The following is a 57,354-nucleotide window of genomic DNA, read 5'->3' as shown; positions in this document are numbered from 1 at the left end:
TATTATAGGAGGAACACTATTCATGCAAATGTTTGAGCCCCAGTCTGTCAGCCATACCCCATTCCTCTTTTTTACCGGAAAAGGTGGCGTTGGGAAAACATCTACTGCCTGCGCAACTGCAGTTAGCTTAGCCGACCTCGGTAAAAAGGTATTGATTGTTAGCACAGACCCTGCTTCAAATCTCCAGGATGTTTTTGAGATTGAACTGACAAGTGAACCAAAGCAGATTCCCCATACTGAGAATTTGTATGCCTGTAACTTAGACCCTGAAGAGGCTGCAAGTAAATATCGCGAAAGAGTGATTGGGCCTTATCGCGGTTTATTACCACAATCTGTACTCGTCACGATGGAGGAACAATTATCTGGCGCCTGTACAGTTGAAATTGCCGCATTTGATGAGTTTACAAACCTGTTAACAAATACGGATTTAGTTGAAGAGTATGACTACATCCTTTTTGATACGGCACCTACTGGCCATACCATTCGCCTTTTGCAATTACCCCTTGCTTGGAGTGGATATTTGGAAGAGAGTACACACGGAGCTTCCTGCCTTGGTCCTCTTTCTGGGTTAGGTGAGAAAAAGGAGATTTACGAAAAAACAGTCAATGCTTTATCTGATCCTAGTCAAACCACCTTACTGATTGTAACAAGACCCGAGTCGTCATCCTTTTATGAGGCTGAAAGAGCCTCAAAGGAACTACGTGAATTAGGTATTAACAACCAGCGCCTTATCATTAACGGGGTCTTACAGAGGCAAATAGAAAATGATCCTATATCACATGCCTTTTATAAACGGCAGCAAGAAGCAATAGAGAACATACCGAACGGCTTAAAGGAAATAACAACATTCTCGTTGCCTTTTGTTTCTTATACACTTACAGGCTTGGAGCATTTGCGACTCTTGTTCTCAAATTCCAATGAAATGTCTACTATGACTGAAGAAACGGTCATTGATGACAAATCAGTTTCCTCTATAAAATCTTTAATCTCTTCTTTTTCTGAACAAGGTACGAGAATAATTTTTACCATGGGAAAGGGAGGAGTCGGGAAAACAACAGTGGCTTCCATGATAGCAGTGGGATTAGTTGAAAAAGGACACAAGGTACACTTAACCACAACTGATCCAGCTGCCCACCTTGACCTGATGTTTCAAGCTGAGAATAACAATGATCTCCTAACCATTAGCCGTATTAATCCAACTCATGAAGTTGAAGTTTATAAGAATGAAGTTGTACGTAACGCAAGTGCTACACTAAATGAAGAAGCTCTTGCCTACCTTGAGGAAGACTTAAATTCCCCATGTACAGAAGAAATTGCTGTGTTCCGTGCATTTGCTGCGATGGTTGAGAAATCAAAGGACGAGGTTATCGTTATCGATACTGCTCCAACGGGCCATACACTATTACTTTTGGATGCGGCAGAGGCCTATCATAAAGAAATCGCCCGTTCTACTGGTGAAGTGCCAGAAAGTGTGAGGAACCTTCTTCCTCGTCTTCGAAACAAAACAGAAACGAGTGTTGTCATCGTCACACTTGCAGAAGCTACACCAGTGTTAGAAGCAAGCAGGCTTCAGGAAGATTTAAAAAGGGCTGATATTATTCCAACCTGGTGGATCATCAATCAATCGTTGTATACTACGAAAACCATTGACCCTATTCTAAACGGTAGAGCAAAGGCTGAAAAAGCTTGGATTCAAAAAGTAACAAGTGAATTAGCTACTAAATGTACGATTCTCCCATGGTTTCCAGAAGAGAAGGTTGGCTATGAATCCATCCTCCAATCGTTAGAGTAATTATAATTATTTGTATCTAAATACCCATACCGTTTATACTAATGGAGAAAGCGAGGGTTTCCATGAATATTTCAAACGAAGCAAAGACAAAATTACTTGAATTTCTTGAAGAACATAATGCTAGTAACATTCGAATCATTTTCGCAGGCTATGGCTGAGGATCGCCTAAATTAGGACTGACTCTGGATGAGCCAGAAAATGATGATGAAGTAAAAACAGTGAATGGAATTACAGTTGCCATTGATCAACGTATTTTAGCGATGACAGACACCTTAACGTTGGATGTACGCGAGGATGGCCTTATTTTTACAGGCATGCCTGAATCCGATTGTTGTTAAAAGAAAGCTATTTTGTTAGCTTTCTTTTTTTTGTTTTTGGTTCCCCCTCTCCTTTGATAAGGTGGTAAAATGATGGAAGGAAGCATTGATGAGAGGAGTGTAACCTGTGTTAACCCATGAAGATCGTTTTGAAAAAGCACTAAAAACGAGAAAGATTTTATCTATACTTTTAGGCCTCTTTATCATCCTTGGTATTTTTTTTAGTGTAGTGAGATTACCGATTCAAATGGCAAGTTGGTTTGTCCCTTTCGACGTCTCAAGTCCTACTTATCTCCCTATCCAGTCTAATAATCACTATGCAAAGGTTAGTCTATATAATCGAGTAAAAATGATTTTTGAAAATGAAAATGAGCGTGTGACTGTATGGGTTACTAGTCAAATCGGTTGGCATAATGTTTCTAGCTGGGATGAACAAACAAGACTTTTAGACGGAACAACAGCGTATTATCAAGAAAATGAGCATAACCAAATGCTTAGCTGGCGAATAAATGATGTGGAGTACTCCATTGTTTACGAAGGTCCATCACAGTTATCTAAAGAAGAAATGATGGAGATGGCCATGTCTTTTAGATGATGGCATTAATTCTACTGACAGTTGAGGAGATATATCATCATATTCAACTACTAGTTGATAGCTGTGTAATAGAGCAGGTGTTAAGATGAGGGTGACAGGGCGCACTGTACATTGTTCACTAGGAGGTTTTTAGATGCTAGATGCACGTAAAATTGGGGCTTATATTTCAAAGCTTCGGAAGGAACAAGACTTTACACAGGTAGAGCTTGCAGAGAAATTAAACGTTACTCATCAGGCTGTTTCAAAGTGGGAACGAGGAGAATCTTTACCTGATATTGGTACATTCCCAGTAATTGCTCAAACATTCAACAAAACGATTGACGAAATGATGAATGCAGGGGAAGCGAAAGAAAATTGGAATCATCGTCACTTAGGAACAATTGTTGAAAACATATCATCTAATCAAATCGACCAAGTAGCAGGACTAATTAACTCTAATGAAGTACAATTAGATGAGCTTATCGATGTTGCTCCCATCATTAAGACAAGTACTCTGGATAAGTTAACAGAGAAATTACACACTTCAAAATTTCACCTAGATACACTAACTAGCCTCGCTCCATTTCTAAGCTCAGAGCTGTTAGATCAGATAGTTCGTGATGCAATTGCAGAAGATATCACACCAGATTTTCTGGTGGGCATCGCTCCCTTTATTGCAGATGAAACATTGAACTTATTAGTAGAGAGCTGTGCCGATGGATCAATTGGTGCCGAAACCTTAGTATCCTTAGCACCTTTCTTAGGGCGAGAACAGGTAGATTTTTTTGTAAAAAAAGCAGATTTCAACCAGATTAATGTGCAAACCATTTGTAGATTGGCTCCTTTTATGAGCTCAGATACCCTTGACTACATCCTAGAGCGCTCTGAAGAAAAACAAGTGAGACCTAGCCTCCTCCTTAGCCTCGCTCCTTTTTTACGAAAGGAACAGCTTGAAACTCACATTCAAAATGTAGGTGTTGAAGAAATGTCGCCTGATTTTTTAGCAGGTCTCGCTCCATTTATTCATAAAGAAACGTTGAGTAAACTAGTTTCAGCCATGCTTTCAAAATAAACAAATGCAAAGGGGCCCATGTGCAGCCACGTTCTGACATTGAAAAACGGGTGAATTTCACATTTGTCTATGTCAGGTAGCCTTAAGAAAGATGAACTTGCAAGGACATTGCAAGTTCATCTTGGCTGGCGCTAGAGCCAGATTACTAAAGAAAACGTAATCAGATAGTAATAAACCTTTTACTTCCTAATCGTTAACAAAAATGAATCCCGCCAAACGACCTTTGGTGGGATTTTAACTAGTGCCATATTCTTACATCATACCGGAGGAACTCTCCTTAGTTATTATTCATGCTATTTCACCTGTAATGCTTTCAATTCCTTAATTTGTTCAATATGCCTCTCTTCATGTAAATACACAATATCGACCCATTGATTTAAGGCGAGTTCACCGAAGATTGGATGTTTCGTCGCCCTCTCCCATAAAATGGAATGATCTTCTAAGGAATTTAACACATGTAGAAGCTTACTCCTCGATTCTTGCAATCCTTCAAGAAGTTTATGTAAATCAAAAGGACCATCATGAGGAAGAACGATTTCAGGAGCGTCTATCTTTCGACTGCGATCTAACGTTAAATCTACTTGTTTTTGTTCCACATTAACCTGATCATTCTTTTTCAGTCCATAAACTATCGCCTTTGTAAACACTGTTTCAGATACAATTAAATGGTGGCAAACTTGACCGATACTCCATTCTTCACTTGTTTGTTTTTCATTTAACTCCTCCCATTTTAACGAGGAAATTTCCTTCACTAAATTCTCTCTTGTATCAATCAAGTTCTGAACATTGATTACTCTACTCATTCCATTACCCCCTTTTTATATGTTTACAGTGTTTATATTCGGCGTTTCCTAAAATAATTCCTTGAAAAATTACCTTTTCTTGGTGAAAAAATTTATTTGTAAATCTTCAAAAAAAAGAGTCTGATTTAGATAGAAGTCAAAAACATGACTAAAATCGACAAAAACAGCAAAATATTAAATATTTTGAATATTTACAATTTACAGATAAATAATGTATGATTAGGACAAGTTAAAGAAAGGAAGGTGAAACAAGTGAAATCAAAAAAACATCATAAACCTTGAATTCACAATAAGGAAGGGCGTGATTCCATTGAAAAAACGAAAGGCGAAATGTACAACTGGTACATGGGTATGTATGATCAACCTACTATTTTAGAAAAGAGGGAATCCAATGAAGTAGCGTTAGGCAACATGTTTCAAAACCGATACATGGGAATTTATTAACAAGTCAATCATGAAAAGGTGATGCCATTGAAATAGAGAAAGGCGAAGGCATACTACATATGCTGGGACTCTCAAATGAACGAACAAGGAAAGCTCTCTTGCCAAATAGTAGCTTCCTAGAAAGGACAATAAAAGTGGATATTAGTGAAATAGTATAGGCGATCTTGTTACTTCCAAATGAAGCTAACAAGATCGCTATTTATTTGATAGAATTCTCAAGCTAATCCTTAAATGGAAAAAAATCACTACAAATTTACCCTTGAATATCTCCCTCAATTCAGCTAATATAATAAAAATCATCCAATACAATTTTATATGAAGAAGTTATGACAGGATACAGTAGTTTTTATCTCCCTGTTTTAGAGAGCTGATGGTTGGTGAAAATCAGTACACAGATAAGAATGAATTACTTCCTTGAACTTTCTTTGTGAACGATACGTAGCAAAGAACGGATATACCGTTATATACACAAGTGGAAGAGCAATCTTCAATAAGGGTGGTACCGCGTAAACCACGTCCCTTTCTTAGGGGCGTGGTTTTTTTATTTCTAAAACAGGAGGGAACATTGATGGAGAATTTTTTAGAGAAGTTAACAAGTGATCAATTTGCAGAAGTTGAGAGGCAGTTTAAGATTTATCATAACGGTGTTCACGAGATTATTCCCGCCGAAGAATTTAAAAACAAACTTGCAAAATCTATTTTCTTATCAAAGCCATTAAAGATCAAATTAGGATTAGATCCTTCGGCTCCAGATGTTCATATTGGACATACCGTCGTGTTAAATAAATTAAAACAATTTCAGGAAAATGGTCATGTCATTCAATTAATCATTGGTGATTTCACAGGAAAAATTGGCGACCCTACCGGAAAATCTGTGGCAAGAAAGCAATTAACAAATGAACAAGTAAAACATAACGCCCAAACGTACTTCGAACAATTTGGCAAGGTATTAGATATGAAAAAGGTTGAGCTATTTTACAATTCAACATGGTTATCGTCCTTAAATTTAGAAGATATTATCCGACTATCTGCCTCTATTACGGTAGCAAGATTATTAGAGAGAAATGACTTTTCTGAGCGTCTATCTACCGGAAAGCCTATTTCCTTACATGAGTTCTTCTACCCTCTCATGCAAGGCTATGACTCGGTTGAATTAGAGAGTGATGTTGAGTTAGGTGGAACCGATCAGCATTTCAACGTACTAATGGGCAGACACCTTCAAGAGTTCTTTGATAAGGAAAAGCAAGTTGTCATCCTTCTCCCTCTCCTTGAGGGCTTAGACGGGATTGAAAAAATGTCAAAATCAAAGCATAACTATATCGGAGTGAACGACGAGCCAAGCGATATGTATGGAAAGACTATGTCCATTCCAGATGAATTAATTATTAAATACTTCAACCTTGCCACTGACCTTGACGTACATGAAAAAGAATCGATTGCCAGTGATTTGACCGAAGGGAAGCTCCATCCTCGTGATGCAAAGATGTACCTTGGAAAAACCCTTGTAAGGATGTACCATGGACTGGAAGCTTCTAATCAAGCTGAAGATCACTTCAAAGCAGTGTTTCAAAAGGGAACAATTCCAGATGATATACCTGAAGTTGTTTGGGAAGGAGAAAGCACAGCTCTCATACTAGATTTATTAGTCGAATTAACGTTATTACCCTCTAAAAGTGAAGCAAGAAAAATGATTGAAAATGGTGGGGTTAGGGTGAATGGTGAAAAGGTGATGGACCACACTTTATCCATTACTGTTGAAAATGATCTTATCATACAAGTGGGTAAAAGAAAGTTTGTAAAGCTGACTACGTAACTCCTACTCCCTATAACGACCCTCAAGATTGAATAATCCTCCATAGCTTACACATCTTAATAAGAATAGAGGCTATGGAGGTCACAATATGGTAAATATGCTGAAGAACAAGATATCTCTTTTTATCATGGCAGTCGGTGCTGTTATGATTATTTCGAACATTTATACTTTCTTAGTGGGCTATACCGCTTCATCCTCTTCCCCCTCAGAAATAAAGACTAAAGAGGATGTTAAGGTATATGAACAGAAAAAGGTTAATCTATATTATACTATTCCCGTTATAGGAGATAAATTCGGAGACCTCTACATTCCAAAACTTAAAAAGCACTTGCCAATTTACCAAGGGACGTCTGAGGATGTATTGAAGAAGGGTATTGGACATGTATATAGAAGCGCTTTACCAGGTGAAAATAATCACGCTATCTTATCAGGTCATAGGGATACCGTCTTTAGAAACTTAGATCAACTTAAGCTACAGGATGAACTAATTGTAAGGACAGAAGCTGGCGAATTCCTTTACAAAATTAAAAAAATACGTATAGTAGATGCCAATGATCGCACGGTGAATACACCAAAGCCAAAAGGAATGCTCACATTAACAACCTGCTATCCCTTCCAGTTTATTGGTCCCGCTCCAAAGCGTTATATTATTACAAGTGAATTAATCGTAAAGCAACATAAAAAATCCACTAGTCCTTAGTGGATTTTTTAACATATAGCATCACCTACCATTTAATGGTAGGTGATTTTAACATATATTGTATCTCTTCTAAAGGCATAGGTTTATAGAAGTAATAGCCTTGTCCAATAAAACAGCCATTCTTTAGCAAAAATTCGATTTGTTCTTCTTTTTCAATTCCTTCAGCAATGACCGTGAAGTTTAAATTTTGGCTCATATCAATGATTGCTTTTACAATGGATCCTTGACTGGACTCATCTAATATATCATCAATAAATGATTTATCTATTTTTATGTTATCAATTGGAAGATGCTTCAAATAACTTAAGGAAGAATACCCTGTTCCAAAATCATCAATGGCAAGCTTGACCCCTATTTGTTTTAGTTGCTTTAACATGAGCGTGGACTTTTCAATATCCTGCATAATACTCTCTGTAAGTTCAAATTCTATGTATCTTTTATCTATATTATAGTAATCTAAAATTTCTATCACATCTTCTATAAAATGATCATCCTGGATTTGCCTAACTGAGATATTAATCGCGATAGGAATTTGGCTCAACCCTTCATCATGCCATGTGTTAATCTGATTACACACCTCTTTTAATACCCATTTACCAATGGGGACAATTAGACCTGTTTCTTCAGCTATCGGTATAAACTCTCCCGGTGACACCATTCCAAACTCAGGATGTTTCCAGCGGATAAGTGCTTCTAAACCTATCATTCTATTAGCCTGTAAATCTACTTGAGGCTGGTAATATAACATTAGTTGATTAAGTTCAATTGCTTTTCTTAAAGCATTTTCCAACTCCATTTTTCTGTCAGAATGATGATCTAAATTCGAATGATAAAACTGAAAGTTATTCTTTCCTTTTTCTTTCGCTACATACATAGCGCTGTCAGCATGCTTGATAAGCGTGTCTTTATCTGTCCCATTATCAGGATACATACTGATACCAATACTTGGTGTCACATAGAAATCCTGCTCATCTATGACAATTGGCTTTGTAAACCTATTGATCATTCGTTGCGAAACTTCTGACACTCTTGGTTTATCCATATTCTCTAGAATAATGATAAACTCATCTCCACCTTGACGGAAGACAACACCATCACTTCGAAGGGTTTGCTCTATTCGCTTTGCTACTTCTCTAAGAATTAAATCCCCAGTTGTATGACCTTTCGTATCATTAATCACTTTAAATCGATCAAGATCTAAAAATAAAATAGCGAATGATTGATTACTTTCCGAACGGATTAGACCATTTAAATGAAGCCTAAACATATTTCGGTTAGGAAGTCCTGTTAAGGCATCGTAATAGGCCATCTGATGAATGGTCTTTTCTGCCTTTTTCCGCTCTGAAATATCTCTTCCAACAATTTGGATAGCCTTTCTTCCTCCATACATTATATTCCTAGCAGAAATCTCCAGCTCCATCTTCTTACCATCAATTCGGACAGCCTGAACTTCATATTGGTTTTTCGATTTATTGTCAGATGCACCCATTAACTGATTTCTAATAGCTTCAATAATTTGAGGGGAAGCAAAATCGAAAATCGATCTACCGATAATATCTGAAGGAGATGTCGCACCAAACAATCTACTCCCAGCTTCGTTCATGTACTCCACTTTTTCGTTTCGAACGACCGTTATAATGTCTGGTGACATTTCTACTAAGCTCTTATAGCGGTCATCACTTTCTTTTCGATCAGTTATATCAAACAGAACACTGGTGAAGTCCACCAGGTTCTTCTTTTCGTCTAACGTCGGAATTCCTCTATCTTGTATCCACCTTACTTCCCCATCAGGTCTAATAATTCGGTAAATACTGGTTGTAGATTGACCTTCTAATAAAGCTTCTCCTCTTTCCGCTAAAACTTGAAAGTCCTCAGGTGGTATTACTTTTCTCCATAGCTCATGATCATTATAAAATTCCTCCATTGAATGTCCGTATAGCTTTTGAATCCCTGGTGTGATTAATAATGTATCCTCTTTAATATCATGAGACCATATTGCTACATCTAACGTATCAAATATCGTTTGTAGTTTTTGCTTACTCTCACTTAGTTCTTTTGTTGTTTTATTTGTATATTTAACCAGTGCCAATAGTAGGATAATGGTGAATAAGCTAAATAATAAATGAGTCAACTTATAAGATAAATTACTAGAAGAGAAGAAAAACTGTTGCACTTCATTGACGACCAGAAACATCACAATACCACTAATTAGCAACATCCACTTCTTTCTATGGTTAATTTTTCTAAATAGCATGTATAGGTTCTCCTAAACTTCAAATTTTAGCTTTCTGTAAAATAATTTACCACTAATAGGAAGGGGTCACAATATTGAATTAGTCCATTTGTAGATGAATATAATATATTATATCCCCTCATTTTCTAATTAATGGCAAACTACAACACCGAAAGGATCCACCTGCTTTAATTAACTCAGAAAACGGGACCTCAATGACTTCAAAACCACGGTTTCGGAGTTTTCTGTTTACCTCTTCATTCATCGGTTCACTAATGATCCTTTTATGACCTATAGATAAAATATTCGTTCCGAGAGTGGCTTGTTCCCTCTTTGACAGTTCAATAATTTCATATTTAGAAGTAATAAATGCCTCATCTTCCTTTGAAAGTTCTCCTGGGTACAACAATGCCTCGGTCGGAGAAACAATATTAAATATACAATCAAGATGTAAAAACTTATCACTAAAAGGAAGAGCCTTCACCTCAAAATTTAGAAGTAATGCTTGAAGATGCTGTACCGATACTAAATTAGTTCGATTACTAACACCAACAAAAATATACCTTCCGTCAACGAGAACATCACCACCTTCAATATGGTCCTTTGTTAAATCTTGATGAGGGATTCCTTCATGATTTAACCAATCGATTAAAACCTGTTCCTCTCCTACTCTTGGTGGATGCGCCATCTTTGAGATGAACATTTCCTCACCTAATACAAAACCTACATCACGGGTGAATACACCTTCTGTATATGGTGCTTTTGGCTCGAGATAGTTAACCTCAATTTCGTATTCTTGAAGCTTTTTTATAAATAAACCGTGTTGACTCATTGCTTTGTCTAGATCAATTGTTGTTTCGATTGAACCTCTGTTTACTACCCTCAGTGGATTTCCAAGTGATAAGAACGTAGGTTTACATACGACCACCCGTTTCATCACGTCATACTCATTTCGACAATAAACTTGCTTGAGGTATAAATTCGTTTCCATTTATTTTCCCCCTGAAAAGGTTACTATTACTACTCTTTCCCTTTTCAGATTGGATATGAATTGTAAAAATAGATACAATAGAAAAAACTACCATGGAAGGAGACGCAGATGATTCTGACCCAGCCTTATATTAAAACAACCAGATCTATACAGTTAAACAAACAAGTAATCAAAAGAGAAGAAATGGTCCTTGAGCTATATAGAGACAAAATAAAAACTAATATTGAGGAGTTTGCCTTACAGGATGTTCATGACATATCCTTCCGATCCTTTACTCATAATCTTGGTCTTTTGTATTTGCATACTCATAGAGGTGTGTATTCATTTGAGGTCGAACAAAATCCTTCCTTATTTATCAATACGTTTAGAGAAATAGTTAAACGTAGCCCCGATGAAAATTCTCACCGAGGCTAGTTTAACTGCTTACATAACCCTATAGACTGGATGATAAGGGACCTCTCACAACAATGGAAGAGGGTTCTGCTTCGTATCCAAGATGCTCATTTAATTTTAATATCGGTTGATTGGAATGGTCCATAAAGGTAATCATTTTAGTAAATCCTTTTTTCATTGCCCACTGAATTTGTGTTTCTTTCATTAGTTTGGCAATCCCTTGACCGCGCCACTTTCGCTTGACTCCTGTCAGCAGATTTTCCGCATGACTCGCTGTCATTTTCGAAAGACCAGCGTACCCAATAACCATTCCATCCACTTTAGCCACAAATGAACCTTCTAATAGGACTTCACCCGATGTGATCTGAGTTTCTACCCATTTGTCAAAGGGAGGAACAGTGAGGGGTTCAGGCATCGGGATATCTGGTATGGATTCTAAAGCTACTTCATACGCTCCTTGCCATAAATCCTCTCTCCCATTCAAGCTTACAACTTCAATCCCCTCCTTTTGAAGGGGGATTTTTTCTTCTACCGCAAGTAGATTTAGTATCACCTTACTTTCCCTTGTTACTTCTTTAAAGCCTCTTTTTGTAAGAAAATCTATCGTATGATCTTCACTCTCTCTAACCCTTCCTTGTAAGCTAAAAAGACTAAGAGACCTAGCGTGTTTCGAGACTTGTTCATAAAGTAGTTCTCCTATTCCTTTTCCTCTCCAGTTTGGTAGGACTCGCAGCATGGCAAATGCTTGCCCAGGTGATGAAGAAGGAGCACAAACAGCACTCCCTACAACCTCGTGATTGAATCTCGCTACCCATAGAGAAAAGTTCGGATCGTGTGCTTTACTTTCCTTCAGTACATCTGGGCTAATCGGCTCCTTCGGCGATAATTGATTCGTTACGAATGCACAGTCTATATAATCCTGATCTGTTATTGTTTCTTTAATAAAAAATTCCATCTTCTCTCCCCATTTCTCCTATTTCGCAGAAGCAAACTCTCTCTCTTCTAATAGAGCTTGCAACCACTGAGATGGTTTATTATAGTCCGACTTGTCCTCTACAGTCGGAGTCAAATGTAAATACCAGCTTAATGCTCGATGAATGCATCCTAATTGATCAGACATTCTTAGTGCTTTCTCAAGCTTTTCCATCGGGGCAAACTCTGTCCAAGGTTCCAAGTATATAGGTCTAAACTCATCAATCATTGCAATCCATTCAGATTCTGTCTCAACTAACTCAAAAATTGAATTCCAGAACACTCTCGTGCTAAAAAACGGATGAGTAACGACTGCATCTCCCCAGTCGAGGAATACATAGCTTTCATTTACGAGCTGAATGTTTGCAGAATGTAAATCTCCGTGATCAAGTGTATAAATAGGTAAAAGTGCTTCCAGTTCATCACACATCTCAAGTAGTTCAGGTTGTAGTTTCATCACCTTTTCCTTTTGTTCAGGGGATAGCCCTGTATCACACATTCCTTCTAAATGCATGTTAATATCATCTTTTAATTTCGAAATTCTTCTGTCAGGTACGCCTATTTGTATCAACTTATGGGAGCTCTTAATCTCATCTATTTGAAACTTAGCGTATTCTAAAATGGCTTGCTGCCAAATCTCTTTATCTTTTACAATTCGTAAAGGAGAGCCGCCCATATCGTTCATTAAGAACCAACCTGTCCGTTCATTTACAGCTAAAATAGCCGTTGATTTACCTGGATACTTTTTATCTAAATACTGACTTATAGACGCCTCATAACGAGCAGCTGTTCCAGTTGCTTTAAAATATAAATTTCCACCTATCGTTGGAACTAGCATAACTAATGAGTAATCAGTTGCTTTTATTTGCTGAATATCCCCTGAAATAGAGAGACCCGCTTGTCGTACTTCTGAATCTATCCACGCTTCGGCTTTTTGATAGAAATGACCTTGAAACCATGGAGCACGAAGATTGGGAATTTCTGTTTCATCAAACCAAGCATTTAACACTTTTACATATTTATCATCCGTAATCGTACCAGTGAAGTCCTCTTTCTTAAACCACCTTGCATGCTGAATATCTTCCTGAAGAAGCTGTGCCTCATACACATACGCTGTTAACCCTCGGTGTTCATCTCTATTTTTCAATAACTGCCGTCCTAAAGCCACTTTATAGCCAAGCTGGTCTTTAATAGCCTTTTGTAACGCTTGTAAATTTGTACTGTTATGAGGCCCTTCTGACACTTCTGGGAGTGACCAGCCTTTTTCAACCTGTACCATTAATACATGTTTCACTTCTGTATCCGCCCAAATAATTACTGTTGTTTTACTCGTCATATAACTCTCCTCCAAAATAAAAAAATCGCAGATAGTCTCTGCGATAAGTGAACAAGGGAATATAATGACAGTATACGTAATTAGACATACCTCAAATAAAAGTATACATAAATAAACCTTTGTAGAGGAGTTTAATCAATTTTCGTAATCTGTAAAAAGACATAGCTATCCCGATCACCCATCACAGAGTGTTTTTGGTTATTATTAAACTCCAAAAATTAGGGATTAGTTTATCATTTCTACAGACGTCCTCCTTTACGTAATTAATTTTATTATAAGGATATATTTGTTAATTGGTCAATTCCTATTTTAGTTTAGTGAATATCTTTCTTCTTAAATCTTCCACCACGAACCTCATTGATATCCGCAACCGCTAAAAAGGCGGCAGGATCAAGCTCTTCAACGATAGATTTTAGCTTCGCTTCCTCAAGTCTTGTGACAATACAAAAAACAACCTTTTTATCCTCTCCTGTGTAGCCACCCTCTCCTTTTAAGTACGTGACACCACGACCCAAACGGGCTAAAATAGCTTCGCCGATTTCTTGATGCTTCTCACTAATAATCCATGCTGACTTTGACTCATCAAGTCCATCAATCACAATATCAATTGTTTTAAAAGCAATCATATAAGCAAGGACAGAGTACATGGCGCGGTCCCAACCAAGTACAAAGCCTCCCCATGCAAAAATAAACACATTAAAGAACATGATAAATTCACCAACAGAAAAAGGGAGCTGTTTATTTAACAGGATAGCAAGGATCTCACTACCATCTAAGGCACCACCATATCTAATTACCAAGCCCACTCCTGCTCCTAATACAATTCCACCAAATACTGTCGCAAGAAGCATGTCATGTGTAAAGGCTGCCACATGGTGTAGATAAATTGTGGCTACTGATAGCACCGCGATCCCAAATACCGTTGAAATGGCAAATGTCTTTCCAATTTGTTTATAACCTAAAAAGAAGAACGGAATATTTAATAAGAAGATAAATACACCAAGCTTTATTCCTGTCAGATTGTATAAAATAATGGAAATCCCAACAATTCCACCATCCATGATATTGTTGGGTACTAGAAAGACTTCAATCCCAAGTGCCATTAGGATGGCACCTAGCAGAATAAAAAACGTCCGCTTGATTATTTTCCCTTTACTTAATTTCGAGTGTTGTAGCTCTTTTTGGAGCTGTTGATTCATTGTGGCTTCACTCATAACTATCTCCCCTTAAAAACTTATTTTATATATTAAGTCACTTACTATCATGTCATCTTGCTTCATACTTCAATGCTTTTCTTTTCGAATCTATTCATTATAAATTCACATCAACTTTTATGGATAATTTTTCATTTTTATTGATTCCTAAATACTTTAATGTTTCAGAAGATGAGGAATGATTGAAGATTTTTTGAAGGAGAGATATCGAAATTCCTTTTCGATACGCATGATAACCGAACGTTTTTCGTAGAGTATGTAGTCCAATTCTCCCCGTAACTCCCACTTGACTAGCAGCATTATTAATAATTCTATATGCTTGTTGCCGAGTTATGGGCTGATTATTTTTTTTAGACTTAAAGAGGAAGCTCTCCTTCGAGAGTGGATATTGTGATAAGTAGTCTTTTATTGCTACTTTCACTTTACTATTTAAGAAGTAATCGCAATCATTTTCTTCGGAGTAGTAGAAGTCTTGAATATGTTTACCGTCCCATATATCTTCTATTTTAATTTTTAATAAGTCAGTGATACGTAATCCTGTATTTATTCCGAGAACAAATAATAGATAATCTCTTTGAGATTGCGCTTGGAGTAGCTTCTTTATCTCATTTATTTTTTTTATATCCTTAATAGGGTCTACATATTCCATCTTATTCCTCCGTAATGTTACTTATCATTTATTTTATCAGAGTTTTGTAACATTAATCAAAAATTCTGATGTAGAAAAGTGTCGTCTCCTACTTTTTATATTAGTATATGATTCTTAAATAAAAATGAGCCCTACTTATAATTAAGTAGAGCTACAATCAAGACTATTTGTTCATTAATTTCTCATATTCCTTGCGGCGGATATTTTTTCTCGGTCTCAGTTAAGTCCTGTCCCCAGTTGCCATTTACGACATTGAACATTACATTTCCTTCTGTATCTAGCATCCGTACCCTTTATTATCATTTTGAATAAGTCTGTCAATATATATTCAGGATCAGGTATGAAGGACATGCCTTCTCCATACCTTTCAGCTGTACATTATTACTTTTGAGCTTTGTTTGTGATTATATGTAGTTGGCGCACCACTTCCATAAACATTCCTTATTGATTATTGACCCTTTATGTACCAAATTTAGTAGATTCTCTTTTTCCCAACATTATAAGCTGTCTCACTAATAATTAGACTTAACTTAAGACGACTTAACCAAGCCTCTGTATCATTTACCTGTGTATTTACACTATTTATTTTCTCATGATATTCTAATCCTTCAACCGCGTGATAACCAACTTCTAAATTTGCTATCCTATGTACGATCATGGGCCATTCTACATCTGTCATTTTTTCTTTAGAATGTTGTTGGATATATTCCCCTGCTACTCGAGAAAAAGAACATGAGCCTGCCGTAATATCTACTTCTCTACCTAGCTCTAAGGAGCAAATCTTATTCGTTATCTTTTCTGTTTCAATCCATTCAATCGGATGTGTAGCAAATGCTCGCTTTGTTCTACCAATAATCAAATAATCAAACTGATGAAGTAATTGTACAGTTTTCTTTAATTCATTCAAATGGTTCTGAGCCCACGTTAATAATCGATCAAAGTCGCAGTAATGGAAATGTGAACTCGTTCCCCCTAGACCAAATTTTACAGCTTCTCTTCTTGCATGGGCCGCCCCTAGTTTAGGGATAATCTTTGTGTTGAATTTACTCTTTTGGACTTCATGTATTAACGTAGGAGAAGATTCTTCACTTATCGTAATAAAAAATTCGGAATAAGTATCTCCAATCCATTCTTGTAATTCATGAAATAAATCAACATTCCTTCCAATTGGATCATGAGTAACTGTGACGATTGCTGTTTGTTGCATTTTTTCCACCCCTCAATTGTATCTTCCATTTGATGTTGATATACTACATTTTGTTGTGGTTTTCCTTTATAAACAACTTTGATATTTTGGAAAAGAACTCAACTTGGAAAACTATGGGGAAATGAAAGTACTAACCACCAGTGTTTCATTAGTGTTATTAAAAGAGGTACATTAAGTAAAGGTTATAAGGGGATTATGTTATGTTGGTCCGTAATAGTCTTGTAAACAAGTTCATGAGGTACAGTCTAGTTGGTATTCTCTGTACTTCTATCTACTTTCTATCCATGTTCATTTTTGTTGAACTGCTAAATATAAAGCCCTTGCTAGGCTCATGCATTTCCTTCGTCCTAATGACTATCTTCTCTTATGTGTTAAATAAATCGTATACATTTGGAGGGTCTTACTCTCATGCTCAGTTTGTAAAATTTATAACCGTGGCCACCATCGGCTTTTTCATGAATTTTGGCATCATGTATTTGATCATTTCTGTACTATCCTTACACTACTTTATAGGAGAGCTTGTGACAGTAATTGTTATCCCGCTTGTGAATTTTTTTCTGAATAACTACTGGACGTTTAGTGATAAATCTAAGTGAAAATCATAAAAATTGGCTTTAGAATCAGTTGCACACTCTGCTTAAGCAGCTTACAATAACAAGTTACGAACTATACAGTTAATTAAAATCTTTAGGGCTTAATTGTAATTAGCAAACGATATAATAAATAGAGGTCGAAATGATAAAAAAGAGGAATCATTTTTTGTGATTCCTCTTCTATTTTATTCCTATAAGTATGAAGGCTGTTTATACTTCACTTAAAATGATTCATTATCCAGTACATATCATTATGACATTTTGATCAGGATCACATATGGTGAAAAATGAAAAGTCATCAAAACTTATGATTTCTGATTTTATTTCATAGCCTAATTTCTTTATATATTCATAGGAATTGTGAATGTTATCTGTATGAAAATTGAGCAAAGGATGCTCACTAGGAGACTGTGTTTTATCTACTCCCCCTGGACCTGCATCTAAGGTTAACCCTGTCGATCCATGTATCCTTATATTATAAACAGGTCTAAACACTTCATTTACATCATATTCCTGACCTAGTAGCTTAGAGTACCAGTCTACAGACCTTTCTAAATTGGATACGTGTACAAAAATAGTATTGATTTGATTTTGAATTGGGCTGTTCATCATAACACTCCTCATTATTATTAAGATCACGCGTTTGATCTCATCCTATATAACGAAATAAGGAGTGAAAATCTTACAATACATTTTAAAAAATATGATAAAAATATTCCGCATTTAATCCTACTTCTAATTCTCTAGCTACAAGTTGCATGATATCCCACGAAAAGCAATAAAACTTCCAATATGTAACTTTACTATCTATTATTTCGAAAAAATGAATATTATTGAGATAGAGTTTTTGATCTTGTTTTCTTTCAAATTCCAATATAACCGGTCTTCCCCACAGCTCTACATATTCTGAATAGATAATGTGCTGCGTGTGAACAATTTCTGTCCAATCCTTTAAGGAATTCTTTAACGTTTCCTTTTTACCCATTTCAACTCCTGAATGAGTAATATCTGTTACAACATTGTCATCTAGGATCGAGGCAATCAATACCGGATCCTTCTCCCTAAATCCTTTTAGAAGCACATCAATTTCAGAATTAGTGGTAACCTCTCGATTGATACTTTTCCTTGATGAATGCTTTTTCGTCTCATTACTTTTCGACTTCCTCAAACAATCTCTCGCTCTACTTAAGTTTGTATGGACCGCACCCTCGGTCGTTGCAAGGATTTCGGCTATTTCCTTTCCTTTATATTGAAAAGAGTCAGCTAATAGTAACACGACATATTGTATCGGAGTTAACTCCTTTACCAATATCTCAATATTTTCATACAAGTGCAGATCCTCATCAGTGTCGATTTGTTGAAACAAATGTTCATCAAAAAGCATTACATTATGGTGTTTTCTTACTTGATCAATCCAAAGGTTTGTAGCAATTTTAAATAAATACGCTTTTGTATTGACTGGCTGGAATAGCTTTGCAAGCATAGATAAGGACTTAAGTAACGTTTCTTGAACCAAATCTTCTGCATCCCAAGGGGATCTTGTTAACTTGTAACAATACTTCCATAAATCAGTACGATACGGCTCAATCTTATGTTTGAATTCTCTTTCTATATTTCGTAAATCGTTACTGAGTCCATTTAAATTATCAATCGGCATTTTCTTTTATACCTCCCGCTTACGTCACAAATATTTGCACTTACAATCATTTACAATTCTATGTGGGTATTTATATTCCTTCTTGTAATCTCACCTAAGAACAAAAGGCACAAGCGCCCCGTTTAGCCACGACAAGCAAAGGTTCAATTAACCATCAGACAAAATCACTGATGGAAGTTTCACTCTATCTGACCTCGACTAGGGTGAAATGGAAAGATCGTCGCCATTACATCTTGGCTGGGTGCTGGAGCCGGATTACTAAAGGACATTGTAATAAGATACAATCAAAATTAATAATTTCTTATTCATAAATAAAAGCTTTGTTTCCTCCTAAGGAACAAAGCTCAGAAAAATGTCTCTTTGCCAGCTATCACCATTAATCTAGGTATATACAAATAATAGTAGCTAGGTGTCCATGATAGTTTCCGATTGGGTCTCTTAACCTAACAAAAAATTACACACCAGCGTGAACTGGAATTTTGACATGCTGCAATTTGTCTGGATTCCTAACGATATAGATCGTTGATTTAGAATATGACGTACTTGAAAACAAATGACCGTTTTTACTTGATCTGCTCCAGTAGCCAAAAAACCAGCTTGACCCTTTTAACAATCGCTGGCTTCTTTTCAATGTGATGTGTATCTTATAAGGGTTTCGATAGTATTAAAAGCCTAATAAATTTAAAACCCTATCAATAATCCTGGAACTAAAAAGACCATAGGCAAGAAAACGGGGCCCAATAGCAAACCAAACAACTTAAGTTTCGTGGAATACAATAAACCTCCTGTGACAAAAAAAGCTCCGCATACAAATGGGAGAGAAGAAAAACTAGTGGTTTCCCCTGCTGCTTCACGGGAAGCATCCCACAACGCAAACATATATAAACAAGGATAAAACATAAGCCATTGATAATTGGTAACTTCAATGGCGTTATTGATTTCTCCATTAAATGACATCAATATGGCTAAATTAAACTTGCTTTGAACATTTATAAGAAACTCTAATATAAGAAGCAAAATCCCTTTGACTATCCTTCCGTTTAGAAATTGACCGAATTCAGGTAATGCTATACTCCATAATAAAGCCTCTGTTTTTTTTTAGGCTTTTTATTCATAATATTAACCCATCATTCCTGTTTGCTTCCAATAGAATTGTTAGAAAGTTTTTGGCGATCAGCAGCAGTAGGTGGTTCTTCTAACCATCCCTGATTTATCATCATATTCAAGCCCTCATTCCCATATTTCATAATACCTGCTGTTAACGTCGCAAACTGGGCATGTATATCGTGTCTCATTATTTTAGAAACTGCTGTACCATAGTTTTGTATCCCAATTGCGTTAGATAAAACTGTATGATACATCAATAACTTATCTGAAAATGGTGAAGTTGTTGAATCCGTAATATGAGTATCCATCAGTTTAGGGGATGGGAGATTCTCATTCATAAGTATTTCTCCCAATTGCTTAATTTGCCTTTCTGCTAATGAAGCTCCTTCTTGAAAATATTTTCTTAATTTATCAGTAGACGCAACCTGGCTAAATGCAGTCATCATGGCTTTTCCTAGTGTGTTTGTATTGATATTAATTTGTAAATGCTTAATTTCTAATGCAGTTACAGGTCTAGACTTACCAGCTATTAAAGAAATAAAGGATTGATTCTCAACAAAATCAACCTTCTTAGGATAAGGGATGCTAGGGGGGATAATATCCATTCCTTTTGAAAGTAACAAATATAGCCCTTTTTTATAAATTTTAATTGTGTCTTGAATACACATATCAAAGTAATCAACAATATCATGCCTTGAAGAAGCGGAGAGGGCATTCGCATATGTCATTAAACCTGCTCTAGACATCTCTGTGATATAAAACACCATAAACATATCACTGAACAGTCGTGGTGTGTCCTTTCTAACATCCTGTCCACCAAAACCAATTGGAATGGGGATATTCTCCTTTGTATAAATATCTTTAATCATGTTAAGATGTTCCTTTGAAGTATTCAACGCAAAAACAATAAAATCCCTAACTTCATCATCTTCTACAACTTGAAGGTGATGCTCAAATACACAACAAAACAAAGAATCTCCAAGATAATTAGCAAATAAATCACCAATTTCTGATGCTGCTAACTTTTTATTTTGCTGGTGTTCCTTTACTTGTTCAATTAATTCCTTGTCTATCTGAGACGATGTATTTGTATCCATTCATGGCCAACCTCCATAAAAAATATGGGATTAGTATTTACGAATACTTCCAAATTATGATTTCATACTAAAAAGATGTAGTTGTTCATTAAAAAAAGGACCTCAACTTCATTCTAGGTTCTCTGTATCGTTGTATATTTAATTTAATTATTCCTCTTACCCTAACATCCTTGTTGACCTACTATAACTGAATAAGAATGAGCTGCCGAAATGACAACTCCTGTTCTTAAAGTCTTGCTCTCAAAAATTGAAGTACATTAGCCTTGTCCAACGGGTAAATGTAGATGCCAATATCCCGAAGGAAATTCGGACGTTGTTGCCTGAACAATTCTCTTTACCATATTTTTCACTTTACGATTTAATCCTCTACCTTTTTATCAGGCATTTCTTCACCTACCATCTTTAGTTATTGCCACTTTAGTTGAACATCACTAAAAATTTTGTAACCCATGCAATATACATTGCACCAGGAATAAATAATAGTTGAGCAATTAGGGTTCCTAGTAACCTTGATGTAATCATCATAATAGATATTCCTTTAAGTGTTGAGTAATTGCCTCTTCCATTGACAACATCATCTGCAAGCACTGATATTTTAGGATCGATAAAAAGCGATAATAAAATTGTTGCTATGCCATTAATTAACCCTGAAGCCATTATCGTTGATCCATATCTTTCAGGTGCCAACAACGAGGCATAAAGTGCTGATAAAACCCCAATTGTATAGACAGATGTGACAATCATATTAAATAAGAATAGTTGCTTAGGAATTTCACTAAATTTAATATCTTTTAAGTATGTGAATTTAGGGAAACTTAAATGCTTAATACCTCTTTTTAGATATTCAAGGGAGAGACCCTTTTTAGCCAATGACAACACTGAACCTCGTTCATTGGATAAGTGAATAATTGCTCTTGAAAATATTGCAACAAAGGTTGGTAGCAATAAAATGCCTAATATTGTTCCTACTGTAGATGCTCCAATTAGGATCCTATATTGATTTTCTACGAATTGTAGAACATTCTCTTTAGGAGCTGTATCAACTATACTTCCTGTAAATGGTTGCTGCATCATATTTGCCATTCTTGAGATGATAACCATCATACTAAACAATGATAATCCTGAGGCAATCAGTTTCACTCTTGCCCCGGACAATCTAACAGCATAAGCAAGTGTTTCTATACTATGAATCATTATTATGAATAAAGATATAAACATGACTTTAGTAGTCAAGATTTCCAAAACAAACACTACCTTTAAGATACTATTTTTCCCCATTGTATCATGTTGTTTAATAATAGGTTAATGTACTAACTGAATTATATAAAGAGCTTGAGGATAGGACCCGTTATCTTAAGTGAAAATATATACAATCTTTTTTACTTTAACAAAATATAATATCTTAATGTGTAAAGACATATTTAATTGACGCCTTTTTATTCAAGAATTGTGTCAATCGCTAAATAACAAGAAATTACATAAGTGGTTATATGCTTCACTGTGATACGTTTCACTGAATGCATCTATATGAGGTTTATCTGGCACTGCTTATGGGGCAGCATTGAAATAATCTCTCTTGCATACCTTCTAAGACTTCTTCTGGCACTTTCCTGATCCTGATATCCCCACCTAGGAAAAGCAGCCAATTTGTTAAATCGGATAATTCTTCGGGATTATTAACATTGATAAAAGTCTTTAGAATGGCTGTGGTTTGATAAGGATCCGTATAGGAAATTGAAACTTTTAAAGGATGGTATTTTTTGAACTGGGCAATCGCCTTAAAGCCTTGCAAAAAATTACGGAATCTAATCGTGTGGATAAAGAAACAAAAAGTCTTATCCGCAGTATGAAACGGGGATAGGGAGGTAAAGAGGTTAATGAAATTGTTCAACATAAAAAATAAGTTTGCATGATTCTGTCATGCGTTTTATACATTTTCATTATCCCTCTTATCTTTTCTTTTTTAAAGAATATTCCTTGAAGCAACTTACCCATCGATTTGTTTTCTGAATTGGTTTCTTTTTTGAAAAGCTATGAAATTATTCACGTGACTGGTCTTCCATTTTTCTGTTAATAGACACACGTAGTATAAGATATCCTTTTTCTTGACATAGACCAGTCATGTGCCACATTCCTTTTTTATATACTTTTTTTAAAAGAAGGTTTCCATTCTGACAAATCCTGATAAATAAACGTTATATTGTCACATATTTTATCTGCAACTTCATACATATGTTTTATATCATTAGCCGTAAATAATATATATCCTTTGCGCCCTGTACTGTCAACAATAGTTGGTATGGTGTCGCCCTCTTTTACTAATAGATCAATTAATACGATCTCGGATATGTTAGCTAACCCTTTATACTTGATTTCTTTTAAAGAACCTGGTTTTGGAATTAAGCTTAAAGACATAGCTTGACATTTTGAAGGTACACATCTAAATTCATCTATAGTCTGAGTAGCTAACGTATCGTAATAGTATCCAAATTGAGATATGCCGGTTGTTAGTTCCACCATTCTCCAAATATTACCCCCACCTATCCTGACTTGAGACTCTATGATTATTGGCTTATTTTGTTTGTCTATCTTTACCTCTGTATGAGTAATGCCGTCTTCCAGTTGTATGTCATCCAAAAATAGCATTACTTTCTCAATGATTATTTTTTTTTGAGATTCATCTATAGGTGCCGGCATAATAGTATAGTTTATTATAAACGTATCTTCTTTAAATATTTCAGCTGATATAGCTAGTATAGAATGTTTTTTGTTATAAGAAACGGCTTCGACCGTATAAACTACGTCACCTTCAACGTACTCTTCCACTAAAATTGGTAGTTGAATACCGTTATCTTTAATAAATACCTCTACGTCATCTCCCATGTCTAGCTTAGATACCCCTTTACCACCTGCGCCAATCGGGGGTTTTATTATAATACTATCTTTTTTGTTCAAAAATTCATCAATGTCTTTTATGTTGTTGCAAACTATCGAATCTATCGAAAAGTCTTTGCCTGCTATAATTTTACGCATCATGTCTTTATTGCGGGTTATCATATTAGCGTTGTAAGAAAATCCTTTAACATTAAAAATCTTGGCAATTATGCCAGCCGTATCTAAGGCTGCCTCGTTGAAAGATACAACCACATCAAACGGTTTCTCTTTGTACAATTCTTCAGCATAGTATACACACACGGGTATGTTTGTTGTATCTATATCTTTTTTATAGAAACACTCTTCTAAGATAGTTCCATCGAAATATATGTGTTTAGTGTAAGACCCTATATACGAAACAGTAAAGCCCCTGTCTAAAGCATCTTGTATAGGCTTTGTCCATCCCCCTATAAATAAAACGTGTGGTATATTTTCTACGTCAGTTCCGTTTAATAGCTTATACATCATAATCATCTCCTCTAAATTGAACTCGTATATTCAATGTCGGTTCCTTTTAATATACCTCGCCTTACCAACGCTATTAAACACAATGCTGTTCCGAAGCCCCCTATAAATAACGTAATTTGAAGCCCAAATACAGAAACTAAAAATGCACTAGCAAAACTTCCTAATGCCCATGCTCCCCAATTAAGCGTACGCTGTACAGAGTTTACTCTGCCTAGCATGTGACTTGGTGAGGCAAGTTGTCGTATGGTTGCAGCGTAAGGGCCAAATACACCTTCTCCCATACCATGTATGATACTTACAGCCACTATACCGTAAACGGTTCCAAAATACCCCATTATGGGTATTAAGGACAGACCTATAACTGATACAGTAGCGCTATAAATAAGCATTTTTGTATTATTAAATTGTTTGCTTTTTTTTACGAGTATCGTATTGCCTATTAAAAATCCCACTGCTGCTGAACCTACAACAAAGCCTATTTCAAGTTCAGATAGATCCATCACCCTATAAAGGAATATTACTAAAATGCTACTTAGTATATATTTAAAAAAACCGTAAACAGCGCCACAGCTTACAATTGGTTCTAATACAGGGTGTTTTTTAAAATATATCAAACCTTCATATATGTTTTTGTACACGGACTTTATATTTACGTTATTTAAAGAGCCCTCTGTATGAGGTTTAAACCTTGAAATAAATAATACAAACACAAAACAAACAAAATACGTTACTGCGTCAACAGTGAAAGAGCCTGTTAATCCAACTAGAGTAATAACAATTCCTGCTAGCATAGGACCAATTACTATAGAAAGAGACTCCGAAAGTGCTAGTTGAGCATTTCCTTTCTTTAAGTTATCTTTATCTGTTAATATTTCAGGTAAGAAAGAAGGAATTGCAATGTTGTAAAACGTGGTGAATATTCCATTTAAAAACATGAGAAACACCAATAAAGGGAACGAAATTATATTTGTTACAGTCAGTATGAATACTGATAAAAATAAAACACCTTGACATATACTACAAATCAACAAAACTTTTTTTCTATGAAGGATGTCTATCAAAGCACCGGCTACTAATCCGAAAATTAGGTAGGGTATGAATATAATCCCACGAAGCAAGGCAGCATTCGCCTCACTTGTTTCTAGCACCTCTAATGCAAAAAGAGGCAATGCTACTAATGTAAACTGGGTACCTAACAAACTTATAGACTGTCCTATCCAAAGCTTGTAAAAATTATCATCTTTTTTATTTTTCATAATACACCCCCATTATGTCTGTATCACATAAAAATTCGAAACCTGTTATTAACCTCAATCCATTGTACGGCAATAATTACTCATTGCTAGATGAAGCTCGCTTTTCCAGATCCAGGAGCAGTGTCTTCATTTCTAATCCGCCCCGATAGCCAGTTAATGAGCCATTCTTTCCTATTACACGATGGCACGGTACAGTAATTAATACCGGGTTAGCCCCAATCGCCGCGCCTACAGCACGAACAGCTGTTGATTTATTTATATCATTTGCAATGTCGGAATAGGATTTCGTCTGTCCATAAGGAATTTCACAGAGTGCATTCCAGACTGCTAGCTGAAATTGCGTGCCTACGTACTCAAATGGAACAGTAAAGGTGTTCCGCTTTCCTTCTAGATACTGAGTGAGTTCAACGACATAGGGTTCAAGCTTTTCATCATCTTCAACAAGAGGACTCCCTGGAAAGCGTTTCTTAGCCCATTCGAACAATTCCTCGAATGGTTTGTTCTGTGAACCTACAAACACAAGCCCCTTTGAAATTGAAGCAATATAAATATTCCAATCTTTAAACTTTAGTAAAGACCAAAAAAGGGTTGGTTTATTCTTTGTTTCCATTATACTTTTCCTCCATTTTACTCATTTGACGAAATTGTGCCGGTGTCTGTCCAGTTTTCTTTTTAAATAAAGTAATAAAATAAGGCGCGTTAGCCATACCCACACATATGGCAATATCTCCAATCGCTTTATTTGTCTGAATCAAATACTTTTTAGCCGCATGTACTCTAACTTGTTGTATATACTCAACTGGCGTAATGCCTTTAATCTTTTTAAATGTTCGATGCATATGATACGGACTCCCATGACAAATATTTGCTAACGATTCTAGAGTTAATTTTTCTGTGAAATTTTTATCAATGTATTCAGTAATTAAATCAACCCACTCGCTATCAGGCAGATTTTCATTAGTGGGCTTGCAACGTTTACAAGGGCGAAAATTTGCGCGGAGAGCTTGTTCTGCATTTGGAAAAATGCATACATTTTCTTTTTTCGGAACGCGAGATTTACAGGATGGTTTACAGAATATCCCTGTCGACTTTACAGCGTAGAAAAACTGATTATTGTACGCTGTATCATTATTTATAATTGCTTGCCATTTTACATCTGTTATCATTTCTACATCATTCAAAGTTCTATGATCTTGACTCTCTTTATCTCCGTTATTGATACTATCTGGCATTTATCTCACCTCTTCTTACAATATAATCCATATAAATTCAGAATGTACAATTCTAGGAATGGAATAGCAAGATATTGAAGTTTAATTATTATTTAGAATCGTGAAAAATGATTCCAAGACCGTATCGTTCCCCAGAAGTAACCGTGCTTACACCGTGACGAACCGTATTTTTGTAATATCCTTTTTTACCTTGAACAGGTCTATGGTTTGTAGGAAAGATCAGCGCACTGCCTTGTTCTAAAGTAATTACATGTCCCCTACTCTGAGCACGAGGAATTTGTTCTACTAATAGAAATTCACCACCGCAAAAATCTTTGTCTCGTTGATTTAGTACAAATACTACTTGAAACGGGAAAAATATGTCGCCATATAAATCTTGATGCAAACAATTAAACCCTCCTGTTTCATACTTTAATAGTAAAGGTGTCGGTCTAGTTTGTTCATATTCTTTACAGGTGTTCAAAAAATCTTGAAGATGAGCTGGAAACTGTTCTGTTTTGTTTAAATAACCCAACCATCGATTGGCTGTTTTGGCCAATTCTAGATAAAAGGACTCTCTTAAACTTTGGATGATTTCAGGTAATGGATAGGAAAAATATTTGTACTCCCCATTCCCAAAGCGATATCTCGTCATATTGATTGTCGTTCTGTATGACTCTTCCTCACAATACAATTCTATGAAGAATTCACATTCCTTTTTTGTTAAAATCTCTGGAAGCTTTGCAAATCCTTGCTCATCTAATTCATTTTGAATTGAATCCCAATTTAAGTTTTCGACACGTGTATTTATATCTTGGACCATTTTTATCCACTCCTATTTATCAATCTTGATAACTAACACTATAACCTCATAAATAGAAAAAAATAAGGTGTTTAGAATGTAATGGCAAGATAACAAAATTAGTAAAGAGTATTATGTGATAAAGTAAATTTATATCAGAGTGAGTTTTTTTATAATTGTTTTGTAATTAGTATAGAAAATCGTAATAAGATGAGGAGAATGAAAAAGTGACATGGCATGAAGTCAATGATGTTATTGTAATTTCACTACCTGAAAATTTCGACATAAATGCTAACCTAGGCTATCTAACAAGGGAAAAAAATGAATGCATGTATGAAATAGAGAACGATATAATTACAAAAGTTATAGCCATTGGGGAAATTCGGTCCTTAGTACAGGTAAGCGTAATCAATAATAAACAAATGGTTGTTCAATTCCTAAATGATTCTAGACCTATTGAAAGGTGGAAACGGGAAGAGATTGTAAAATATATTCATGAATGGTTTGATCTTGATAACGATTTAACGCCATTTTATGAAATGGCAAAAGCAGACCCATTACTTGAAATGCCTGCCCGAAAATTCTATGGGTTGCGAGTTGTCGGCATTCCCGATTTATTTGAAGCTTTATGTTGGGGAATTTTAGGGCAACAAATTAACTTAGCCTTCGCGTACTCCTTAAAGAAGCAATTTGTAGAAGGATTTGGCGATTCCATCGAATGGAATGGTAAAAAATATTGGGTGTTCCCACCATACGAACGAATTGCACAGTTAACACCTACCGACCTAGCAGATATTAAAATGACGGTAAAAAAAAGTGAATATATCATTGGTATTGCCAGGTTAATGGCAAGTGGAGCATTATCGAGGGAAAAATTAATGAAAATGAACTTTAAAGATGCTGAAAAAAACTTAATTAAAATACGAGGAATCGGTCCTTGGACAGCCAATTATGTTCTAATGCGCTGCCTCAGGTTCCAGACAGCTTTTCCAATTGATGATGTGGGTCTTATTAATTCGATAAAAATATTACGTAATATGAACCGAAAGCCCACCAAAGATGAAATCTTAGAAATATCGTTTCCATGGAAAAACTGGGAATCATACGCTACCTTTTATTTATGGCGTGTCCTTTACTGAACAGAACATGACTTTATTAATTAAAATCAATAAAACTTTACGCAATAAAACAGAGTAGGGTGACCAAATCCATCCCATGTATCGGAGAAAAAATCGCCGCCACGATTATTTCTGAAATTGGTGAGATAGATCGATTTACAAATCCTAAGAACCCTATGAGAGAATAAAAGAAGCCCAACTATTAAAAGCTCCATCTTTCTTGAACTAAATGGGGCAAATGTTGAATAGTAGCTTAATATGTTTCTTGAATCAAGGAATTTAACTCATAAAGTGAAAGGGTGATATTAAGTAGTGACAGTGGATCAAAAGGAGGGGTATTATCTGTGGGAGTAGGAAAAATGTTAATAATAGCATTATTCGCAGGGATTTATGGTCTTATTTTTTCTAAATATGAAGAAGAGTTGGGGTTAAATGTAATTACAGAATCAATACTTATTGGGCTTTTAACAGGTATTACAGCCTATACATTGATTAAATTTAACAATAAAAAATAAGAGTGAATATCTGTATTCAACTACCTGGGTACCAATTTTTAAAAGCACACCTTTATGTTTTATTAGAGGTAGATAAAAAAAGCATAAAATATCCTTACCTTACAATCCAACAGGCTTGGAGGATACCTAGTACCACCTACTGAGTTCAATAATATTTTATTGTTTCTTAAAGAAGGGAGAGTATTATTATGAGAGATAGAGGTTCTGCTGTTCTTATTGAAAATAAAAAAGTCGCATTAATTAAAAGAATAAAAAATGATGTAACTTATTATGTCTTCCCAGGTGGAGGTATAGAAAACAGCGAAACACCTAAAGAGGCAACTAAAAGAGAAGCCTATGAAGAGTTAGGCATTGATATTGATGTAAAAGGCTGTATTGCCGAAATTGATTTTGGTGGTAAGCAATATTTCTTTTTAGGGGATATAGTTGGTGGAACTTTTGGTACAGGTCAAGGCGAGGAATTTTCGGATGAAAATAAAGGGTCATACATACCTATGTGGGTGAATATTGATAACCTTTCATCCATAGATGTTAAACCAAAGGAAGTTGCTGAAAAAATCCAATCCTTATTCAAGTAACGGGAGCAAATGTGGAATAAAAATATGGTTTAAATCCTAAAGAGCGATTAGCTTAGTGCTTTTTGTGTGTAACAAGTAGAAAGGGATACACGTTTTGGGGGAGGGATTTAATTTTTGAGAAATAGAAAAATATGGGTTTTTGTGATATTAGCAGTTCTAGTTACATCCTATTCTTTTATGATATATTCAAACAGTAGTAAGATTGCCAGAGATTATATTTTTGATTATAACTATTTATTAATCTGGTCATACGGAGATATACATTCATATTCCTTAGATAAAAATAATTTATTTGAAATGCCTTATGATAATATTTGGAGTTTACAAGATAAAAGTCCAGTTCATTACTTAAATCAAGAAATTACTAGTGAACGGTTTTTAGGCTTTCATCCTCAATATGGTTTAAGGCATTTATTTGTTCTGAAGGCTAATCAAGAGATAATTGGTGGTCATTCCAATGATTTTAGACTCCTCCCTAGTAATGGTTTATCAGAGTCTATTACTGGAGAAGAAGTGACAAAAGAAAGTTTTCTCAAATGGAAGGAAAAAACAAAATTGGAAATAAGCAAACTCAATTAAGAGTAAGGGTTCTTACGGAATAGGTGCGTTGTCCAAGAAGGATTAACGCACTTTTTTTTGTTGAAGTTATTCAATGTAGTGTAGTGCATTAATAAAAAGACAAATACATTAATACATCAAAAATCCCTACTTTAAATCAAAAAAGAGGGATTTTTAGCAAATTAATGGACTTAGGGATGTTTACTTATAGGATCTTTTTCAAGAAAAATCCTCGTTAATGTATGGTGACTCACGAATTTCCTAAATCACGATGTTTATTTACAAAATTAAATCTCCAATCCTATTGCTTTATTTGAGCTAATTTAAGAGCTAGCACTAGCAAGGAATTCATATACGAACGCATCATGCTTACTATCTACTGAAGATACATGATTATTAACTATACAATTATAATCCATTTCTAAAAAGTAATTTGCTTTGCTTAATGTATCGTAAAAAAAAGGGACAAACTCCAAATCCTTAAATACATACACTTCTATTTGATTATCTTTATTTTTATTTGCTTCAAATATTCGGTGATTTCCATTAACACAGTAAGGTTTGTTTTCGGTTAAATAAACACTTTGGAGCACCATAACAGGGTTCTTGTGATTGTATTTTATTCGTGTTGGATCCTTGTTTATATTACCTTCGTCAACCGAGTTAATAATGGTTGAAGGACAACATGTTATCGGTTTAAGATTTTTCTCTTTTATTAGTCTAGTGGCACCATCTATATCTAAAGCATATTCATATACTCCTGTTGGGTACTCTTTATATAACGAGAAAGTTTCTTGACCAATAGGATGGACCACTGGATATTTTTCCTTAATAAGGGATTCAGATAAGACTTTCGCCCATTCTTTGGCAACTTTAGCTCCGAAACTTGATTTACTCTCAATCTCTTGAATGCGTGATTTAAAATGTACAAATGGGTTAAACAGCTGTGATTCTTTTTCAAACACTTCAATTTTGTTTGTCATTCTTTCTTTACAACCCTTTTCTTAATACTGTCTTATTTTAATTTGTTGAATTCAGGAGTCTTCATCATATTTAGGAAAAACTCATTCTTTGCTTCCCTATATTCATCCATTTCTTTTCCTTCGTATTTCTTTTTTAACTTATCGTATTCAAACCTATATTGATGGTTTAATAATAAAACATCTCGGAACTTCCAAAAAAAATCAAATTCAGAATCAATAATAGTTAATTGTACTCCTAAGGGTGGATCTATTGAGTCATCTTTGAATGCCCTGAACGTTTCAGTTTTTACACTACCTTCGTTGAGTTTATATAATAGTGAAAGTACCTTTACTGCTTCAGGGAACTGATCTGACACTACACGGACTTGAATATCTATATCGCCCTTTGTTAGGCTGTTTGGGATTGCTGAACTTCCAACGTGCTGAACATCAGCCTCTGGTAAACGCTCCTTAATTAACATCTTATGTGAAAAGAATGTCTTTTCGGTATTTTCATAGATTTGACTACTATTTATAAAATTTACTCTTGTCATATAGCACCTCCTTCAGAAAAAAATTCATACGTTTTGTTTCGCTAACCTGGACTATCCGTTTAATAACAAATGTTCTTCATTTATTTTAGGATTAAGGTCTTTCCAGTACTAATGGAGCCTATTACCAATGCGTAATATATGTGGCTCATTCCCAAAGACGCGAAAAGCCTGCAGACAGGCGGCGAAAAGAAAAATGTAATGTTCATACACCATGTTGTGTAATCTATGTGGCTATATCTGTAAAGTGTTCCTCTTATATTGAGATACTAAAATCCCATTGTTATACTACTTTTGAAACATGGCTATGTATCAAGATGAACGAAAGGAGGTTGCAATTTGAAAATCAAACTTGACATTAGTAATGAGCGTTATGATGAAATTAAATCTGCACTCGAAGAACGAGGAATTGAAATAGATGATACTGCCGACTTGGTATTAAGTGAAACCAACAGCTTCATTGATAATCTGACTGTGAGAGAAAAAGGAACAAATGCGCGGATCATTTTATCGGTAGAAAATATTGTTTGTATCGAATCGTTCGGTCATACAGTTGAGGTACAAACGCAAGAATCACTATATCAAGCTACCGACCGATTATACCGAATTGTCAGTTTGCTTGACCCAACAAAATTTTTGCGTATAAGTAACTCTGTTGTAATTGCAAGAAATAAGGTTAAACGAATTACACCTACTCTTTCGTCGAAGTTTATCCTTACAATGACTAATGGTAAAAGTGTTGATGTAACAAGAGGCTATTACTACATTTTCAAAGAATATTTCGGAATATAGAGGAGGCAATTACATGGGTTTTCCTATTTATTTTCTCGCACTGTTTGCAATTCTAATTATATTAGTCGCTACCGTTATTGTCTATTTTCAAGTATATAAACGGCATATCAATAAGGCTTTAGGAGCAACCGAGGGCAAGCGTACTTCAATGGTTCCTCCATATACAGTCGCTATTGTTATGACCATAATAGTTTTACTCATTGGCATATTGATTAGCTATTATGCGGGATATGTTAATGCCTATAAAGATTACGAAGAAGATGCATGGGTGATGTCACATTCTGATATTCAGACATTCTATGCAGAAGTAAAAGAAGTTGGCGATAAATCTATATTGGTTGAAGGAATTTCCCTCAATGATGAGAATTTTCGAGGTGAGTTTCAATATGATGTATGGGGAGAAGTGAGTATATATCGTCAGGATACTATTATCCAACTTTCTGATTTGTCAGAGGGTGATTTGATTTCAATCACACTAGTCACCGACCGCGCAGGCATTACAGATATCTTCAAAATTCAGCTTTTAGCCGACAAGAAGTAACCTTGTGTTCCGAACATACCATTGTCATAGGGGTGTTGTTGTGGAAGAGAAAAGATGGTGCTATGCCCTGCTTGTGGCAACAGAACACGCGGAGACATGGTGTTGATAAAATTCCCGTTATATTGCCCAAAATGTAAACAGATTTGAGAGTGAGTTTTTGCTACTGTAATCTCTAGCAAATTATCCTCCAGGCTATTACGGTGGCGATTATATATGGCCATCATATCCTTTTGTTCTTCAAATTGTTCTTTTACATTTTTACTGCAAACTTTAAAGAAATTCATTCGTTCCATATATTTAATAGGACTTGCCCCCATTAGTGCAGTAAGAACTATTTTCTTTTTCTTATCAATAAATAGATAATTAAACCACTAAAAGTGAATATAACTGTACCAACTAACACTTTTACTATTGAAACACCTATTTGAATATTATCTTCAGTTGTTTGTTTTATTTCTTGGACTGTCCACCATTTATCCATTGAAGATTCATATATTGCGAAATACAGCCATGCTAACAAACAAATAATAGTTAATAAAAAGACACTAATTTTTCTGTTCATAGGCACCATCACTTTACAATAAGAAGTTACCATAGAAAAGTGTGTTACACTAGCCTGCGGTAATTAAAATAACTTCCACATTAAAAGCGTCAATCCCTTATTGGACCATACGCCCTTTTGTTTGGTAACCATTTAGGTCATTAAAAAAATTTCTGTATTAATAAAGAAATGAGATAACTCGCAATATATATGATTATAATTTAAAAAACCGCTTTTACAATGTCCTTCTGCGTGAATGTATTGCAAATGAACAATGACGAAATAATCACAAAAGCAGCTCCAAAATAAATCCAAAATGCATTATTTATGATTATAGCTAGAGCTATAAACGGTAACGGAGCCCAGTTAAAATAACTCGATTGCCTTAATTTTTGTCTAATAGTTATAGATTCCTCCCTCATCTTTCTTCTATAATCCAGAACATATATTTCAATAATGACAGACACTAATCCTGCTGAATTAGTGTCTGTCATTATTGAAGAAGTGCCACCCATTAGTTTACTAACATCGTATTCAACGAAAGACATCCCTTTCACGAAATAATTGAGCGGATCTAATGATCATATAAGTAAGTATTGTTGTAAAAAGGAATATGATTAAGCTAACAATAATGGGTTTAATATCAATACTAATTGTTTCTTCTTTTTCTTCTATTGAAATTCTTAAGTTAATTAAATCATCTGGTATCAGAATCATCGGTCTCACCACTGAAATGGAGATTGGATTATGGAGTAACAGGTATGAACTCCCTAATGACAAACCGATTATTATAGGTATTGTTAAAGTCTTATACTTCAGTATTACTTCCTCCTTTTATCATTTACTTTTAGTCTTTAGATTTAACTTCTATAAAAAGGGAGCTAATCCCGCTAGGACTAGCTCCTTCTTATTGCTTATTGCCCCCGTTAATTTAAGTACACTGCTTCACAAACTATTTAAATATCTTATTCAAATAAAAAGATCTATTCTACATCTAGTATGAATTCTCCTAGATGGTTCCCATCGACATACACTGAAACTTCCCAAAGACCTGATTTTTCAAACCCAACATATGATGGCATCGTTTTAGTTGCTCCAAAATTGGGTTGAGTAAAATATCCATGATTAAATTCCCAAGTTGCATCCTTGAGACTATATGAATTCAATAGTAAAGGTGATTTTTCTCCCGTTTCTAGATGAGTTCCCTCAACTCGTACTATCCCTTTGATTTCATCTGATTCTCCCCAAAAATGCCATAAAGTCTTTTCAGGTTCATTTTCTTTAAAGTTGTTGTTCATGAAACCTACTTTGCCTTCAAGACCTACAAATTCCTCACCTTCAGAAATAAATGTTGGAGTAGCCTCATAATTGATAGTTGTTTCTTTCTGACATCCTACTACGAAAATTCCCAGTAGCATTACTATTAAAACAATACGTAAAGCACCTGCCAATAAAATCCCCTCCCTCTATATAATAGACGTACAAATTCAGCTTGTGTTGCACTATAGAAAAAAAGTGTATCAATATGTTTCACCCTTTTGTTCCACTATCCTGCTCCTTTACATCAACAAAATTAGGCACTAATCCTGCTGGATCAGTGCCCATCGCTATTACAGAAATGCTACCCTTTACTTAAATACGTCCACTTTTAATCTATAACCTTTCATAATCTTTCATCAACAATTGCTTTTGGACTCCTACTTATAAGTTCTAAAATCATTTCTCTATTTCTGATGAATAGTAATCGAATTACAGCTTCATCTTTGTTAACAATTGAATAAATGGGAGAAACTCTCCTCTTTGTTCCTAAGATAGATTTTATCTCCTTGTAATCCCATTGAAGGGGCATATGAAAAATAGTTTTAACAATAAAGCTTTCTTCTTTTAAAATTACTCTTTGAAATTTTCTAGACAAAACAACAAATCCTAGAACAAAACAAATCAAGGACAAGAGCAAACCAATTAATAATAACGTCCAATTATTGTTGATATAATCTCTAATTATAAAGAGCATAATAATCATACCCAAAACAATGAGTTCGAGTCCAAACAATCTTGTTGTATAAAACACCATATATACTCCCTTATTCCACACTCTGTATTTTTCTTTCAATGTAATTAATATTATAAAGGATTAAATCCGAGGTATTAATGGTATATTTATCCGAAAATTTAGGCGCTCTTTATGCAACTAAACAACGCTTTTAAAAGAAGGATCAGCCGCAGATGATTCCATTCTGTTATTCAAATTTGCACCCGTTCGTACTAATAAGCTGTTGTGCAAAAGCTACCTGTTAGTTTAACGATACCTTTTTCTTTACAAATCCTTTTTCTTGAACAATTTGAAATCCGTATAAAAGAAATGACAACACCATAAAAACATACATTAACTGGTACTTTTTCATACGCACCAAAGATGCAATTCCAAACTTTTGAAGATAAGGCTCTAAAATATATGTAAAGGCTGAATGAGCAAATAAATTCAACCCTATATATCTTATAAAATTGCCGTAAGTATATTTCAAAATCCAAAAAGAGCTTACAAAGAATGAACCCCAGACAAAAGGAAATGAGCCCGAAACGGAAGGATGGATTTTTTCATACCACCACCACCATTTCCTTTTTTTCGCTATAATATTTACTATTCTCACTATAATAGCCATAAATAGAGAGGCAGGAAAAAAACGTTTAATCGATTTCTTACCTAAAAAAACAAGCGAAAACCAAGAAAAAAACATCATCAAAACTAAAATTAGCTTCGAATATTTCATATCAAGTAACAACCTCCCAATTTCTCTATTTGGAGTAACTTCCCCTATAAATAGAAAAATTATGAGTGAGAGATAAGGTTTCTTTCTTATTACCCAATTCAATTAACCTGCTTCGTTAGTGCAGTAAGAAGTTAATCTATTTTTCCTGAGTTGGCTTACACTTCTTACAAGGAACTACGGTAGCATCTCGAATATCCTCATAATACTCTTTGGGGCTGTAATATCCGTTCTTTCCCTGATTAGTAATCATTTTAAGGTTAAAGTTTTCTTCTGTGACAAAGGAACAACTTGTCTTGTGCAATTTGTTACCATTTGCATTGTCAAAAATAATAACAAAGGGGTATTTTAATACATCAGTAAATGTCTTAATATCCATTGAATGCCCTCCATTAAATGGGTTAATTCGTATTACTTTTATTTAAATATCCTACTCATTACTTAATAAGTTCAATAAAAAAAGCACTTCTCCTTCTTGTAGAAATGCCCCCTATAGTCATCCATGAAGCAAAAAAATCATCGCTTCACCACAGACAATGAAAATGTTGTACCAGAACCGTCAATACTGATTCTACGGCTGGGAGAGGAAGGTCGATGAACTATGGTGCCATTAGAGCCCGTCCGATAGTCAGACTCCTTCGACCACGGTGCACCACTGACTGTTGCTCCCTTGCGGAAGCACTCATGGTAGATTAATCCTATTCTGGTTGTGCACCAGCCTCCATTTTTAGTCGTAGAAAAGGTAGATGAACATGGAAGTCATTATTGAACGAGCTTGCGGTATGGATGTTCATAAAGATTCTATCACTGCATGTATTCTTACACCAAAAGGTCTATTAACACGGAAAGAAATGTATGTAGATTTAGGCGAAGATTACTTTGATAAACAAAGAGAACAATACATCGTAAGACATTCTCTTAGAAGACTAGAAAGCTTAGGCTATACCGTTTCACTTTCAGAAACAAAAGTATCTTGATCCAGTCCAAGTTGGTTATCTAATAACCTACAATCAGACGCTCCAATTTTTTAAAAAAAGAATGAGCTGCGTCTTCTTTAGTATTGCAATTTTTTCATAATCAAAGAATTTTAATTTTCATGGTAGTTTAATAAGTAATTCCACAATTAATATAGTTAAAATTAGTAATTCTAGATATGTATTAATGTATTACTTATAAATTCGCGGAGTATTGAATTTTGTGTTCTTCAATTAAATCGATATTTCGTTTTTCCAAAGTATAGTTCTTAATTTGGTTTTGTATATTTGCATAAAGTTCTATTTTCTCTAATTCTGCTATTGGTATCCATTTAACACCTGTCTGATTAGGGTCAGGATTTTCAGGTAGTTTAGGAAAGGAACCTTTTTTGATATCGCAATCAAACATCATTACTAATGTATGAGTTTTACCATATTTATTGTTATTAAGGTGTGGCACATATTCATAAGCAAAAGCTAATGGACCTACTTCTACGTTAATAGATGCCTCTTCCATAGCTTCCCTCTTTACTGCTTCTATAATTGATTTTTGGTTCCACCCCACCAGCAGGTAAATCATAAACAATCCCTCTAACTGGGTCATTATATTCTGTTAATAGAATCAAATCACCTTTTATAATTATTGCTCCTGCTCGAACTCTAATATGGTTTGACAGAATACTCACTTCCCATCATTATGAGAATTTTTTAAAAGTATTACTAAAAATAATCCTATTTCATCTATTAGCCTTAATAAAGAAATCTGCACTATTTTTTCAACAGAACCAGACCCTGCAGTTATTGCAGAAAAGCTCCCCTTTACTTTACGTACATTGTTTCACAAATAGCTCAAACAATCCGTTCAAATGCTCAGTATATTTGTACTACGCAGCAAATGACTTTGGTATGTTAGTTTAGTTTAGTTTAACAAGACAATATTTTAAAAGATAACTTCCAATTTTATGGAGGTTATCTTTTTCTATATAATATCAACATTAAACTTTAACAGAGCCATTAAATAAAGGAAGATTAGCCTCACGCTCAGCTTGTTCCTGTACCCATTGTTCTCGCTCAGCTTTTGATTTGCGTCTTTTTAGGCTCTACCTCAGGTTTCTCCTCCTTAGGTGGTGCCTGATCACGTGCCTCAAAATGGCAAGCATCAATGGCGACTGTATCATCGTCGATAAATTCCTCTGAGATCGCTTGAAGTAGAAGTGTCTCTTGAACACCTTCAAGAACATTTGATTCACTTATAATTGTAATCATTCTTGAATAAGTAGACTCAGACGGAACAGTATCAGATACTAAGAAGCTACAGTCCAGACGAAAGATCATATCATGTTTTAAGAGATGTACTAAATCCTTAATAAACATTATACGTTCAGTTATTCTAGCAATTAAAGAATAAATCATGGCTGCATAATTAAGCTTAACAGGCCGGCCTAAACGTGATTTCTTCGTTACCACAGCGAAGATTTGATCAATATCAATGGGTGAAAAAATAGCTTCAAATCGTTGGGTAGGTTCTAAGTCATATAAATCTTGTAGGTCAAATAGGCTTCCTTGTTGTATAATAGTCATAGGGAGTCATCTCCAGTCTTTTTAGTTTTGTGTGGTAACTTACTAATTCGACTATTTGGGGAGGTACTCCTTTTTTTGCGTCTCAAAAGCCTTGGGGCTCTAAGGCTGTAATTTATGAAATTCATTTACCTGAATGATAAAAATCACCGAGCAATTATTGAATATTCTATAGATGATTTTATAGATTGGTATGTCCTTTTTTAATTATCATTTATAACCAAATTTGATCAACAAGAGGCATTTGGTAATTTAATGTAAATGATAAATTGTTATTAAAAATATCCAACCACTTGTTATAATACATTGGAAATGGGCATCATTTTTACTAATCACCTTACTTTCTTTTAGTATAATTGGACATGCTTTTAGTCAAAGTAATGAAATAGAAGATTATAATAAAAGCGAGTCTGTAGACAAAGTAAACAAACAAAAAGAGCCAAAAGCAAAACGAAAAATTGAAAATATTATGTTAGAAACCTTTAGTTCTTTTCAAGAATTTAATGAAATTGGTTTAGTTTACACTGATAAAAAAAATGGAGATATCATAATAGGTTTTACAAAAGAGAACAGTAAAATCTTAGATTTTAAGAATAAATTAGCTTTAAAGGGATTAACTGAAAAAATAAAATATAAAAAAATAAAATATAGTATTAAGGATTTAAGGGATCAGCAAATTAAATTGTTAGATAAATTAACTGAACTTAACATAGATTCTAAAACTCAAACAATAATTATCTCTGTTGATACTGAAAAAGAAAAAATTGAACTTGAACTGAATCACATAGATGAGAACCAAAAAAAGGCTTTGGTGTCTATCTTTGGTGATTTATTAATAATAAACATAAGCAATAAAAATATTGAAGCTCAAAACATTGAAGCTCAAGCTTCCTCAACACCTGTTACCAGAGATCGGAACTGGACAAAATTAGGTGGCGGTATAACAGTCAGAGGAGTTCCGAATGGGCCTAGATGTTCCACAACAGCTATGGCCCAAAAAGATACTAGATATTTCCTAATAACTGCAGGTCATTGTGTAGATGCAGATAATGGATTTGTATATCAAGATAATGCAGCAGTAGGAATAGATTATAATAAGGCTATTTGGGCAGGATTAGATGTTGGAATTATTCAAGTGACAAATGATAGTACAATAGAAAGAAGAGTTTCTAATTATTTTTTTGAATATGCAGATGGAAAATATGACTATGACCAAAGAATTACTGGGTCGGGATATGCTTGGCAAAATGAGAGAGTTTGTAAATCTGGGATTAAAACAAATGTAACTTGCGGCTATATTTATAGACATGACACAACCTGGATAATCGAAGGAAAAACAGTAAGAGGTTCTGAGGTACAAACTGAAAATGTCAATATTGATTATTCGTCTCCTGGAGACAGTGGGGCAATTGTTTATGATCCCGATGATAATACAGTTTACGGAGTTCATTCAGCTGGCACCATTGAAGATTCACCTATTAATGGTTATTATGGGTATTTTACTAGAATTGAAGATGTTCTAGCACATTGGAGTTCACCAGGAAATCCTTTTACACTTTACACTAGTGACTTTGTTTATACAATAGCACAATAGGGAGAAATTATATGAAACTTAATAAGATTTTAATCTCTTCGTTAATCCTAATACCATTTATATTGTGTACTATAGTTTTTATTTGGTATATCACTAATCTTAAAGAAGATACTCGAAAAATTGAAGGTTATATTCAACAGATATATTCAGAACCTAATTCAAAAATATTAATTGCTAAACAGATGATAAATAAGTCAGTAGAAAATCTTACACCAGAAGAAGTAAATAAAAATTCAATTTATTTGGTTAGTATTAATTCCTCGGATTTAAACAAAATGGAAGTTGGCCAAAAAGTGATAATTTGGTTAAATAGTAATATTCAAGGTGATTCACTCCCACCTCTAGTAACCGCACAAAAAATAGAAATAATTAAATAATATTTCTAAATTTAACACTATTAATTAAGACAACCTGATTTCTATTACAAATAGATTTCAGGTTGTCTTACTTTTAAACAGTGTCTGGTTGGATTTGAATATTTTTGAACGTACCGGCCCATTGAAAACTATACTTGATATCCTAAATAGTCATATAGTTTGGATACTATTATCGCTTTGGAGGACGAAATCCAGCATTAACAGCTTCATCTTCAGAACATAACATAACTTCTGGTTTTGTTTGTTCATACCAAGGTGAGTCTGAGGTATGATAAATTTTCTCGGAGCCAATATTTCCTTTTATTAAACAGTCTTTAGATTCGTTCTCTTTTGAACTAGGATTCATTAATTCAGGGTGAAAACCGTCTTCTTGTACATAATTTTCAATTTCCCAAATACCAATTGCTTTTTGTTGTGCCTCTTTCTGCATGATTAAATTTAAATTCAATTCTCTTTACCAAGTGACTATAATAAACTTTATATACCTTCTATGTAATCTTTTTTATCTATAGTATCACCAAAACTTATTAAAGCAATTATCATCTTAATTGCATAAAAGAAAAGACGAGCTGCAGCTGATCGATTTTCCTATTCCATAATACATCCCTTAGTTGAGTAAAAGATTAATCCACACTAGTTTGAAATTGCTTGTTGGGCAGTATGTAGTCTAATACTCAATAAACAACACATACTTCCTACACCAAACAATCCTATAAAAAATGATCAGCCGCAGCTGACCAAAAATCGCTTATTAAAGTATTGCCCCCATTAGCCATCCATGAAGTGCAAAATACCAGAACTTCACCACAGAGAATGAAAATATATAGATCTGTCTATACTGGTTTTAATCCAGTCAACTAGTCAATCCAATTGCTATTAATTATAGCTCACTCCGTTTGTAAAACGAATGGAGATGGGGCTTCTTTGGTGTTGTGAATTTTTTATACTTGGAGACGTTTATTTTCATGGTAGTATAACAATACCCTGGTTTTCATATCATAATAAGTCCTATCCAAGGTGTGCTATCTCTTTTCCAGAACTGTCAAACCCTATAACTTCAGTTCTCGTTGATGGACTTCTAACAAGAAAATAAATTGGTTTCCAATCCGTTCTAATTATGATTGCGTCCGAGAAAGAACCATCTTCAAATGAACCAAGTCGAGTCCTTATTTTAATGTCGGAGATTTCAGGGTTATGAATTGTTCCAAATACAATATACTCTGTAATAGCACCATCTTTTGGAGGTCCCTCATCGAAAGGTAGTCTACTATCTCCTATTGTTTGTTGTCCTCCATCTAGTGCGTGTTCTTGATGGATAACTTCCCAACCTGTATTGTTATTACCTTTTAAAAACACAACAGACAATTTCATTTCACTATTTAATCCCACAACATTGGAGTCAGGAATAAAATTTATGAATACAATGGTTACATCCTTATATACTACCTTATGGAGAATCTCATCATAAGAAACAGGTAACTCACCTATGGCTTCTTCAATTGTCTTCGGAATGTCTTCTGGTAAATTACAACCAGTAATCAATAAAATTTGAAAAGAGATGACCAAAAGGGTTAAAAGTCTTTGCATATAACTATCCCCTTTCTATTAACATAACCCCCATATACTTCCACATAGATAATACCTTCTCCTGCTAAAAAACCTGCTGCTGATCCCCTTGCCCCCATTACTTTAAGAAAATACCTCACAATCTATTTGCCTTAAAAACTAATACCTTAAATACGTTATCATTGTACGTTTCACTTAAAGACGAATAGATCCATAATGATGTCTAGCCTCAAAAAGAAACGCAATTATACTCTCATAATAGGGTATGAATTTTTTAAGTTCAATTAGCTTTAAGATTTCCTCTTTAGAAGCCCATTTGACTGCTTGTACCTCTTCAGTCTGCAATGTCAAATCATTCAAATCGAAGTCATATTTAATTAAATAGTAATCATCAAAGCCACGTTCAAAGTTGATAGTAAGTTGTGGACGTATCTTTTCAAAGTTATACTGAATCCCCAACTCCTCGAATAACTCTCTTGAAGCCGCCTGCTGACTTGTATCGCCTGCAACCGCACTACCACCACAAGTTATATCCCAAAGGTTCGACCATCCTTGCTTAAAAGGCTGACGTTGTTGTATGAGCATTTCTCCTTTTGAATTAAATATACATACGTGTACTACTAAATGAAACTCGTCTGATGTCATTTTATCTCCACGGGTTATTTGTTTTTCTATTTTATTACGATGCTTATCATATAAATCCCACTTTTCCATTGCTTAACTCCTTTTTAAAAGTTCCTTCTTAAACAATCCTGCTCCTATACTTCAACAAAAAGTGGTACTAATCCTTCATGGATCAGTACCACTTCTATTGCATTCTCGCACCCTTTAGTTGAACATCTGCTTAATCACAGATATATTCAAAATGTAGGTTATAATTGTATTCGTTTCCTTTCTTTTCACTTACATTCATTACAACCCATACATCACCAATTTTTGATAAGTTCTTTAATACATTAATTCCATCAGGTCTTTTGTACAGAAAATAACCTTCATTTCCACTCAAACCATTTTTCAAAAATAATCTCATATCCCCATTTGAAACACCAACAAACAAGTGTTCTAGAGTGATTTTGTCGTAGTGATCTTTAATATTATCACCTATATTCATATTTAGGTCACTTCTTTCAATTTCTTTATATCCTGTTAAATCTAATTCAAAGCTCTTTACTATATCTTTTAAGACCTTCTCATTAACTGCTTCCCATTCTTCTTCAATATACTTTTCACATAGATCTTTATTATCAGATGTACCTTCATTTGCTCTTACTATCGTATTTAATGGAAAGGCTAACATACAGAGAATTAATATTGAAAAGTGAGTAAAGAGTTTTGGTGATTTATTCATTCTATGCACCTCTTAATTTTCATTACTATTAACATTTCCCAGTATAGAAATGGTAATTCTTCAGCTTTTATTATCCCATAATAAAAAAGCACCTCTGCTTTTACAGAAATTGCTCCTTCAACAAACAGTGGTGCTAATCATTCATGGATCAGCACCACTGTTATTGAATTCTCGCCCCCGTTTGTTCAATAAGAAACAACTCTATAAATTAATTTCCAAAATTTTACGAATGATCAAGATATACTTGTACATACACATTTAATGGGGGTGTTTAGAATGAATACAAAGGTAATCATAGAAGGATTAGTAATTTTAGTTATGGGAATTGGTGTCTTTTTTATGTTATACCAGGCAGAGGATATTACTGAAACTAGTATTTCTTCTCAGGAAGTAAATGTATATAGTGAAGTTTCGCATGCTGATATAAAATATATTCATGATGAATTAGTTGATATTACATTGGGATTAATGGAAGTCTTAGCAAAATATGATGTTGTTGGTGATGTTGAAAGTGATATTAGAAATAGACAAATTGTTGTAAATTCAACTGTAGGGTATGAACACTTTAAAGAAAATTCGATGTTAGTTGAAGAGATAATGGAAGATATTGAATTGTTGGTGAAAGAAAAGGATATGGAGTCCTATCGAATAAATTTGATTGACATAGATGGAATACCCATTTTCTCATTAGAATTTAAATAATTATTTATCAAAAAAAGTGAAGAGAGCAAATTTACTCTTTTTGTATTCTGGGACATTACATGAGGTGTAATCTAAGGACCAGATTCACCAACTTCTATTTCTGATAATAATTAACCAGCAAACGATCAATCATTCCTCATATTAAAGAAGTGCCATCCTTTACTTGAAGAAGGGAGCTATTTAATATCATCTATTTTTTTGCCTTCCTCATCTATTTGAGAACTACCTCCACCGAAGTTCCACCCTTTACTTTCAACAAACTTTATAAACTCATCCCAAAACTCGTCATGCTTTAAATCGTCACCATTATTTGTATATATACAACCCTCTATTTGAACACCAATTGGTCGTTTCACAATAAATCACTCCAGTTCTATTATTGATTGATTACATTTTAACAATTCTTTTTCACAGAACTGAAAAAAAAACATTACCGTTTTTGTTAAGCCCCCGTTCGTAATAGAAGCTGTTGTGCAAAAGCACCCTTTACTTCAACAAGGGTTAAAACTCATCTTTAAGAATAGAGTACATTTTCAAATCTTGATGCCTACCTTTAATGTACATACCCTTTCTTATGGTACCCTCGTAAGTCATTCCAGTCTTAATCATAACTTTTTCCGAGCCTATATTTTCAGTAAAGCACCTTGCTTGGATTCGTACTAATTCTAGCTCATTAAATCCGTAATTTATTACTTCACCTGCTGCTTCGGTCATTATTCCTTTACCCCAATATTCTTTTGATAGTACATAACCAATTTCACCGATTTTATGTTTTGTACTCAAAGATACGAAATCAATAGTTCCTATCAATTTCTTTTCATTCTTATATTCTATACCCCAAAATAAGTTTTTTTCTTCTTCGTATTGCTTTAATACAAAATCTAAAAAGTTTTTTGTATCAGAAATGGATTGATGAGTGTTCCATGATACAAATTCGGATACATCTTCATTTGAACCATATTCAAACATATCGTTAAGATCATCACTAGTAATTCTTCGTAGCCTTAACCGTTTTGTTTCTAGAACTTTTAATTTGTTATTTAAATCCCCCATGAATAAACCTCTATTTTGTTAAATTATTCCTATTATATAGTAAATATAGAAAGTAGGTTGTATTTTTTTATTGTATAACTAAAAACGCGAATCTTCTTGTTGAAGATTCGCCCCCTATAATGGAATAAGAGGTTCTTAGCCTTCTCCCACCACACAAACTCTATTAAATAATTCTGCTATCGCAATCATTGTTTATTTGTTAACTTTTGTTTCTAATCCAATCGTTTGATATTTAAATGTAATAATAGTCGTCATCAGTCCAATGTACAGATGGACCTGTCACTTTATTTTCAGTATAGAAACCTTTATATCCGTTTATCTTTACTACTCCTTGTTTTTCAAATTCTCTATCATTGAGTGAATGAATAATAACTGTGAGAATTTTCCCATTTTCACCTGTAAAATATAGTCGTTTAGTGAGAGGTCAACACTTTGTATTCTATCATAGCAATTATTTTAACCCGTTAACTCAATAAGGGACTGCTCCAAATTAACTAGCATCTATTCTCTTACTATCTAAATACTAACAATAAAGGGTAACAACAATATGGAGTAATATTAAACTAAAAAAGAATGAATTATTATAAAGTCTTACTCAATACTCTTCAGGGGGCAAATATCCATATGAGCACTTTACTTTTCCATTACTCTGTTCTATATTGAGAGAACTACACTCCATATAGTTCTTGATTAAAAAGAGAACTAATAAAATAATATTTTTAAGGAGGGGTAATGTGAATAATTTCAAAAAACTCTTATTAATCAGTTCGTTTATATTATTTGTAGTCATATCCATCCTTTTTGTGTTAGACTTCACTTATTTTAAAATTGATTCTAAAATGAATGGAATTGGCTTCCTGGCAATAATGGTAGGTCCCCCAATCGGTTTTGTATTTGCATATGTAGCAAAGACGAATAATAAAAATATGAGATTGTTTTTGCTATGTTCTCACTTTGCTTTATTTTTAATCACGCCCATCTATTGGGTTTTAGGTACTTTAGTTTTGGGACCTTGAATATTATTTTTAATTCCTATTATAAAACCAAATAGATTGTTGACTGTTTTTCACCCATCCTTATTTAAATACGATAACATCAGAAAATTCAGTTAAATAAAAGCAGTTCCGTTCCAAATCCGATAAAAAATCATGTTGTCTGCCGGTTTTTATACCTTTTAATCTTGTTGACCGACCTAATGAGGAAACATCTTGAATTTTAAGCCAAGGCTGATAATCTGCCCCACTGCCCGTTCCCCGACCTTCTTTAATCCACTTATCAATTTTAGATGTTCTTTTTCTTTTCGACACAAAAACACCCCTTTAGATAATCATATCCAAAGGGGCAAAACGTCGCGACTTTATTTTAAACATCGCATCTTTTTTATAAACATCGCGACTTTATTTCAAATCAACAATATTAATTCTAACCAACAATACTATTACTCCACTGTCACACTTTTCGCCAAGTTACGCGGCTTATCAACGTCACACTCTCTGTGCAGTGCTGCATAATAAGAGATTAACTGAACAGGAATAACGGAAACTAGTGGTGTAAATAGTTCGTGTACGGTTGGAATGACATAACGATCATCTTCTTCGTTTAAGCCTTTCATTGAAATGATACAAGGGTTTGCTCCACGAGCTACAACCTCTTTAACATTTCCACGGATTCCTAGGTTGACGTTCTCTTGGGTAGCTAAAGCAATAATTGGTGTTCCATCTTCAATTAACGCAATTGTACCGTGCTTTAATTCTCCACCTGCAAATCCTTCAGCTTGAATGTAAGAGATCTCCTTAAGTTTTAGAGCACCTTCCATTCCTACATAATAGTCAATTCCGCGTCCAATAAAGAAGCAGTTACGTGTTGTTGATAAATAATCACGTGCGATTTGTTCCATTTCTTCTTTCGCGTCGACTAACGTCTCCATTGCGCTAGCAACAATGCCTAGCTCTTGGCTTAAGTCAAAATCGATGTCGATTCCTTTTGCTCTTGCTGTGTCTCTCGCCAAAATAGCTAATACAGCGATTTGAGCTGTATAGGCCTTTGTTGAAGCTACTGCAATCTCAGGACCTGCATGTAACAATAACGTATAGTCTGCTTCACGAGAAAGCGTAGATCCTTGAACATTTGTAATTGTTAATGCCTTGTAACCCATTTCTTTAATTTGAACTAATACAGCACGGCTATCTGCTGTTTCGCCACTTTGAGAGATAAAGATGAATAATGGTTTTTCAGATAATAGTGGCATGTTATATGAGAATTCACTTGAAATATGAACCTCTACCGGAACATTTGCCAACTTCTCAATATATTGCTTTCCTACTAATCCAGCATGATAACTTGTTCCCGCTGCAATAATGTATATACGATCTGCACCAATCATCGCTTGACGAATATCTGAATCAACGGTTAACTCTCCATTTTCATTACGGTAATTTCCTATAATTTTACGAACAACGGCTGGCTGTTCATCGATTTCTTTCAGCATGTAATGAGGATACGTTCCTTTTTCAATATCGCTAGCATCTAGCTCTGCTGTATAAGGAGCACGCTCAATCACAGTTCCCTCTAGGTTTTTAATTGTAACGCTGTCTTTTTTTACGATGACCGTTTCTTTATCCATTAATTCTACATATTGATCTGTTACTTGAAGCATGGCCATTGCATCACTTGCCACAACATTAAATCCTTTTCCTAGGCCAATAAGAAGTGGACTTTTATTTTTAGCAACATAAATGGTATCTTGATCTTGGTTATCTAATAATCCAAGAGCATATGATCCTTTTAAAAGCTTTAATGTTTCTCTGAATGCACTTTCTACTTCAAGACCCTTATCAACAAATTGCTCAATTAATTGTACGATTACTTCTGTGTCTGTCTCACTTTCGAAGTGGACACTTTGCAGATAATCACGCTTTAAGTGGTTGTAGTTTTCAATTACACCGTTATGAACAAGCGTAAAACGCTTTGTGCTACTTTGATGTGGATGAGCATTCACTTTACTTGGAACACCATGTGTAGCCCAGCGAGTATGACCAATTCCAATAGGTGCACTAACAGATGCATCGACAATTTCACGTAATACGGCAATTCTTCCTTTTTCCTTAAATACATGTACACCATTATGATTTAAAACGGCAATTCCAGCTGAGTCATACCCACGATACTCAAGCTTTTCTAAGCCTCGTAATAAAATCTCTTTTGAATCTTGTTCACCGATATATCCTACAATTCCGCACATAGTGTACTTCCTCCCTAGAGGGGCATGGAAGCGGGGCCTCCATGCCCCTTTCTCATCGTTAGTTTGGGTTCGGACTAAATGGAACAGCAAACCTCTTCGTCAGTTTCATTCGTGCAGACCCTCACGTATGTTTATACGCTCCGATCTTACTTGTACAGGATGTACTGACTTCTGTGTTGGGCACAGGACGTGCTCGTTTTTAACAGAAGTTCCTTTGAATTCACTTCCTCGATCTTCTTGCTCCATTTAGCCTTCACGGTTTCGTTCAGGTCTTATACGCTTGTTCAGAAAGTCACCTTTCTGGTTTCGTAAAGACTTACGGCTGTGACGTTCAGCCGGGAGGTATCCGCCGAATATTTCGATAAACCTCCTCCTCGTCAACTAAACGCTATCGCACACGTTTAGTTCAGGCGCTTTATATAAAGTTTTACCTTACGATCCACCTTTCTATTTCAAAATAATCAAGAACAAAAATAATCATACACAGAATCTGTTCTCTCGTCAATCAAAAACCATTTTTTACAAACCATATAAAATATGCATAAGTGGGAATTTTGTCACCTATGCATATCTTATATATTTCTTATTTATTCAATTCCCATTTCATTTGTGACAACGTTAGCAATTTTTTCAACAACTTCACGACATTTCTCTTCCGTAGGTGCTTCAGCCATTACCCTCACAAGTGGTTCAGTACCTGATGGTCTAACAAGAATACGACCATTTCCATTCATTTCCGCTTCTACCGCTTGGATCGTAGAAACAATTTTCTCATTTTCCATCACTTTATACTTATCATTTACTTTTACATTCACTAACAACTGGGGAAACTTTCTCATTTCACTAGCTAGCTGTGATAATGGCTTTTTCGTCATCTTCATTATATTTACAAGTTGAATGGCTGTTAACATTCCATCACCTGTTGTATTGTAATCAAGAAATACAATGTGACCTGATTGCTCACCACCAAGGTTGTAGCCATTTTTCTTCATTTCTTCAACGACATAGCGATCCCCGACAGCTGTTTGAACACTTTTGATTTCACTCTCTTCAAGACCTTTATAAAAGCCAAGGTTACTCATCACAGTTGAAACAACGGTTTGATGCTTTAATTGCCCCTGATTTTTCATATACTTTGCACAAATAAACATGATTTGGTCTCCATCAACGATTTGACCTTTTTCATCAATGGCAATTAGACGATCTCCATCTCCATCAAATGCTAAACCAACATCAGCTCCCTTTTCGAGCACAACGTTAGCTAAACTCTCTGGATGAGTGGAACCAACACCTTCATTAATATTTAATCCATTAGGGGCATTCCCCATTGTTGTTAGATCCGCATCAAGGTCAGCAAATAAATGAACAGCCAATGAAGAAGTAGCACCATGTGCACAATCTAAGGCAACGTGTATACCTGAGAAATCATCATCCACCGTTTGTTTTAAAAACTGTAAATATTTTTGACCACCCTCGAAATAATCATTTACTTGTCCCAAGTCTTTCCCTGTCGGTCTTGGTAATGAATCCACTTCTTGTTCTAGAAGCTCTTCTATCTCTCTTTCCTGTTCGTCTGAAAGTTTAAATCCGTCTGATCCAAAAAACTTTATTCCATTATCTTGGACCGGATTATGAGAAGCAGATATCATAACACCCGCTTGTGCTCCCAATGCTTTTGTTAGAAAAGCGACACCTGGAGTTGAAATCACTCCTAAGCGCATAACCTCAGCTCCAATTGAAAGTAATCCAGCAACTAAAGCACCTTCTAACATGTGACCAGAAATACGAGTGTCACGGCCGATTAATACTTTTGGACGCTGTTTATCCTTTGTTAAAACATAACCTCCAAAACGACCTACTTTAAAAGCTAATTCAGGAGTTAGTTCGCTATTCGCTACTCCACGAACTCCATCTGTACCAAAGTATTTACTCATATTGATTAAATCGCTCCTTCTTAGACTTTCTTCTTAGTTAATTCAATTCGACAATGGCACTCTTGCTAGAAAGATTCCATTTGATACTGTCTGGTCCATTTACGAGAATTTCTACCTCGTGTTCTCCACTACCTAAATTCGTAACATCTATATATATGTCTAAGTCAGTTTCATCAATGTCTTTCAAAATCGAAAGTGGACCAATTAGCTCGATATCCACTACGCCTTCATCAGGTCTAATAAATGTTGCACTTAAAGAATTCGGTAGACCAATAACATTTATGGGAACATTCGTTAAAGTTCTTAATTCATTTTTCTCAATCTTTATTTGTACATCAATTGTTTTAGGTGATAGATCCTTTATTCCCGGTGGAATTGGAATATTAATTGTTTTAACAGTGTCTTCACTAATTTCATTAATATCGACTTCTATTTCACCGAGTGTATCTATTTTATCTAATACTTCTTTAGGACCGAATATAGTGATTTCCTTTTGTGCAGGCTCTAATCCTACAATACTATATCCATCCTCAGGAGTCCCTTTTGGTATTAACTTAAAAGAAACGAGCTTGTTTGGACTTATTATAGGGATTGTAACATTGACAGTGGCTGGTTCAATTTGGACGTTAAGACGATTTCCATCACTATCATAAACAGCAACTTGTGCTTCTTGCTTGATTGTTTCCGTCTCATCCTTCAAGTCAACGATTGCCTTAACTAAAGCAATTCGTTCAACTTGTTCTCTCGCACCAACTACCTTTACATGTTTCGGATTAATAATTGGTTTGTCTAATGTGTACCCGTCTTTCAGTTCATTTATATAATCAACTTCAACTGAGAATTCTGCTTCAACCTTTTCATGAATATGGACGGTCACAAAGGCAGGATCAATCTGTACCTCTACATTGTCATTTACACCTTTGTATTGGACCTTAACATTATGTGCCCCAGTGTCCAATGCTTCTATATCAATAAAGGTTTCGATAGATCGTTGAAGCTTTACCGGCTGAACTGCGCTACGTGGTCCATCTAATGTAACCGTTACAAATTCTGGAACCCCTGAAATGACATATTGATCCATATTATAATAAGCTTGGAGTGGTACTTCTGTGAGTGTCTCCGTCTCATTGGTTACAACCGGGAAGCTTATTGGTTCAGTTTGCTTTGTTTGCGTTTCGATATTCACTGATGTGTATAAGATTAACGCAAATAAAAGTGCAATAATCTTCATAACCCACCGATTATTCGTAAACTTATCCATTGTTCTTCCCCCTCCAAGTCCATAGAGATGAGGAAGCAGTTTTTGCTTGAGACACTAATTCCTTTGATAGCATTTCTTTTAATGAATCTTGGGTTAGATCTCTATGAAGCTCTCCATTTCTTGTTAAAGAAATGCTTCCTGTTTCTTCTGATACAACAATTGTGATACTATCAGTAACCTCACTAATTCCTAATGCTGCCCGGTGTCTTGTTCCTAACTCTTTGGATATAAATGGACTTTCTGATAAAGGCAGATAACAAGCTGCAGCAGATACCTGGTTTTTTTGAATAATGACAGCACCATCGTGTAAAGGGGTATTGGGTATAAAAATGTTAATCAACAACTCGGAAGTTACTTTTGCTTGCAACGGTATGCCAGTTTCTATGTAATCACCCATACCTGTTTCTCTTTCAATCGAAATAAGAGCCCCAATTCGGCGCTTTGCCATATAGCTAGTAGATTTCACTATGGCTTCTACTCGATTCGATTGTTCTTCTTCCTCTTGTCCACTTGTTCTTGCGAATAACCTACCTCTTCCAAGCTGCTCTAATGCTCTACGTAATTCTGGTTGGAAGATAATAATTATTGCTAGAAACCCCCATGTTAATGCTTGGTCCATAAGCCATTGAAGGGTATTCAATCCGAGAAAGCTACTCAAGATTCGAACAATGACGATTACAATAATTCCCGTTAGAATTTGAACGGCCTTTGTTCCTCGAATCACCATAATAAGCTTATATATTACGTACCAGACTAGGAGAATATCAATGATGTTACCAAGGTAATGTAGGATTGGAAATTCTCCAAACGTCATTCTTACACTTCCTTCGTATAATTTTTATAGTCTGAATGAAAACAATTAAGTATAAAATATGATATAACTTTATTATTATATCATATCTTTCCCAAACAAAGGAAAAATGCACAAGCATTAGAATAACTTGTCTAGCGCCAAGTCCTTGGATGCCAGTGGTGCATTGCTCTTCTCATTTTTGCGTAGTAATTAGCAATGAGTTCCTTTATATACATGAAAAGTTTTAAGCTTAAAATGAAAAAACCATCAAGTAGATGGCTTTTCTTCTGGTGATCCACTTATAAATGATATTGTATCTTTCACGGCCTCTTTCATATGGAACCATATCCATTCAAACATTTGATCAATCTCTTTTATTTCTCCTGTTACATTTCCAGCTGATGCTAAATATTGGTTACCATTAATGACCGTTACATTTCCTCTTACTTCACCCTCTATTTTGATATCTCCATTTCGAACAACTAAATCTCCTTCAATTACCTTACCTTCTGGGACAATAACTGTATTATCTTCAATTCTTATATTCGCTTGTTTTGATACTGCTAATTTCTGATCTTCAGACCAAATTGAGAAAACACTTCCCATCATTAAAACCATGAAGACTGCGGCTGCAGTAACAAGGGGATGAAATCTCATCCATCTTTTCACTCTAACTACTTTCTTTTCCTCTGGTAATCGAGCCATTACCTTTGCCGTAAAGTCAGGCGGTGCTTGTATATGGGACGTACTTTGTACTAAAGCAATTGCTTTTTTTAGTTCATGGAAGTGTTGTTGACACTCTGAACATATATATAGATGATCCCGAAGTTCCTTTTCAGCTTCTGTTGAAATATCTTCATCAAGGTAATCATGCATAAGTTCTATATATTTTGAATTACAGCTCATTTCTCTATACACCTCGCTTAAATATTTCTCAATTGATTCCGCAATGCTTCTCTTCCACGATGGATTCTTGTTTTAATTGTGCTAATTGGTAAGCCAAGAATATCACTAATTTCCTTTAACGATAATTCTTCAATGTACTTCAGAACAATAACAGCCCGATATTTGTCAGGTAATTTCAAGATTTCCTTTTGGACAGATTCCTGTAATTCCAGACTCTCTAACTCTTCTTCAGGTAAAGTTGTATCCGCTGCTACTTGTGAGTACATTGTTAACCCTTCGGTTCCTGCAACCTCAGCATCTAAATAAAAATCAGGCTTTTTCTTTCTTATACGATCGATTGACAAATTAGTTGCAATTCTATAAAGCCAAGTGGAAAACTTACGATCAATATTATAGCTATCAATATTGATATACGCTCGAATAAATGCCTCTTGCGCAATATCCTCCGCTTCATGAACGTTCCCAAGCATACGAAAGCATATCTGAAATACCTTGTCCTTATAAATTTCTATAATTTCACTAAATGCATCTTGATCTCCATTTTTTACTTGTTTAATCCTGTGCTTAACAATGGTTTCCATAAATATTACCCCCCGCTCTCTCGCGGCTATCTTTTCTATACGAACTCACACTCAAAAGGTTTCACAAAAATAGTAATTATTTTTTCGCTCTTTCCATTTTAACAAATAATGGGCAAAATGTTTTAAAAAGTTAAAAATTGGTTATAGATTTAAAAGGAACTTCAATACAATAGGAGGGGAAAGATCATGGTTAATGAAAAAAGGCAAAAAGAATCAATTGAACAGTTTCGACAGCAGTTACATGATGTAGCTTCCCGATCATCCTTCTTGTCACCAGAAGTCATAAAAGCAAGTAAAATGTTAGATAGAGCGCTTAATGAATATGAAGAGTCAAAAAAGAAAAGAACAGTAAACGCAAATTAACCCGTTTACTGTTCTTTTACCTTATTTAAGCTTTTCTCCAAATAATGAACCCATCAATGCAACAGCAACAGAGGCAGTTTTGTTTTTATCATCCAATATTGGATTTACTTCGACAAACTCAGCAGATGTAATGAGTTTAGATTCTTCTAACATTTCCATGGCTAAATGGCTCTCTCTATAACTTATGCCACCAATAACTGGAGTTCCTACACCTGGTGCATCATGTGGGTCTAATCCATCTAGATCCAATGACAAATGAACGCCATCTGTACGTTCTGATAAATACTTTATCGTTTCCTCCATAACAGCTGTCATACCCATACGATCTATTTCGTGCATTGTGTATACTTTAATACCCTTCTCACGAATAAGCTCCTTCTCTCCATCATCTAGTGAACGTGCGCCAATAATGACAATATTCTCTGGTTTAATCTTTGGATCAAATCCCCCAATTTTAGTTAATGTTGGATGACCTAAACCTAATGAAACAGCAAGCGGCATACCATGAATATTTCCAGATGGTGAAGTATCAGCTGTATTTAAATCTCCATGAGCATCATACCAAATGACCCCTAGATTTTTATAATGTTTTGCTACTCCAGCTAACGTACCAATTGCTATACTATGATCTCCGCCTAACACAAGCGGAAAGCGTTCTGATTCGATTGTTTCATGAACAGTACTTGCTAGTTTCTCACTCGCCTCTGCAACAGCTTTCAAATTACGTAAATTATCAACAGGTATATCCGACACCTTTTCTGGTCTACCAATTTGGATATCGCCAAGATCATCTATTTCATACTGTAGATTCTCTAGTCGTTCCACAACTCCAGCATATCGAATTGCACTAGGCCCCATATCTACACCACGTCGTGCTTGTCCTAAATCCATTGGAACACCGATTATCGATATCTTTTTCCTCTCCATATTATCTTCCTCCTCCAAAATATTTTCCTATTACTATTTTACCTAGAAAACTAAAAATGACTCAACTCGACATGTTTATGTATATATATTCGTAAAAAATAAGTGAAACAAGCACCTATCTATAGAGACAAACGGTTATTCTATCATGAATGTGAAAGAGAGTGTTCCCCCAAAGGCGATCTTGGAGATAAAACTGTATTAAAACTATGAGAAAGTATAGATTTAATGATCTCCTAAAGAAAAAAAGCGCAAGCGCCCGTTTAGCCTAAGACAGAGCAAATGTTCTGTCATGAAAAAAGGGGGTTTCCCTTTTATTCATGATAGGTTATTTTACCAAGGAAAAGTGATTTTTCTTTTTCCCTCGAGTAGGATGAAATGGCAAAGATCGTCGCCATTTCATCTTGGCTGAGTGTAGCAGTAACATCTATAAACTAAACACCAGAAACTTATACTTTATTAACACTACATTAAAACCTACAAGTTTTAATGTAGTGTTAACAAAAAACGAATCTGCAAGTTATAAAATATAAAAAAGCAAGGGATATTTTATCCCTTGCTTTTGATGAGCCATGAAGGACTCGAACCTTCGACCCTCTGATTAAAAGTCAGATGCTCTACCGACTGAGCTAATGGCTCTTGGCTGGGCTAGCTGGATTCGAACCAACGCATGACGGAGTCAAAGTCCGTTGCCTTACCGCTTGGCTATAGCCCAATAATAGTATTTTTTAGGATACCCTAAATTATTTTAATTATGTAATGGTGGAGGGGGACAGATTCGAACTGCCGAACCCAGAGGGAGCGGATTTACAGTCCGCCGCGTTTAGCCACTTCGCTACCCCTCCATTTTAATAGTAAGAGAAATGATATTTCTATTTAAGTTATATGTTATTTACATTCCTCAAAAAACAAGGACGGATAGTTTCCAGTCATAAAATTCGCTGGTGGAGGATGACGGGATCGAACCGCCGACCCCCTGCTTGTAAGGCAGGTGCTCTCCCAGCTGAGCTAATCCTCCGAAATGAAAGAGAGAGGTAAAAGTCTGAGAGAAATAGACCTTTACATCTCTCTAAAAGATGACCCATACGGGATTCGAACCCGTGTTACCGCCGTGAAAGGGCGGTGTCTTAACCGCTTGACCAATGGGCCATTACCATATTCTGGAGCTTCCAACCGGGCTCGAACCGGTGACCTCTTCCTTACCATGGAAGTGCTCTACCTGCTGAGCTATGGAAGCATGGCTCCACCAGTAGGATTCGAACCTACGACCCTTCGGTTAACAGCCGAATGCTCTACCGCTGAGCTATGGTGGAATGAAAAACGGTAGCTTTTGCAGATATTATTTACTACTAAATTGATAATGACTAGCATGGCGATGTCCTACTCTCACAGGGGCAATGCCCCAACTACCATCGGCGCTGAAGAGCTTAACTTCCGTGTTCGGAATGGGAACGGGTGTGACCTCTTCGCCATCATCACCATACTAGTGAAGGTTTTGTTCCTTCAAAACTAGATAACAGATTTGTATTCAAGAAAGTATTATTTCGGTTAAGTCCTCGACCGATTAGTATCTGTCAGCTCCACGTGTCGCCACGCTTCC

60 protein-coding genes, 7 tRNA genes, 1 rRNA gene, 5 pseudogenes and 1 other annotated feature (1 of these 74 only partly in view) are annotated in these 57,354 nt (G+C 35.2%); of the genes and pseudogenes, 22 read left to right on the top strand and 51 right to left on the bottom strand.

All coding sequences use genetic code 11. From position 1 onward, the window contains the following. The 4 genes from arsD to ACFSCX_RS13915 all read left to right on the top strand — a co-directional run. On the top strand, positions 1-8 hold the 3' portion of the coding sequence (gene arsD, locus ACFSCX_RS13930) for an arsenite efflux transporter metallochaperone ArsD (protein ID WP_377928861.1). Its footprint begins 343 nt before the window's first position; 8 of the gene's 351 nt are visible here — the last part of the coding sequence; its start codon lies beyond the left edge, outside the window; it ends in the stop codon at positions 6-8. Positions 9-22: 14 nt separating this feature from the next. After that, on the top strand, positions 23-1,792 hold the full coding sequence (gene arsA, locus ACFSCX_RS13925; protein ID WP_377928860.1) for an arsenical pump-driving ATPase: 1,770 nt from the start codon (positions 23-25) through the stop codon (positions 1,790-1,792). Between the two features lie 444 nt (positions 1,793-2,236). Beyond that, entirely contained in the window at positions 2,237-2,704 is a 468-nt protein-coding gene (locus ACFSCX_RS13920) for a DUF4367 domain-containing protein (protein ID WP_377928859.1), read from the top strand. A 133-nt stretch (positions 2,705-2,837) separates the two neighbouring features. Then, positions 2,838-3,755 (top strand): helix-turn-helix transcriptional regulator, encoded by a 918-nt coding sequence (locus tag ACFSCX_RS13915; protein ID WP_377928858.1) that lies wholly within the window; start codon positions 2,838-2,840, stop codon positions 3,753-3,755. Positions 3,756-4,048: 293 nt separating this feature from the next. Here ACFSCX_RS13915 and ACFSCX_RS13910 read toward each other — a convergent pair whose 3' ends face one another. Then, positions 4,049-4,558, bottom strand: a complete 510-nt coding sequence (locus tag ACFSCX_RS13910) for a DinB family protein (protein ID WP_377928857.1) — start codon at positions 4,556-4,558, stop codon at positions 4,049-4,051. A gap of 761 nt (positions 4,559-5,319) precedes the next feature. Next, positions 5,320-5,526: a binding site (T-box leader), on the top strand. A gap of 44 nt (positions 5,527-5,570) precedes the next feature. Here ACFSCX_RS13910 and tyrS point away from each other — a divergent pair. Both tyrS and ACFSCX_RS13900 read left to right on the top strand, forming a co-directional pair. Continuing rightward, on the top strand, positions 5,571-6,815 hold the full coding sequence (tyrS, locus tag ACFSCX_RS13905; protein ID WP_377928856.1) for a tyrosine--tRNA ligase: 1,245 nt from the start codon (positions 5,571-5,573) through the stop codon (positions 6,813-6,815). 88 nt (positions 6,816-6,903) lie between these two features. Continuing rightward, the gene (locus ACFSCX_RS13900; protein ID WP_377928855.1) at positions 6,904-7,515 is read left to right on the top strand and encodes a class D sortase; all 612 of its coding nucleotides are present in this window, start codon (positions 6,904-6,906) and stop codon (positions 7,513-7,515) included. 25 nt (positions 7,516-7,540) lie between these two features. Here ACFSCX_RS13900 and ACFSCX_RS13895 read toward each other — a convergent pair whose 3' ends face one another. Both ACFSCX_RS13895 and ACFSCX_RS13890 read right to left on the bottom strand, forming a co-directional pair. After that, positions 7,541-9,769, bottom strand: a complete 2,229-nt coding sequence (locus ACFSCX_RS13895; RefSeq protein WP_377928854.1) for a sensor domain-containing protein — start codon at positions 9,767-9,769, stop codon at positions 7,541-7,543. 118 nt (positions 9,770-9,887) lie between these two features. Beyond that, positions 9,888-10,739, bottom strand: a complete 852-nt coding sequence (locus tag ACFSCX_RS13890) for a dimethylarginine dimethylaminohydrolase family protein (protein WP_377928853.1) — start codon at positions 10,737-10,739, stop codon at positions 9,888-9,890. Between the two features lie 108 nt (positions 10,740-10,847). Here ACFSCX_RS13890 and ACFSCX_RS13885 point away from each other — a divergent pair, with 108 nt between their 5' ends. Next, the gene (locus ACFSCX_RS13885; protein ID WP_377928852.1) at positions 10,848-11,153 is read left to right on the top strand and encodes a hypothetical protein; all 306 of its coding nucleotides are present in this window, start codon (positions 10,848-10,850) and stop codon (positions 11,151-11,153) included. A 19-nt stretch (positions 11,154-11,172) separates the two neighbouring features. On the opposite strand, the gene ACFSCX_RS13880 is transcribed toward ACFSCX_RS13885, so the two are convergent. From ACFSCX_RS13880 to ACFSCX_RS13860, 5 genes are all read right to left on the bottom strand, one after another. Then, the gene (locus tag ACFSCX_RS13880) at positions 11,173-12,087 is read right to left on the bottom strand and encodes a GNAT family N-acetyltransferase (RefSeq protein WP_377928851.1); all 915 of its coding nucleotides are present in this window, start codon (positions 12,085-12,087) and stop codon (positions 11,173-11,175) included. Between the two features lie 18 nt (positions 12,088-12,105). After that, on the bottom strand, positions 12,106-13,440 hold the full coding sequence (locus ACFSCX_RS13875) for a phosphotransferase (RefSeq protein WP_377928850.1): 1,335 nt from the start codon (positions 13,438-13,440) through the stop codon (positions 12,106-12,108). Positions 13,441-13,754: 314 nt separating this feature from the next. Then, entirely contained in the window at positions 13,755-14,654 is a 900-nt protein-coding gene (locus ACFSCX_RS13870; RefSeq protein ID WP_377928849.1) for a YitT family protein, read from the bottom strand. A gap of 97 nt (positions 14,655-14,751) precedes the next feature. Further along, entirely contained in the window at positions 14,752-15,303 is a 552-nt protein-coding gene (locus ACFSCX_RS13865; RefSeq protein ID WP_377928848.1) for a tyrosine-type recombinase/integrase, read from the bottom strand. Positions 15,304-15,775: 472 nt separating this feature from the next. Continuing rightward, on the bottom strand, positions 15,776-16,510 hold the full coding sequence (locus ACFSCX_RS13860; RefSeq protein ID WP_377928847.1) for a hypothetical protein: 735 nt from the start codon (positions 16,508-16,510) through the stop codon (positions 15,776-15,778). A gap of 200 nt (positions 16,511-16,710) precedes the next feature. On the opposite strand from ACFSCX_RS13860, the gene ACFSCX_RS13855 reads away from it, so the two are divergent. After that, on the top strand, positions 16,711-17,106 hold the full coding sequence (locus ACFSCX_RS13855; protein ID WP_377928846.1) for a GtrA family protein: 396 nt from the start codon (positions 16,711-16,713) through the stop codon (positions 17,104-17,106). A 231-nt stretch (positions 17,107-17,337) separates the two neighbouring features. Here the strand turns inward: ACFSCX_RS13855 and ACFSCX_RS13850 are convergent, their stop codons facing one another. The 5 genes and pseudogenes from ACFSCX_RS13850 to ACFSCX_RS13830 all read right to left on the bottom strand — a co-directional run. Further along, positions 17,338-17,712: a VOC family protein gene (locus ACFSCX_RS13850; RefSeq protein WP_377928845.1), complete on the bottom strand. Its 375-nt coding sequence runs from the start codon at positions 17,710-17,712 to the stop codon at positions 17,338-17,340. Between the two features lie 85 nt (positions 17,713-17,797). After that, positions 17,798-18,760 (bottom strand): RNA polymerase sigma factor, encoded by a 963-nt coding sequence (locus ACFSCX_RS13845; RefSeq protein ID WP_377928844.1) that lies wholly within the window; start codon positions 18,758-18,760, stop codon positions 17,798-17,800. A gap of 1,127 nt (positions 18,761-19,887) precedes the next feature. Continuing rightward, positions 19,888-20,964: a DUF3231 family protein gene (locus tag ACFSCX_RS13840; RefSeq protein ID WP_377928843.1), complete on the bottom strand. Its 1,077-nt coding sequence runs from the start codon at positions 20,962-20,964 to the stop codon at positions 19,888-19,890. 417 nt (positions 20,965-21,381) lie between these two features. Next, the gene (locus tag ACFSCX_RS13835) at positions 21,382-22,206 is read right to left on the bottom strand and encodes a lipid II flippase Amj family protein (protein WP_377928842.1); all 825 of its coding nucleotides are present in this window, start codon (positions 22,204-22,206) and stop codon (positions 21,382-21,384) included. 292 nt (positions 22,207-22,498) lie between these two features. Next, positions 22,499-22,750 (bottom strand): annotated as a pseudogene (locus ACFSCX_RS13830) (helix-turn-helix transcriptional regulator); the annotation flags it as partial. Between ACFSCX_RS13830 and ACFSCX_RS13825 the strand changes: the two are divergent. Next, positions 22,745-22,825 (top strand): annotated as a pseudogene (locus ACFSCX_RS13825) (DNA alkylation repair protein); the annotation flags it as partial. The pseudogenes ACFSCX_RS13830 and ACFSCX_RS13825 overlap by 6 nt on opposite strands. Positions 22,826-23,103: 278 nt before the next feature. On the opposite strand, the gene ACFSCX_RS13820 reads toward ACFSCX_RS13825, so the two are convergent. The 5 genes from ACFSCX_RS13820 to ACFSCX_RS13800 all read right to left on the bottom strand — a co-directional run bounded on the left by ACFSCX_RS13820 (position 23,104) and on the right by ACFSCX_RS13800 (position 27,656). Next, entirely contained in the window at positions 23,104-24,366 is a 1,263-nt protein-coding gene (locus ACFSCX_RS13820; RefSeq protein ID WP_377928841.1) for an ATP-grasp domain-containing protein, read from the bottom strand. A gap of 11 nt (positions 24,367-24,377) precedes the next feature. Continuing rightward, entirely contained in the window at positions 24,378-25,622 is a 1,245-nt protein-coding gene (locus ACFSCX_RS13815; RefSeq protein ID WP_377928840.1) for an MFS transporter, read from the bottom strand. Positions 25,623-25,698: 76 nt separating this feature from the next. After that, a complete protein-coding gene (adaB, locus tag ACFSCX_RS13810; protein WP_377928839.1) occupies positions 25,699-26,232 on the bottom strand; it encodes a methylated-DNA--[protein]-cysteine S-methyltransferase in 534 nt (177 codons plus the stop codon). After that, positions 26,216-26,854 (bottom strand): bifunctional transcriptional activator/DNA repair enzyme AdaA, encoded by a 639-nt coding sequence (locus ACFSCX_RS13805; protein WP_377928838.1) that lies wholly within the window; start codon positions 26,852-26,854, stop codon positions 26,216-26,218. The genes adaB and ACFSCX_RS13805 overlap by 17 nt, the downstream gene beginning before the upstream one ends. A gap of 88 nt (positions 26,855-26,942) precedes the next feature. Continuing rightward, positions 26,943-27,656 carry a 2OG-Fe(II) oxygenase gene (locus ACFSCX_RS13800; RefSeq protein ID WP_377928837.1) on the bottom strand — a complete coding sequence of 238 codons (714 nt, stop codon included), beginning with the start codon at positions 27,654-27,656 and terminating at the stop codon, positions 26,943-26,945. Positions 27,657-27,862: 206 nt separating this feature from the next. Between ACFSCX_RS13800 and alkA the strand changes: the two genes are divergently transcribed. From alkA to ACFSCX_RS13775, 5 genes and pseudogenes are all read left to right on the top strand, one after another. After that, positions 27,863-28,774: a DNA-3-methyladenine glycosidase II gene (gene alkA, locus ACFSCX_RS13795; RefSeq protein ID WP_377928836.1), complete on the top strand. Its 912-nt coding sequence runs from the start codon at positions 27,863-27,865 to the stop codon at positions 28,772-28,774. Between the two features lie 65 nt (positions 28,775-28,839). Continuing rightward, positions 28,840-28,923: pseudogene (locus ACFSCX_RS13790) on the top strand (transposase); the annotation flags it as partial. 174 nt (positions 28,924-29,097) lie between these two features. Beyond that, a complete protein-coding gene (locus ACFSCX_RS13785) occupies positions 29,098-29,268 on the top strand; it encodes a hypothetical protein (protein WP_377928835.1) in 171 nt (56 codons plus the stop codon). A 185-nt stretch (positions 29,269-29,453) separates the two neighbouring features. Beyond that, complete coding sequence (locus ACFSCX_RS13780) at positions 29,454-29,846, top strand: NUDIX hydrolase (protein ID WP_377928907.1); 393 nt, start codon at positions 29,454-29,456, stop codon at positions 29,844-29,846. A gap of 114 nt (positions 29,847-29,960) precedes the next feature. Next, a complete protein-coding gene (locus ACFSCX_RS13775) occupies positions 29,961-30,425 on the top strand; it encodes a hypothetical protein (RefSeq protein ID WP_377928834.1) in 465 nt (154 codons plus the stop codon). A gap of 302 nt (positions 30,426-30,727) precedes the next feature. On the opposite strand, the gene ACFSCX_RS13770 is transcribed toward ACFSCX_RS13775, so the two are convergent. Beyond that, a complete protein-coding gene (locus tag ACFSCX_RS13770) occupies positions 30,728-31,387 on the bottom strand; it encodes a hypothetical protein (RefSeq protein ID WP_377928833.1) in 660 nt (219 codons plus the stop codon). 32 nt (positions 31,388-31,419) lie between these two features. Next, positions 31,420-31,920, bottom strand: a complete 501-nt coding sequence (locus tag ACFSCX_RS13765) for a GrpB family protein (protein WP_377928832.1) — start codon at positions 31,918-31,920, stop codon at positions 31,420-31,422. A 336-nt stretch (positions 31,921-32,256) separates the two neighbouring features. Here ACFSCX_RS13765 and ACFSCX_RS13760 point away from each other — a divergent pair, with 336 nt between their 5' ends. Together ACFSCX_RS13760 and ACFSCX_RS13755 are read left to right on the top strand one after the other, a co-directional pair. Beyond that, on the top strand, positions 32,257-32,709 hold the full coding sequence (locus ACFSCX_RS13760) for a LytTR family DNA-binding domain-containing protein (protein ID WP_377928831.1): 453 nt from the start codon (positions 32,257-32,259) through the stop codon (positions 32,707-32,709). Between the two features lie 13 nt (positions 32,710-32,722). Further along, complete coding sequence (locus ACFSCX_RS13755; RefSeq protein ID WP_377928830.1) at positions 32,723-33,250, top strand: hypothetical protein; 528 nt, start codon at positions 32,723-32,725, stop codon at positions 33,248-33,250. Here ACFSCX_RS13755 and ACFSCX_RS25715 read toward each other — a convergent pair. The 6 genes from ACFSCX_RS25715 to ACFSCX_RS13725 all read right to left on the bottom strand — a co-directional run bounded on the left by ACFSCX_RS25715 (position 33,226) and on the right by ACFSCX_RS13725 (position 36,938). Further along, the gene (locus ACFSCX_RS25715) at positions 33,226-33,543 is read right to left on the bottom strand and encodes a hypothetical protein (protein WP_465252671.1); all 318 of its coding nucleotides are present in this window, start codon (positions 33,541-33,543) and stop codon (positions 33,226-33,228) included. The two genes, ACFSCX_RS13755 and ACFSCX_RS25715, sit on opposite strands and share 25 nt — an antisense overlap. Before the next feature lie 469 nt (positions 33,544-34,012). Continuing rightward, on the bottom strand, positions 34,013-34,285 hold the full coding sequence (locus ACFSCX_RS13745; RefSeq protein ID WP_377928829.1) for a hypothetical protein: 273 nt from the start codon (positions 34,283-34,285) through the stop codon (positions 34,013-34,015). Between the two features lie 489 nt (positions 34,286-34,774). Beyond that, entirely contained in the window at positions 34,775-35,242 is a 468-nt protein-coding gene (locus ACFSCX_RS13740) for a DUF4871 domain-containing protein (protein WP_377928828.1), read from the bottom strand. A gap of 212 nt (positions 35,243-35,454) precedes the next feature. Further along, entirely contained in the window at positions 35,455-35,862 is a 408-nt protein-coding gene (locus ACFSCX_RS13735; RefSeq protein ID WP_377928827.1) for a hypothetical protein, read from the bottom strand. Between the two features lie 223 nt (positions 35,863-36,085). After that, entirely contained in the window at positions 36,086-36,562 is a 477-nt protein-coding gene (locus tag ACFSCX_RS13730; RefSeq protein WP_377928826.1) for a hypothetical protein, read from the bottom strand. A gap of 136 nt (positions 36,563-36,698) precedes the next feature. Continuing rightward, complete coding sequence (locus tag ACFSCX_RS13725) at positions 36,699-36,938, bottom strand: hypothetical protein (protein ID WP_377928825.1); 240 nt, start codon at positions 36,936-36,938, stop codon at positions 36,699-36,701. Positions 36,939-37,311: 373 nt separating this feature from the next. Here ACFSCX_RS13725 and ACFSCX_RS13720 point away from each other — a divergent pair, with 373 nt between their 5' ends. Next, positions 37,312-37,536 (top strand): hypothetical protein, encoded by a 225-nt coding sequence (locus ACFSCX_RS13720; RefSeq protein ID WP_377928824.1) that lies wholly within the window; start codon positions 37,312-37,314, stop codon positions 37,534-37,536. A 193-nt stretch (positions 37,537-37,729) separates the two neighbouring features. On the opposite strand, the gene ACFSCX_RS13715 is transcribed toward ACFSCX_RS13720, so the two are convergent. The 3 genes and pseudogenes from ACFSCX_RS13715 to ACFSCX_RS13705 form a co-directional block, all read right to left on the bottom strand. Then, positions 37,730-38,050: an NUDIX hydrolase gene (locus ACFSCX_RS13715; protein WP_377928823.1), complete on the bottom strand. Its 321-nt coding sequence runs from the start codon at positions 38,048-38,050 to the stop codon at positions 37,730-37,732. Then, positions 38,031-38,219 carry an NUDIX hydrolase gene (locus ACFSCX_RS13710; protein WP_377928822.1) on the bottom strand — a complete coding sequence of 63 codons (189 nt, stop codon included), beginning with the start codon at positions 38,217-38,219 and terminating at the stop codon, positions 38,031-38,033. Before ACFSCX_RS13710 ends, ACFSCX_RS13715 begins: the two co-directional genes overlap by 20 nt. A gap of 315 nt (positions 38,220-38,534) precedes the next feature. Beyond that, positions 38,535-39,114, bottom strand: a pseudogene (locus ACFSCX_RS13705) (transposase); the annotation flags it as partial. Between the two features lie 466 nt (positions 39,115-39,580). Between ACFSCX_RS13705 and ACFSCX_RS13700 the strand changes: the two are divergent. Further along, positions 39,581-40,705 carry a S1 family peptidase gene (locus ACFSCX_RS13700; RefSeq protein WP_377928821.1) on the top strand — a complete coding sequence of 375 codons (1,125 nt, stop codon included), beginning with the start codon at positions 39,581-39,583 and terminating at the stop codon, positions 40,703-40,705. 11 nt (positions 40,706-40,716) lie between these two features. Then, positions 40,717-41,082, top strand: a complete 366-nt coding sequence (locus tag ACFSCX_RS13695; protein WP_377928820.1) for a DUF3221 domain-containing protein — start codon at positions 40,717-40,719, stop codon at positions 41,080-41,082. Positions 41,083-41,251: 169 nt separating this feature from the next. Here ACFSCX_RS13695 and ACFSCX_RS13690 read toward each other — a convergent pair whose 3' ends face one another. From ACFSCX_RS13690 to ACFSCX_RS13675, 4 genes are all read right to left on the bottom strand, one after another. Continuing rightward, a complete protein-coding gene (locus ACFSCX_RS13690) occupies positions 41,252-41,530 on the bottom strand; it encodes a sunset domain-containing protein (RefSeq protein ID WP_377928819.1) in 279 nt (92 codons plus the stop codon). Between the two features lie 560 nt (positions 41,531-42,090). After that, positions 42,091-42,669 carry a hypothetical protein gene (locus ACFSCX_RS13685; protein WP_377928818.1) on the bottom strand — a complete coding sequence of 193 codons (579 nt, stop codon included), beginning with the start codon at positions 42,667-42,669 and terminating at the stop codon, positions 42,091-42,093. A 174-nt stretch (positions 42,670-42,843) separates the two neighbouring features. Next, positions 42,844-43,362 (bottom strand): NUDIX hydrolase, encoded by a 519-nt coding sequence (locus ACFSCX_RS13680; RefSeq protein WP_377928817.1) that lies wholly within the window; start codon positions 43,360-43,362, stop codon positions 42,844-42,846. Between the two features lie 130 nt (positions 43,363-43,492). After that, a complete protein-coding gene (locus ACFSCX_RS13675) occupies positions 43,493-43,996 on the bottom strand; it encodes a hypothetical protein (RefSeq protein ID WP_377928816.1) in 504 nt (167 codons plus the stop codon). Positions 43,997-44,272: 276 nt separating this feature from the next. Here ACFSCX_RS13675 and ACFSCX_RS13670 point away from each other — a divergent pair, with 276 nt between their 5' ends. Then, positions 44,273-44,698, top strand: coding sequence for a hypothetical protein (locus ACFSCX_RS13670; RefSeq protein WP_377928815.1), 426 nt, complete (start codon positions 44,273-44,275; stop codon positions 44,696-44,698). A gap of 176 nt (positions 44,699-44,874) precedes the next feature. Here ACFSCX_RS13670 and ACFSCX_RS13665 read toward each other — a convergent pair whose 3' ends face one another. Both ACFSCX_RS13665 and ACFSCX_RS13660 read right to left on the bottom strand, forming a co-directional pair. Further along, positions 44,875-45,054: a hypothetical protein gene (locus ACFSCX_RS13665; protein WP_377928814.1), complete on the bottom strand. Its 180-nt coding sequence runs from the start codon at positions 45,052-45,054 to the stop codon at positions 44,875-44,877. A 145-nt stretch (positions 45,055-45,199) separates the two neighbouring features. Next, positions 45,200-45,751 (bottom strand): GNAT family N-acetyltransferase, encoded by a 552-nt coding sequence (locus ACFSCX_RS13660; RefSeq protein ID WP_377928813.1) that lies wholly within the window; start codon positions 45,749-45,751, stop codon positions 45,200-45,202. 734 nt (positions 45,752-46,485) lie between these two features. On the opposite strand from ACFSCX_RS13660, the gene ACFSCX_RS13655 reads away from it, so the two are divergent. Next, positions 46,486-46,767, top strand: coding sequence for a hypothetical protein (locus ACFSCX_RS13655; protein WP_377928812.1), 282 nt, complete (start codon positions 46,486-46,488; stop codon positions 46,765-46,767). 69 nt (positions 46,768-46,836) lie between these two features. Here ACFSCX_RS13655 and ACFSCX_RS13650 read toward each other — a convergent pair. The 7 genes and pseudogenes from ACFSCX_RS13650 to sigW all read right to left on the bottom strand — a co-directional run. Beyond that, positions 46,837-47,058, bottom strand: a pseudogene (locus tag ACFSCX_RS13650) (TnsA endonuclease N-terminal domain-containing protein); the annotation flags it as partial. A gap of 131 nt (positions 47,059-47,189) precedes the next feature. Continuing rightward, entirely contained in the window at positions 47,190-48,992 is a 1,803-nt protein-coding gene (gene glmS, locus ACFSCX_RS13645; protein ID WP_377928811.1) for a glutamine--fructose-6-phosphate transaminase (isomerizing), read from the bottom strand. A 587-nt stretch (positions 48,993-49,579) separates the two neighbouring features. Beyond that, entirely contained in the window at positions 49,580-50,926 is a 1,347-nt protein-coding gene (glmM, locus tag ACFSCX_RS13640) for a phosphoglucosamine mutase (protein WP_377928810.1), read from the bottom strand. Positions 50,927-50,963: 37 nt separating this feature from the next. Beyond that, the gene (locus ACFSCX_RS13635; protein WP_377928809.1) at positions 50,964-52,187 is read right to left on the bottom strand and encodes a CdaR family protein; all 1,224 of its coding nucleotides are present in this window, start codon (positions 52,185-52,187) and stop codon (positions 50,964-50,966) included. Further along, a complete protein-coding gene (gene cdaA, locus ACFSCX_RS13630) occupies positions 52,180-53,001 on the bottom strand; it encodes a diadenylate cyclase CdaA (RefSeq protein WP_377928808.1) in 822 nt (273 codons plus the stop codon). Before cdaA ends, ACFSCX_RS13635 begins: the two co-directional genes overlap by 8 nt. A gap of 246 nt (positions 53,002-53,247) precedes the next feature. Next, on the bottom strand, positions 53,248-53,886 hold the full coding sequence (locus ACFSCX_RS13625; RefSeq protein ID WP_377928807.1) for a zf-HC2 domain-containing protein: 639 nt from the start codon (positions 53,884-53,886) through the stop codon (positions 53,248-53,250). Positions 53,887-53,903: 17 nt separating this feature from the next. Further along, positions 53,904-54,467 carry an RNA polymerase sigma factor SigW gene (gene sigW, locus ACFSCX_RS13620; protein WP_377928806.1) on the bottom strand — a complete coding sequence of 188 codons (564 nt, stop codon included), beginning with the start codon at positions 54,465-54,467 and terminating at the stop codon, positions 53,904-53,906. Between the two features lie 186 nt (positions 54,468-54,653). Between sigW and ACFSCX_RS13615 the strand changes: the two genes are divergently transcribed. After that, positions 54,654-54,830, top strand: coding sequence for a Spo0E family sporulation regulatory protein-aspartic acid phosphatase (locus tag ACFSCX_RS13615; RefSeq protein ID WP_377928805.1), 177 nt, complete (start codon positions 54,654-54,656; stop codon positions 54,828-54,830). Between the two features lie 21 nt (positions 54,831-54,851). On the opposite strand, the gene rocF is transcribed toward ACFSCX_RS13615, so the two are convergent. The 9 genes from rocF to rrf all read right to left on the bottom strand — a co-directional run bounded on the left by rocF (position 54,852) and on the right by rrf (position 57,237). Continuing rightward, on the bottom strand, positions 54,852-55,757 hold the full coding sequence (gene rocF / locus ACFSCX_RS13610; protein ID WP_377928804.1) for an arginase: 906 nt from the start codon (positions 55,755-55,757) through the stop codon (positions 54,852-54,854). A 563-nt stretch (positions 55,758-56,320) separates the two neighbouring features. Beyond that, positions 56,321-56,393 (bottom strand) — tRNA-Lys (locus ACFSCX_RS13605). Between the two features lies 1 nt (position 56,394). After that, positions 56,395-56,469 (bottom strand) — tRNA-Gln (locus tag ACFSCX_RS13600). Between the two features lie 45 nt (positions 56,470-56,514). After that, a tRNA-Tyr gene (locus ACFSCX_RS13595) sits at positions 56,515-56,599 on the bottom strand. A gap of 97 nt (positions 56,600-56,696) precedes the next feature. After that, positions 56,697-56,772, bottom strand: a tRNA-Val gene (locus ACFSCX_RS13590). Positions 56,773-56,831: 59 nt separating this feature from the next. Next, positions 56,832-56,903, bottom strand: a tRNA-Glu gene (locus tag ACFSCX_RS13585). Positions 56,904-56,915: 12 nt separating this feature from the next. Further along, a tRNA-Thr gene (locus tag ACFSCX_RS13580) sits at positions 56,916-56,991 on the bottom strand. Between the two features lies 1 nt (position 56,992). Next, positions 56,993-57,067, bottom strand: a tRNA-Asn gene (locus ACFSCX_RS13575). 54 nt (positions 57,068-57,121) lie between these two features. Beyond that, positions 57,122-57,237: ribosomal RNA gene (gene rrf, locus ACFSCX_RS13570) — 5S ribosomal RNA — on the bottom strand. Positions 57,238-57,354 lie beyond the last annotated feature (117 nt).

Origin of the sequence: Bacillus salitolerans, from assembly GCF_042680805.1 — a bacterium.
GTDB lineage: Bacteria > Bacillota > Bacilli > Bacillales > SA4 > Bacillus_CJ > Bacillus_CJ salitolerans.
Note: the sequence above shows the minus strand (reverse complement) of the source record. Positions and strands in the feature narration are given on the sequence as shown.

Bases quoted from the DNA above. Each gene is read 5' to 3' on its own strand.
- arsA (WP_377928860.1), top strand. From the start codon at position 23: ATGCAAATGTTTGAGCCCCAGTCTGTCAGCCATACCCCATTCCTCTTT.
- ACFSCX_RS13915 (WP_377928858.1), top strand. From the start codon at position 2,838: ATGCTAGATGCACGTAAAATTGGGGCTTATATTTCAAAGCTTCGGAAG.
- ACFSCX_RS13910 (WP_377928857.1), bottom strand. From the start codon at position 4,558: ATGAGTAGAGTAATCAATGTTCAGAACTTGATTGATACAAGAGAGAAT.
- tyrS (WP_377928856.1), top strand. From the start codon at position 5,571: ATGGAGAATTTTTTAGAGAAGTTAACAAGTGATCAATTTGCAGAAGTT.
- ACFSCX_RS13900 (WP_377928855.1), top strand. From the start codon at position 6,904: ATGGTAAATATGCTGAAGAACAAGATATCTCTTTTTATCATGGCAGTC.
- ACFSCX_RS13895 (WP_377928854.1), bottom strand. From the start codon at position 9,769: ATGCTATTTAGAAAAATTAACCATAGAAAGAAGTGGATGTTGCTAATT.
- ACFSCX_RS13890 (WP_377928853.1), bottom strand. From the start codon at position 10,739: ATGGAAACGAATTTATACCTCAAGCAAGTTTATTGTCGAAATGAGTAT.
- ACFSCX_RS13885 (WP_377928852.1), top strand. From the start codon at position 10,848: ATGATTCTGACCCAGCCTTATATTAAAACAACCAGATCTATACAGTTA.
- ACFSCX_RS13880 (WP_377928851.1), bottom strand. From the start codon at position 12,087: ATGGAATTTTTTATTAAAGAAACAATAACAGATCAGGATTATATAGAC.
- ACFSCX_RS13875 (WP_377928850.1), bottom strand. From the start codon at position 13,440: ATGACGAGTAAAACAACAGTAATTATTTGGGCGGATACAGAAGTGAAA.
- ACFSCX_RS13870 (WP_377928849.1), bottom strand. From the start codon at position 14,654: ATGAGTGAAGCCACAATGAATCAACAGCTCCAAAAAGAGCTACAACAC.
- ACFSCX_RS13865 (WP_377928848.1), bottom strand. From the start codon at position 15,303: ATGGAATATGTAGACCCTATTAAGGATATAAAAAAAATAAATGAGATA.
- ACFSCX_RS13860 (WP_377928847.1), bottom strand. From the start codon at position 16,510: ATGCAACAAACAGCAATCGTCACAGTTACTCATGATCCAATTGGAAGG.
- ACFSCX_RS13855 (WP_377928846.1), top strand. From the start codon at position 16,711: ATGTTGGTCCGTAATAGTCTTGTAAACAAGTTCATGAGGTACAGTCTA.
- ACFSCX_RS13850 (WP_377928845.1), bottom strand. From the start codon at position 17,712: ATGAACAGCCCAATTCAAAATCAAATCAATACTATTTTTGTACACGTA.
- ACFSCX_RS13845 (WP_377928844.1), bottom strand. From the start codon at position 18,760: ATGCCGATTGATAATTTAAATGGACTCAGTAACGATTTACGAAATATA.
- ACFSCX_RS13840 (WP_377928843.1), bottom strand. From the start codon at position 20,964: ATGGATACAAATACATCGTCTCAGATAGACAAGGAATTAATTGAACAA.
- ACFSCX_RS13820 (WP_377928841.1), bottom strand. From the start codon at position 24,366: ATGATGTATAAGCTATTAAACGGAACTGACGTAGAAAATATACCACAC.
- ACFSCX_RS13815 (WP_377928840.1), bottom strand. From the start codon at position 25,622: ATGAAAAATAAAAAAGATGATAATTTTTACAAGCTTTGGATAGGACAG.
- adaB (WP_377928839.1), bottom strand. From the start codon at position 26,232: ATGGAAACAAAGAATAAACCAACCCTTTTTTGGTCTTTACTAAAGTTT.
- ACFSCX_RS13805 (WP_377928838.1), bottom strand. From the start codon at position 26,854: ATGCCAGATAGTATCAATAACGGAGATAAAGAGAGTCAAGATCATAGA.
- ACFSCX_RS13800 (WP_377928837.1), bottom strand. From the start codon at position 27,656: ATGGTCCAAGATATAAATACACGTGTCGAAAACTTAAATTGGGATTCA.
- ACFSCX_RS13770 (WP_377928833.1), bottom strand. From the start codon at position 31,387: ATGACAAACAAAATTGAAGTGTTTGAAAAAGAATCACAGCTGTTTAAC.
- ACFSCX_RS13765 (WP_377928832.1), bottom strand. From the start codon at position 31,920: ATGACAAGAGTAAATTTTATAAATAGTAGTCAAATCTATGAAAATACC.
- ACFSCX_RS13755 (WP_377928830.1), top strand. From the start codon at position 32,723: ATGGGTTTTCCTATTTATTTTCTCGCACTGTTTGCAATTCTAATTATA.
- ACFSCX_RS25715 (WP_465252671.1), bottom strand. From the start codon at position 33,543: ATGGAACGAATGAATTTCTTTAAAGTTTGCAGTAAAAATGTAAAAGAA.
- ACFSCX_RS13745 (WP_377928829.1), bottom strand. From the start codon at position 34,285: ATGACAGACACTAATTCAGCAGGATTAGTGTCTGTCATTATTGAAATA.
- ACFSCX_RS13730 (WP_377928826.1), bottom strand. From the start codon at position 36,562: ATGAAATATTCGAAGCTAATTTTAGTTTTGATGATGTTTTTTTCTTGG.
- ACFSCX_RS13725 (WP_377928825.1), bottom strand. From the start codon at position 36,938: ATGGATATTAAGACATTTACTGATGTATTAAAATACCCCTTTGTTATT.
- ACFSCX_RS13720 (WP_377928824.1), top strand. From the start codon at position 37,312: ATGGAAGTCATTATTGAACGAGCTTGCGGTATGGATGTTCATAAAGAT.
- ACFSCX_RS13715 (WP_377928823.1), bottom strand. From the start codon at position 38,050: ATGGAAGAGGCATCTATTAACGTAGAAGTAGGTCCATTAGCTTTTGCT.
- ACFSCX_RS13700 (WP_377928821.1), top strand. From the start codon at position 39,581: ATGTTAGAAACCTTTAGTTCTTTTCAAGAATTTAATGAAATTGGTTTA.
- ACFSCX_RS13695 (WP_377928820.1), top strand. From the start codon at position 40,717: ATGAAACTTAATAAGATTTTAATCTCTTCGTTAATCCTAATACCATTT.
- ACFSCX_RS13685 (WP_377928818.1), bottom strand. From the start codon at position 42,669: ATGCAAAGACTTTTAACCCTTTTGGTCATCTCTTTTCAAATTTTATTG.
- ACFSCX_RS13680 (WP_377928817.1), bottom strand. From the start codon at position 43,362: ATGGAAAAGTGGGATTTATATGATAAGCATCGTAATAAAATAGAAAAA.
- ACFSCX_RS13675 (WP_377928816.1), bottom strand. From the start codon at position 43,996: ATGAATAAATCACCAAAACTCTTTACTCACTTTTCAATATTAATTCTC.
- ACFSCX_RS13670 (WP_377928815.1), top strand. From the start codon at position 44,273: ATGAATACAAAGGTAATCATAGAAGGATTAGTAATTTTAGTTATGGGA.
- ACFSCX_RS13660 (WP_377928813.1), bottom strand. From the start codon at position 45,751: ATGGGGGATTTAAATAACAAATTAAAAGTTCTAGAAACAAAACGGTTA.
- glmS (WP_377928811.1), bottom strand. From the start codon at position 48,992: ATGTGCGGAATTGTAGGATATATCGGTGAACAAGATTCAAAAGAGATT.
- glmM (WP_377928810.1), bottom strand. From the start codon at position 50,926: ATGAGTAAATACTTTGGTACAGATGGAGTTCGTGGAGTAGCGAATAGC.
- ACFSCX_RS13635 (WP_377928809.1), bottom strand. From the start codon at position 52,187: ATGGATAAGTTTACGAATAATCGGTGGGTTATGAAGATTATTGCACTT.
- cdaA (WP_377928808.1), bottom strand. From the start codon at position 53,001: ATGACGTTTGGAGAATTTCCAATCCTACATTACCTTGGTAACATCATT.
- ACFSCX_RS13625 (WP_377928807.1), bottom strand. From the start codon at position 53,886: ATGAGCTGTAATTCAAAATATATAGAACTTATGCATGATTACCTTGAT.
- sigW (WP_377928806.1), bottom strand. From the start codon at position 54,467: ATGGAAACCATTGTTAAGCACAGGATTAAACAAGTAAAAAATGGAGAT.
- ACFSCX_RS13615 (WP_377928805.1), top strand. From the start codon at position 54,654: ATGGTTAATGAAAAAAGGCAAAAAGAATCAATTGAACAGTTTCGACAG.
- rocF (WP_377928804.1), bottom strand. From the start codon at position 55,757: ATGGAGAGGAAAAAGATATCGATAATCGGTGTTCCAATGGATTTAGGA.